The 56,195-nt window shown below is 58.3% G+C and carries 56 protein-coding genes and 1 pseudogene (2 of these 57 only partly in view); 33 read left to right on the top strand and 24 right to left on the bottom strand.

The features are described 5' to 3' along the window. Positions 1-1,210: the 3' portion of an L-piperidine-6-carboxylate dehydrogenase gene (gene amaB / locus ACR0KS_RS17255; RefSeq protein WP_170567631.1), read on the top strand. Its footprint begins 287 nt before the window's first position; only the last 1,210 of its 1,497 coding nucleotides appear in the window; its start codon lies off the left edge, out of view; its stop codon occupies positions 1,208-1,210. Positions 1,211-1,249: 39 nt separating this feature from the next. Here amaB and ACR0KS_RS17250 read toward each other — a convergent pair whose 3' ends face one another. Continuing rightward, positions 1,250-2,827, bottom strand: coding sequence for a DUF5928 domain-containing protein (locus tag ACR0KS_RS17250; protein WP_170567485.1), 1,578 nt, complete (start codon positions 2,825-2,827; stop codon positions 1,250-1,252). Between the two features lie 142 nt (positions 2,828-2,969). On the opposite strand from ACR0KS_RS17250, the gene ACR0KS_RS17245 reads away from it, so the two are divergent. After that, positions 2,970-3,788, top strand: coding sequence for a sulfotransferase family protein (locus tag ACR0KS_RS17245; RefSeq protein ID WP_170567487.1), 819 nt, complete (start codon positions 2,970-2,972; stop codon positions 3,786-3,788). 202 nt (positions 3,789-3,990) lie between these two features. Here ACR0KS_RS17245 and ilvD read toward each other — a convergent pair whose 3' ends face one another. Continuing rightward, complete coding sequence (ilvD, locus tag ACR0KS_RS17240; RefSeq protein WP_170567489.1) at positions 3,991-5,823, bottom strand: dihydroxy-acid dehydratase; 1,833 nt, start codon at positions 5,821-5,823, stop codon at positions 3,991-3,993. Between the two features lie 107 nt (positions 5,824-5,930). On the opposite strand from ilvD, the gene ACR0KS_RS17235 reads away from it, so the two are divergent. From ACR0KS_RS17235 to ACR0KS_RS17225, 3 genes are all read left to right on the top strand, one after another. After that, entirely contained in the window at positions 5,931-6,494 is a 564-nt protein-coding gene (locus ACR0KS_RS17235; protein ID WP_170567491.1) for an XRE family transcriptional regulator, read from the top strand. 73 nt (positions 6,495-6,567) lie between these two features. Next, a complete protein-coding gene (gene sseA / locus ACR0KS_RS17230; protein ID WP_170567492.1) occupies positions 6,568-7,422 on the top strand; it encodes a 3-mercaptopyruvate sulfurtransferase in 855 nt (284 codons plus the stop codon). Then, entirely contained in the window at positions 7,422-8,606 is a 1,185-nt protein-coding gene (locus ACR0KS_RS17225; RefSeq protein WP_170567494.1) for an amino acid aminotransferase, read from the top strand. Before sseA ends, ACR0KS_RS17225 begins: the two co-directional genes overlap by 1 nt. Positions 8,607-9,152: 546 nt before the next feature. Here the strand turns inward: ACR0KS_RS17225 and ACR0KS_RS17220 are convergent. Both ACR0KS_RS17220 and ACR0KS_RS17215 read right to left on the bottom strand, forming a co-directional pair. Then, positions 9,153-10,475 carry an ammonium transporter gene (locus tag ACR0KS_RS17220; RefSeq protein WP_170388665.1) on the bottom strand — a complete coding sequence of 441 codons (1,323 nt, stop codon included), beginning with the start codon at positions 10,473-10,475 and terminating at the stop codon, positions 9,153-9,155. Positions 10,476-10,508: 33 nt separating this feature from the next. Beyond that, positions 10,509-10,847, bottom strand: a complete 339-nt coding sequence (locus ACR0KS_RS17215) for a P-II family nitrogen regulator (RefSeq protein ID WP_170388666.1) — start codon at positions 10,845-10,847, stop codon at positions 10,509-10,511. 259 nt (positions 10,848-11,106) lie between these two features. Here ACR0KS_RS17215 and ACR0KS_RS17210 point away from each other — a divergent pair, with 259 nt between their 5' ends. Further along, positions 11,107-13,281 carry a PBP1A family penicillin-binding protein gene (locus ACR0KS_RS17210; RefSeq protein ID WP_170567496.1) on the top strand — a complete coding sequence of 725 codons (2,175 nt, stop codon included), beginning with the start codon at positions 11,107-11,109 and terminating at the stop codon, positions 13,279-13,281. Positions 13,282-13,341: 60 nt separating this feature from the next. Here ACR0KS_RS17210 and leuB read toward each other — a convergent pair whose 3' ends face one another. Beyond that, positions 13,342-14,445, bottom strand: coding sequence for a 3-isopropylmalate dehydrogenase (leuB, locus tag ACR0KS_RS17205; RefSeq protein ID WP_170567498.1), 1,104 nt, complete (start codon positions 14,443-14,445; stop codon positions 13,342-13,344). A 141-nt stretch (positions 14,446-14,586) separates the two neighbouring features. Further along, positions 14,587-15,480, bottom strand: coding sequence for a LysR family transcriptional regulator (locus tag ACR0KS_RS17200; RefSeq protein ID WP_170567500.1), 894 nt, complete (start codon positions 15,478-15,480; stop codon positions 14,587-14,589). A gap of 85 nt (positions 15,481-15,565) precedes the next feature. On the opposite strand from ACR0KS_RS17200, the gene ACR0KS_RS17195 reads away from it, so the two are divergent. Further along, entirely contained in the window at positions 15,566-16,465 is a 900-nt protein-coding gene (locus ACR0KS_RS17195) for a Rossmann-fold NAD(P)-binding domain-containing protein (protein ID WP_170567502.1), read from the top strand. Positions 16,466-16,471: 6 nt separating this feature from the next. On the opposite strand, the gene ACR0KS_RS17190 is transcribed toward ACR0KS_RS17195, so the two are convergent. The 5 genes from ACR0KS_RS17190 to leuC all read right to left on the bottom strand — a co-directional run bounded on the left by ACR0KS_RS17190 (position 16,472) and on the right by leuC (position 21,301). Then, positions 16,472-17,500: an endonuclease/exonuclease/phosphatase family protein gene (locus ACR0KS_RS17190; protein ID WP_170567504.1), complete on the bottom strand. Its 1,029-nt coding sequence runs from the start codon at positions 17,498-17,500 to the stop codon at positions 16,472-16,474. Beyond that, positions 17,497-18,327: a hypothetical protein gene (locus tag ACR0KS_RS17185; RefSeq protein ID WP_170388672.1), complete on the bottom strand. Its 831-nt coding sequence runs from the start codon at positions 18,325-18,327 to the stop codon at positions 17,497-17,499. Before ACR0KS_RS17185 ends, ACR0KS_RS17190 begins: the two co-directional genes overlap by 4 nt. Before the next feature lie 329 nt (positions 18,328-18,656). After that, positions 18,657-19,262, bottom strand: a complete 606-nt coding sequence (gene leuD, locus ACR0KS_RS17180) for a 3-isopropylmalate dehydratase small subunit (RefSeq protein WP_170486147.1) — start codon at positions 19,260-19,262, stop codon at positions 18,657-18,659. Between the two features lie 42 nt (positions 19,263-19,304). Next, on the bottom strand, positions 19,305-19,859 hold the full coding sequence (locus ACR0KS_RS17175; RefSeq protein WP_170388674.1) for a DUF308 domain-containing protein: 555 nt from the start codon (positions 19,857-19,859) through the stop codon (positions 19,305-19,307). A 38-nt stretch (positions 19,860-19,897) separates the two neighbouring features. Continuing rightward, positions 19,898-21,301 carry a 3-isopropylmalate dehydratase large subunit gene (gene leuC / locus ACR0KS_RS17170; protein ID WP_170486146.1) on the bottom strand — a complete coding sequence of 468 codons (1,404 nt, stop codon included), beginning with the start codon at positions 21,299-21,301 and terminating at the stop codon, positions 19,898-19,900. A gap of 252 nt (positions 21,302-21,553) precedes the next feature. On the opposite strand from leuC, the gene ACR0KS_RS17165 reads away from it, so the two are divergent. The 4 genes from ACR0KS_RS17165 (at position 21,554) to ACR0KS_RS17150 (ending at position 24,429) form a co-directional block, all read left to right on the top strand. Further along, entirely contained in the window at positions 21,554-22,903 is a 1,350-nt protein-coding gene (locus ACR0KS_RS17165) for a mechanosensitive ion channel domain-containing protein (RefSeq protein ID WP_170567506.1), read from the top strand. A gap of 164 nt (positions 22,904-23,067) precedes the next feature. Continuing rightward, complete coding sequence (gene rsfS / locus ACR0KS_RS17160) at positions 23,068-23,427, top strand: ribosome silencing factor (protein WP_039525373.1); 360 nt, start codon at positions 23,068-23,070, stop codon at positions 23,425-23,427. A gap of 44 nt (positions 23,428-23,471) precedes the next feature. Beyond that, positions 23,472-23,942 carry a 23S rRNA (pseudouridine(1915)-N(3))-methyltransferase RlmH gene (gene rlmH / locus ACR0KS_RS17155; RefSeq protein WP_170567508.1) on the top strand — a complete coding sequence of 157 codons (471 nt, stop codon included), beginning with the start codon at positions 23,472-23,474 and terminating at the stop codon, positions 23,940-23,942. 1 nt (position 23,943) lies between these two features. Further along, positions 23,944-24,429, top strand: coding sequence for an NAD(P)H-dependent oxidoreductase (locus ACR0KS_RS17150; RefSeq protein WP_170567509.1), 486 nt, complete (start codon positions 23,944-23,946; stop codon positions 24,427-24,429). Between the two features lie 2 nt (positions 24,430-24,431). Here the strand turns inward: ACR0KS_RS17150 and ACR0KS_RS17145 are convergent, their stop codons facing one another. Both ACR0KS_RS17145 and ACR0KS_RS17140 read right to left on the bottom strand, forming a co-directional pair. Continuing rightward, a complete protein-coding gene (locus ACR0KS_RS17145) occupies positions 24,432-24,779 on the bottom strand; it encodes a hypothetical protein (protein ID WP_170567511.1) in 348 nt (115 codons plus the stop codon). A 35-nt stretch (positions 24,780-24,814) separates the two neighbouring features. Then, positions 24,815-25,513, bottom strand: coding sequence for a DUF599 domain-containing protein (locus tag ACR0KS_RS17140; protein WP_170486141.1), 699 nt, complete (start codon positions 25,511-25,513; stop codon positions 24,815-24,817). A gap of 81 nt (positions 25,514-25,594) precedes the next feature. Between ACR0KS_RS17140 and ACR0KS_RS17135 the strand changes: the two genes are divergently transcribed. The 6 genes from ACR0KS_RS17135 to ACR0KS_RS17110 all read left to right on the top strand — a co-directional run bounded on the left by ACR0KS_RS17135 (position 25,595) and on the right by ACR0KS_RS17110 (position 31,833). Then, entirely contained in the window at positions 25,595-27,034 is a 1,440-nt protein-coding gene (locus tag ACR0KS_RS17135) for an FAD-linked oxidase C-terminal domain-containing protein (protein WP_170388683.1), read from the top strand. A 65-nt stretch (positions 27,035-27,099) separates the two neighbouring features. Continuing rightward, complete coding sequence (locus tag ACR0KS_RS17130) at positions 27,100-28,200, top strand: FAD-binding protein (RefSeq protein WP_170567513.1); 1,101 nt, start codon at positions 27,100-27,102, stop codon at positions 28,198-28,200. 4 nt (positions 28,201-28,204) lie between these two features. After that, positions 28,205-29,527, top strand: a complete 1,323-nt coding sequence (gene glcF, locus ACR0KS_RS17125; RefSeq protein ID WP_170567515.1) for a glycolate oxidase subunit GlcF — start codon at positions 28,205-28,207, stop codon at positions 29,525-29,527. A 115-nt stretch (positions 29,528-29,642) separates the two neighbouring features. Next, positions 29,643-30,434 (top strand): trypsin-like serine peptidase, encoded by a 792-nt coding sequence (locus ACR0KS_RS17120; RefSeq protein WP_480681812.1) that lies wholly within the window; start codon positions 29,643-29,645, stop codon positions 30,432-30,434. Beyond that, positions 30,431-31,243 carry a trypsin-like serine protease gene (locus tag ACR0KS_RS17115; RefSeq protein WP_170567517.1) on the top strand — a complete coding sequence of 271 codons (813 nt, stop codon included), beginning with the start codon at positions 30,431-30,433 and terminating at the stop codon, positions 31,241-31,243. Before ACR0KS_RS17120 ends, ACR0KS_RS17115 begins: the two co-directional genes overlap by 4 nt. Positions 31,244-31,365: 122 nt before the next feature. Next, positions 31,366-31,833, top strand: a complete 468-nt coding sequence (locus ACR0KS_RS17110) for an Hsp20 family protein (protein WP_170416289.1) — start codon at positions 31,366-31,368, stop codon at positions 31,831-31,833. Between the two features lie 320 nt (positions 31,834-32,153). Here ACR0KS_RS17110 and ACR0KS_RS17105 read toward each other — a convergent pair whose 3' ends face one another. Beyond that, positions 32,154-32,438, bottom strand: coding sequence for a hypothetical protein (locus ACR0KS_RS17105; protein ID WP_170486136.1), 285 nt, complete (start codon positions 32,436-32,438; stop codon positions 32,154-32,156). A gap of 180 nt (positions 32,439-32,618) precedes the next feature. Further along, positions 32,619-34,094 (bottom strand): NAD-dependent succinate-semialdehyde dehydrogenase, encoded by a 1,476-nt coding sequence (locus ACR0KS_RS17100; RefSeq protein ID WP_170567519.1) that lies wholly within the window; start codon positions 34,092-34,094, stop codon positions 32,619-32,621. 252 nt (positions 34,095-34,346) lie between these two features. On the opposite strand from ACR0KS_RS17100, the gene ACR0KS_RS17095 reads away from it, so the two are divergent. The 7 genes from ACR0KS_RS17095 to ACR0KS_RS17065 all read left to right on the top strand — a co-directional run bounded on the left by ACR0KS_RS17095 (position 34,347) and on the right by ACR0KS_RS17065 (position 41,990). After that, positions 34,347-35,426 (top strand): coiled-coil domain-containing protein, encoded by a 1,080-nt coding sequence (locus ACR0KS_RS17095; RefSeq protein WP_170567521.1) that lies wholly within the window; start codon positions 34,347-34,349, stop codon positions 35,424-35,426. Positions 35,427-35,673: 247 nt separating this feature from the next. Further along, positions 35,674-36,792 carry a hypothetical protein gene (locus ACR0KS_RS17090; protein WP_170567523.1) on the top strand — a complete coding sequence of 373 codons (1,119 nt, stop codon included), beginning with the start codon at positions 35,674-35,676 and terminating at the stop codon, positions 36,790-36,792. 56 nt (positions 36,793-36,848) lie between these two features. Then, positions 36,849-38,786 (top strand): ATP-binding protein, encoded by a 1,938-nt coding sequence (locus tag ACR0KS_RS17085; RefSeq protein ID WP_170567525.1) that lies wholly within the window; start codon positions 36,849-36,851, stop codon positions 38,784-38,786. Continuing rightward, positions 38,779-39,699: a restriction endonuclease gene (locus tag ACR0KS_RS17080; RefSeq protein ID WP_480693278.1), complete on the top strand. Its 921-nt coding sequence runs from the start codon at positions 38,779-38,781 to the stop codon at positions 39,697-39,699. The genes ACR0KS_RS17085 and ACR0KS_RS17080 overlap by 8 nt, the downstream gene beginning before the upstream one ends. 30 nt (positions 39,700-39,729) lie before the next feature. Then, positions 39,730-41,067, top strand: coding sequence for a DUF6638 family protein (locus ACR0KS_RS17075; protein ID WP_170567527.1), 1,338 nt, complete (start codon positions 39,730-39,732; stop codon positions 41,065-41,067). Then, on the top strand, positions 41,068-41,334 hold the full coding sequence (locus ACR0KS_RS17070; protein ID WP_170567529.1) for a hypothetical protein: 267 nt from the start codon (positions 41,068-41,070) through the stop codon (positions 41,332-41,334). Between the two features lie 11 nt (positions 41,335-41,345). After that, positions 41,346-41,990, top strand: coding sequence for a DUF1523 family protein (locus ACR0KS_RS17065; protein WP_170486129.1), 645 nt, complete (start codon positions 41,346-41,348; stop codon positions 41,988-41,990). Between the two features lie 41 nt (positions 41,991-42,031). Here ACR0KS_RS17065 and ACR0KS_RS17060 read toward each other — a convergent pair whose 3' ends face one another. From ACR0KS_RS17060 to ACR0KS_RS17035, 6 genes and pseudogenes are all read right to left on the bottom strand, one after another. Beyond that, the gene (locus ACR0KS_RS17060; protein ID WP_170567531.1) at positions 42,032-43,126 is read right to left on the bottom strand and encodes a flagellar basal body P-ring protein FlgI; all 1,095 of its coding nucleotides are present in this window, start codon (positions 43,124-43,126) and stop codon (positions 42,032-42,034) included. Continuing rightward, a complete protein-coding gene (locus tag ACR0KS_RS17055) occupies positions 43,123-44,130 on the bottom strand; it encodes a flagellin (protein ID WP_170567533.1) in 1,008 nt (335 codons plus the stop codon). The genes ACR0KS_RS17060 and ACR0KS_RS17055 overlap by 4 nt, the downstream gene beginning before the upstream one ends. A 2-nt stretch (positions 44,131-44,132) precedes the next feature. Then, positions 44,133-45,584 carry a flagellar hook-associated protein FlgK gene (gene flgK, locus ACR0KS_RS17050; RefSeq protein WP_170567534.1) on the bottom strand — a complete coding sequence of 484 codons (1,452 nt, stop codon included), beginning with the start codon at positions 45,582-45,584 and terminating at the stop codon, positions 44,133-44,135. Positions 45,585-45,617: 33 nt separating this feature from the next. Further along, a pseudogene (locus ACR0KS_RS17045) lies at positions 45,618-46,235 on the bottom strand (flagellar hook-basal body complex protein); the annotation flags it as partial. A gap of 229 nt (positions 46,236-46,464) precedes the next feature. Next, positions 46,465-46,950 carry an Lrp/AsnC family transcriptional regulator gene (locus ACR0KS_RS17040; RefSeq protein ID WP_480693277.1) on the bottom strand — a complete coding sequence of 162 codons (486 nt, stop codon included), beginning with the start codon at positions 46,948-46,950 and terminating at the stop codon, positions 46,465-46,467. Then, entirely contained in the window at positions 46,928-48,160 is a 1,233-nt protein-coding gene (locus ACR0KS_RS17035) for an MFS transporter (RefSeq protein ID WP_170567537.1), read from the bottom strand. Before ACR0KS_RS17035 ends, ACR0KS_RS17040 begins: the two co-directional genes overlap by 23 nt. A 186-nt stretch (positions 48,161-48,346) precedes the next feature. Between ACR0KS_RS17035 and ACR0KS_RS17030 the strand changes: the two genes are divergently transcribed. The 7 genes from ACR0KS_RS17030 to ACR0KS_RS17000 all read left to right on the top strand — a co-directional run bounded on the left by ACR0KS_RS17030 (position 48,347) and on the right by ACR0KS_RS17000 (position 53,135). Beyond that, positions 48,347-48,961, top strand: coding sequence for a ribonuclease D (locus tag ACR0KS_RS17030; protein ID WP_170388701.1), 615 nt, complete (start codon positions 48,347-48,349; stop codon positions 48,959-48,961). After that, a complete protein-coding gene (locus ACR0KS_RS17025) occupies positions 48,958-49,926 on the top strand; it encodes a KpsF/GutQ family sugar-phosphate isomerase (RefSeq protein ID WP_170567538.1) in 969 nt (322 codons plus the stop codon). The genes ACR0KS_RS17030 and ACR0KS_RS17025 overlap by 4 nt, the downstream gene beginning before the upstream one ends. A 15-nt stretch (positions 49,927-49,941) precedes the next feature. Beyond that, positions 49,942-50,541: an LptA/OstA family protein gene (locus ACR0KS_RS17020; protein WP_170567540.1), complete on the top strand. Its 600-nt coding sequence runs from the start codon at positions 49,942-49,944 to the stop codon at positions 50,539-50,541. Positions 50,542-50,544: 3 nt separating this feature from the next. Continuing rightward, a complete protein-coding gene (locus ACR0KS_RS17015; RefSeq protein WP_170486116.1) occupies positions 50,545-51,036 on the top strand; it encodes an LptA/OstA family protein in 492 nt (163 codons plus the stop codon). After that, positions 51,036-51,794 (top strand): LPS export ABC transporter ATP-binding protein, encoded by a 759-nt coding sequence (gene lptB / locus ACR0KS_RS17010; protein WP_170486115.1) that lies wholly within the window; start codon positions 51,036-51,038, stop codon positions 51,792-51,794. Before ACR0KS_RS17015 ends, lptB begins: the two co-directional genes overlap by 1 nt. 252 nt (positions 51,795-52,046) lie before the next feature. Continuing rightward, positions 52,047-52,610 (top strand): ribosome hibernation-promoting factor, HPF/YfiA family, encoded by a 564-nt coding sequence (gene hpf, locus ACR0KS_RS17005; RefSeq protein WP_170388706.1) that lies wholly within the window; start codon positions 52,047-52,049, stop codon positions 52,608-52,610. A gap of 60 nt (positions 52,611-52,670) precedes the next feature. Beyond that, positions 52,671-53,135: a PTS sugar transporter subunit IIA gene (locus tag ACR0KS_RS17000; protein ID WP_170388707.1), complete on the top strand. Its 465-nt coding sequence runs from the start codon at positions 52,671-52,673 to the stop codon at positions 53,133-53,135. Between the two features lie 64 nt (positions 53,136-53,199). Here the strand turns inward: ACR0KS_RS17000 and dalA are convergent, their stop codons facing one another. Further along, complete coding sequence (gene dalA / locus ACR0KS_RS16995; protein WP_170416258.1) at positions 53,200-53,715, bottom strand: divisome-associated lipoprotein DalA; 516 nt, start codon at positions 53,713-53,715, stop codon at positions 53,200-53,202. Between the two features lie 169 nt (positions 53,716-53,884). Here dalA and ACR0KS_RS16990 point away from each other — a divergent pair, with 169 nt between their 5' ends. Together ACR0KS_RS16990 and ACR0KS_RS16985 are read left to right on the top strand one after the other, a co-directional pair. Then, positions 53,885-54,484 carry a L,D-transpeptidase gene (locus ACR0KS_RS16990; protein WP_170388709.1) on the top strand — a complete coding sequence of 200 codons (600 nt, stop codon included), beginning with the start codon at positions 53,885-53,887 and terminating at the stop codon, positions 54,482-54,484. Positions 54,485-54,623: 139 nt separating this feature from the next. Further along, positions 54,624-54,806, top strand: coding sequence for a hypothetical protein (locus ACR0KS_RS16985; RefSeq protein ID WP_108861641.1), 183 nt, complete (start codon positions 54,624-54,626; stop codon positions 54,804-54,806). A 74-nt stretch (positions 54,807-54,880) separates the two neighbouring features. Here ACR0KS_RS16985 and hemH read toward each other — a convergent pair whose 3' ends face one another. Beyond that, a complete protein-coding gene (gene hemH / locus ACR0KS_RS16980; protein WP_170567542.1) occupies positions 54,881-55,930 on the bottom strand; it encodes a ferrochelatase in 1,050 nt (349 codons plus the stop codon). A 57-nt stretch (positions 55,931-55,987) separates the two neighbouring features. Further along, a protein-coding gene (locus ACR0KS_RS16975; protein ID WP_170567544.1) for a methyltransferase domain-containing protein crosses the window boundary here: on the bottom strand, positions 55,988-56,195 show its final stretch. 623 nt of this gene lie beyond the right edge of the window; only the last 208 of its 831 coding nucleotides appear in the window; its start codon lies off the right edge, out of view — the gene reads right to left on this strand; its stop codon occupies positions 55,988-55,990.

Genomic DNA, 56,195 nt, shown 5'->3' with positions numbered 1-56,195 from the left:
CTCCGAAGGTCTGGGCGAAGTGCAAGAGATGATCGACATCTGCGACTTTGCCGTGGGCCTGTCGCGTCAGTTGTATGGTCTGACCATCGCCTCCGAACGCCCCGGCCACCGGATGATGGAGACATGGCACCCGGCGGGTCCGGTCGGTGTGATCTCGGCCTTCAATTTCCCGGTGGCGGTCTGGTCGTGGAACGCGGCGATTGCGCTTGTCTGCGGCGATACGGTGATCTGGAAGCCGTCCGAGAAGACACCCCTGACCGCGATGGCCTGTCAGAAGATATTTGAACGCGCGCTGGCGCGGTTTGGCGATGCGCCCGATCACCTGCTGCAAACCCTGATCGGCGGTGCCGCGCCGGGCGAGGCGCTGGTGGCCAGCGAAGACGTGCCAGTGATTTCCGCCACCGGGTCCACCCGCATGGGTCGCGCGGTGGCCCCGGTTGTGGCCCAGCGGTTCGGCAAGTGCATTTTGGAGCTGGGCGGTAATAACGCAATGATCGTTGGACCCTCGGCCGATCTGGAAATGGCGGTGCGGGCGATCGTGTTCTCGGCCGTGGGCACGGCCGGTCAACGCTGTACCACACTGCGCCGTCTGATCGTGCATAACTCGATCCGCGAGGAGTTGGTGGCCCGTCTGAAGAAAGCCTATGCCGGTTTGCCCATCGGCAACCCGCTGACCGAGGGCACGCTGATCGGTCCGCTGGTGGATGAAGCCTCGGGCGCGGCCATGACCGCCGCGTTGAACGCAGCCACAGCCGAGGGCGGCACTGTGTTCGGTGGCCAGCGCGTGACCGAGGGCGTGCCGGATGGCGTCTACATGCAGCCCGCCATTGTCGAGATGCCTGGCCAGTCGGCTACGGTAAAGACCGAGACCTTTGCGCCGATCCTCTACGTCATGGGCTATGACGATTTCGACGACGCCATTGAGATTCAGAACGACGTGCCGCAGGGTCTGTCCTCCTGTGTGTTCACCCTGAACATGCGCGAGGCCGAGCAATTCCTGACCGCAGCCGGATCGGATTGCGGTATCGCCAACGTCAATATCGGGCCGTCAGGGGCCGAAATCGGTGGCGCGTTTGGTGGCGAAAAAGAAACCGGCGGTGGACGCGAAAGCGGATCGGACGCGTGGAAAGCCTATATGCGGCGTCAGACCAATACGGTGAATTACTCGGCTGAATTACCACTGGCGCAGGGTGTCAAATTCGACATCTGACCCAAAAATCCGGCGGATCACACCCGAGCCGCCGGATCGTCAATCTGCAAACAGGTACTCCAAGCGCATAACGGCATGCGCTTGTTTCGCAGAAATCCCAAGAAACGCGGCAAGGGACGCTTCGTTTTCGGCGCGCGTGTCTGTTTCCCGTATCCGCACGTAGTCCTTCAGACCCGCCCCCCGGATCAAATCTGACTCGTGGGCGAGGGAATTGCGCAGCGTCGGAACCAGACCCGACACCGTATCGGCGGGGCTGTCAATGCCGGCCAAACCAACCCGACGGGCGTGGCCGATCAGGTAGTCGTCCGAATATTCACACTCGATCTCAAGCACGTGCGTCTTGGCCCGGTCAGAGTTGAAGTCCTCGATAATGTCCAGGTTGGCGGGGTCGACGCAGATGACCAATTTGTCCGTATCGAAACTGTCGAACAGCATCCGCACGACCGCGCGTCGGTGGCGGGATCGCTTGACCAGCGTTGTTTCGATGCCGCCGAGATCGGGCAGGGCAGTGTCCTGTTCGTTGAACAGGTACTCGACACATGGAATGTCGGTCTCGGAGACGATCTGGTCGACCAGCCGCTTGGCGACGTGCCATTTCTTGCACACGATCAGAAAAACCTCGCGGTCAGACCCCAGCGTATTTCCCGCTTCCCAGAACCGCTGCCCGTACCGGCGGCCAACCCGCCCGCGACCGGTCAGAAACCCGTAGAGATTTCGCCCTTCGTCGGATATCGGAAAATCAACGCCCTCGGCTGCGTAGAGCTTGCCCAACCTCTCTTTCAGCTCGTGTGCTTCCGGGCTGATCTTTCGCGCAAAAAGATAGTCCTGTCCCAGCAGCATGTCATAGTGATCGTTGTAGAATGTTACCGGCATCCCATAATCCGAGAACATCAGAAAGGTCGGCGTTCGGTTTTCGATCTCTTCTCTTGGCACCAGATGCCGAACTAGGGTCTGGAAAAAGGTTTCATCTGGAATCCACGTGGTCGAGAAGAAACGGATCACATCCCGGCGCTGTTTCAGGAAGTCCAGAATCATCTCGACCGTTCGGCGGCGCAGACACCACCATTGACTGCCGATCTTGACCTGGATGTCGGCGGGAATTTCGCGGGTCAGGCCAAAGCGTTTTTGAAGCTCGTACGCGGCATAAAACAAACGGGATTGCGTCCGCTCGTTGAAATAGTGGCGATAGATCAGCCGGTCCTCTTTCATGCCGGTCTTGATCCATTTGCTTTCAAAAAAGTCGTGGCTTTCGACAAAATCCTTGTCACGTTCGTCCAGAAAACGGTGTGCGTATTCCGCCGTCTTTATCGCCATGCAGTCGCCAGACAGCATGTAGAAATGGGTGGCGCGTGGAAAAGCGTCCACCGCTGCTTCGATGGCGTGCAATGTGGCTTGGACCAACGACCACTCTCCCCAGCCACACTTGATCCGCTTGGCGGCAAAAGTGACGTTCGGATTGGGGCCCAGCGCATCCTGAATGCGCGCATATGCGGCAGAGCTGGCACGCGCGTCAAAATGAATGGCCATGCAATCCCCGGCGGCCGTCAGTTGCTCGGCCTGCGCAATGATCGCGTCAGGGTCTTTGTGGCACAGCAAAATATAGGCGATCCTGGCCATTTCGGTTCTATGATTTCCGTTTCTGCCCGTTTCCAACCGTGATACTGAGGATGAACGATTGAATAAACAGAATATTTTTGGTTTTTTGATTTCAAAAGCGGGCACGAATAACAGGTTCTGACCCGCAGAGGAGGCGCAGCAGATGGGTTTTCCCGGTACATGGATGACCGAGAGCGAAAGCATGGTTTACCGTGTGGTGCCGAAGTGCGCCTGCTCGACCATAGGGCAAATCATGTACTACTCGGATCACGGTCAGTTTTTTGAGGGTGACATTCACGACGCAAGTGACGGGATGCACAAATGGGCGTTTGAGCCCAGTCAGGACGCAATTTCCAGAATTGTCCGCGATCATGCGGGGTATTCATTTACCTGCGTGCGGAACCCTTACACGCGAATTCTAAGTTCTTTTTTCGACAAGATTTGTGGAATTCAGCGAAACGGAAAACGGTACCGGGGCAATCTCGTTCCGACGCTGATTTACAACTATGGAATCGAAGTCGGGGGCGACGATGGCAAGGGCGAATTTGATCAGATCGCCAGCTTCCGTCGGTTTCTTCTGTTCGCACGCGACACGATCCGATGGCGCAGGCCGATGGACCCGGATATTCACTGGTCGTCGATGTCAGGCCATGTCTCGACCTTCATCGCGAATGGTGGGCGGTATGACAAGATTTTCTGGACCGAGAAATTCAACGACGGGATGCAGGGTGTCTTGGATCACCTTGAAACGCCCCACGCGGTGAACCTGTCCGATATCCCGCGCTTTAACGAATCCGAAGGGCACGGGCCCAAACGCGCCCATCCGGTCGAAGACTATTTTGACGACCTCTCGATGCATCTGGTCTACGAAATCTACAAACAAGATTTCGATCTCTTTCGGTATGATTTCGAGAATCCGGCCAACAAGATGCCGATTGGTGAAATTGATCTGGATGAAGTTCACGCCAAACTTGGCGATTGATTCAATTCCGGGGATGCTCCCGTCCATCGTCAATGTCTCTGACGAGACATCTCCTCAGGTTGGGCCCGGCGCCGCGCAAAGCGCGGCGCCGGGCCCAAGACCGAATGGGGTATCGGCGCAGCCGATGGCTCAGTTCGGGCGCGGGAGCGTTTGGTTGTCTAGAAAACCCGGTTCAGAGGCACCTTGAACCGGGCTTTCAGAATCACAACTGGCGTACCGCCCCTTTAGCGGCACTCGTAGTCAGCTTGGCATATGCCTTGAGCGCCGTGGACACCTTGCGCTTACGCGGTGCCGCAGGCAGCCACCCTTTTTCGTCTTGAATCTTGCGGCGTTCCGCCAGTTCTTCCTCTGACACAACAAGCTGGATCGAGCGGTTCGGGATGTCGATCTCGATCCGGTCTCCGTTTTCTACCAATCCGATGACCCCGCCCTCGGCCGCTTCGGGCGAGACATGGCCGATCGACAGGCCCGAGGTGCCGCCCGAGAACCGCCCGTCGGTTAGCAAAGCGCAGGCTTTGCCCAGACCTTTGGATTTCAGATATGAGGTCGGGTACAGCATTTCCTGCATCCCCGGCCCACCGCGCGGACCTTCGTAACGGATGACGACCACGTCGCCCTCTTTCACCTTGCCGGTCAGGATGTCGTTGACCGCTTGATCCTGACTTTCGCAGACATAGGCCGAGCCGGTGAAGGTCAGGCTCGCCGGATCAACGCCCGCCGTTTTCACGATACAGCCATCGCGCGCGATATTGCCGAACAGAACGGCCAGACCGCCATCCTGACTGAATGCGTGTTCCTTGGACCGGATCACGCCGCCTTCGCGGTCGGTGTCCAGCTCTTTGTACCGGTTCGACTGGCTGAACGCCTGTGTGGTGCGCACACCACCGGGCGCGGCCTTGAACAAGTCTTGCGCTTTGGGGTTATTGGCGACCTTGATGTCCCAGTTGGCAATGGCTTCACCCATCGTCGCCGAATGCACGGTGCTGCAATCTTCGTGCAGCAGTCCCGCGCGGCTGAGTTCGCCGAGGATCGAGAAGATGCCCCCGGCGCGGTGGACGTCCTCCATATGCACGTTCTCGGTGTTGGGCGCGACCTTGCACAGGCAGGGCACCTTGCGGCTGAGGCGGTCCATGTCAGACATGTCGAAATCGACTTCGCCCTCGTTGGCGATGGCCAGCAAGTGCAGCACGGTGTTGGTGGACCCGCCCATGGCGATATCGAGGCTCATCGCGTTCTCGAACGCATCGAAGGTTGCGATTTCGCGCGGCAGAAAGCCCTTTTCGTCCAACTCATAGTGACGCTTGGTGATCTCGACGATGCGGCGGCCAGCTTCAAGGAACAGCTCCTTCCGGTCCGAGTGCGTCGCCAGCGTCGAGCCATTGCCCGGCAGCGCCAGACCCAGCGCCTCGGCCAGACAGTTCATCGAGTTCGCGGTGAACATGCCCGAGCACGACCCGCAGGTGGGGCAGGCGTTTTCCTCGATATGCTGGACCTGCTCGTCGGTGTACTTGTCGTCGGCGGCGGCAACCATTGCGTCCACGAGGTCAATCTTTTTCACATCCAGATCGGCGATGTCGATCTTGCCGGCCTCCATCGGCCCGCCCGAGACAAAGATCGCGGGGATGTTCAAGCGCATGGCTGCCATCAACATACCGGGCGTGATCTTGTCGCAATTCGAGATGCAGACCATCGCATCGGCACAATGTGCGTTGACCATATATTCGACCGAATCCGCGATGACCTCACGCGAGGGCAGCGAATACAGCATCCCGTCATGGCCCATGGCGATGCCGTCATCCACCGCAATGGTGTTGAATTCTTTTGCAACGCCGCCAGCGGCCTCAACTTCGCGCGCAACCATCTGGCCCAGGTCTTTAAGGTGGACGTGACCCGGCACAAATTGCGTGAACGAGTTGACGATGGCGATGATCGGCTTGCCGAAATCATCGTCGCCCATGCCGGTCGCACGCCACAGGCCGCGGGCACCGGCCATGTTGCGGCCATGGGTTGAGGTTCTGGATCGGTAGAGTGGCATGACGCTGTTTCCCTTTTGCCTCGGGTTGCATGTCTTGGGGTTCGTACGTTATAGCGCACGTATCACATGTGCGCTATAACGCACAAGAGGATTCGCGGGACGCTAAGATGGACTCTGACGATATTACGCTGAAACTGCGGGACGTGCGGGCGGCAACCGGCTTGAGCCTGTCAAAAGTGGCCGAGTTGACGGGCGTCAGCAAGGCCATGCTGGGCCAGATCGAGCGGGGTGAATCCAGCCCGACCATCGCGACCTTATGGAAAATCGCCAAAGGGTTCCAACTGCCGCTCAGCGCTTTGATCGGATCGTCGGCGCTGCGCGATCCGGCGGATGCCAGCCTGTTCCGCACCGTGACCTTTCCCGGCAGCATCGAGGTCAAGATCGTCTTTCCTTTTGACCCTGCACTGGGCGCGGAAACCTTCCACGTCGATCTGGCCCCGAACCAGAGCCACGAATCCGCTGCCCATGCCGCCGGTGTGACCGAGGAGGTCTTTGTGCTGAACGGGTCGCTTGAGATTCTACGCGATGGCGAATGGGTGCCGTTGCAGGCCGGGCAGGGTCTGCGTTTTGCCGCCGATCTGCCGCATGGCTATCGGGCGGGTGATGAGGGCGCCGCATTTCTGAACATGCACCACTATCCATCGTCCGTGGTTATGGAAACGGCCCCCTGAAAACGCCATCCAGCCTTGAACCCGCAACCCTGCGCGTATAGGGAAAACCCAAGCTCGCTTTGGGGAGACTTTGATGCAGGACGATCCGAAAACCCTCGTTTCAACCGAATGGCTTGCAGCCCATCTCAAGGACCCGGACCTGCGGGTTCTGGACGGGTCGTGGTATTTGCCGCAGCAAGGGCGGGATGCAAAGGCCGAGTATGACGCGGCCCATATTCCGGGCGCGCGGTTCTTTGACATTGACGAAATCTCTGATCACCGGTCGGACCTGCCGCACATGGCGCCTCCGGTCGAGAAATTCATGTCGCGCCTGCGGGCGATGGGCGTTGGGGATGGTCATCAGGTGGTGGTCTATGACGGCGCCGGGCTGATGTCCGCCGCGCGGGTCTGGTGGCTGTTCCGATTGATGGGTCAGGACAATGTGGCCGTTCTGGATGGCGGTTTTCCCAAATGGCAGGCCGAAGGGCGTGAGATTGAAGACCTTCCCCCGGTTATCCGCGACCGCCACATGACGGTGCGCGTGCAAAACCATCTGGTGCGGGATGTCACTCAGGTCTCGGCGGCGGCGAAACTGGCCGACCACGAAATTATTGATGCGCGCTCAGCCGCCCGATTTGCAGGAACCGAAACCGAGCCGCGTGAAGGGCTGCGTTCGGGTCATATTCCGGGCTCGCGCAATGTGCCGTTCGATACGCTGCTGAACAAGAATGGCACGATGAAATCCCCCGAGGATTGCCGCGCCGTTTTCGAGGCCGCAGGCGTCGACTTGTCGAAACCTGCCATCACCTCATGCGGGTCGGGCGTGACAGCCGCGATCCTCAGCCTTGCGCTTGAACGCATGGGCAAGAAAGACCACTCGCTTTATGACGGCTCCTGGGCTGAATGGGGTGCCTTCCCGACCCTGCCCGTCGCAACCGGAGAGAACTGATGTTCGAGAACCTCAAACCGCAGCCCGCCGACAAAATCCTGGCGCTGATGCAGATGTACCGCGAAGACCCGCGCGATCAGAAGATCGACCTGGGTGTTGGCGTCTACAAGAATGCCGATGGGGTGACCCCGGTGATGCGTGCGGTGAAAGCAGCCGAAAAGCGCATTTTGGAAGAACAGGAAAGCAAAGCCTATACCGGGCTGGCCGGTGATCCGGCCTATGCGGATGCGATGATCGGACTGATCCTTGGCACCTCGGTCCCGCGCGGCAATATCGCTGCCGTGGCAACACCCGGCGGTACCGGTGCGTGTCGGCAAGCGTTTGAGATGATCCGCATGGCCAACCCGTCGGCGCGTGTCTTTGTGTCAAGCCCGACATGGCCGAACCACCTGTCGATCCTGAACTACCTTGGGATGGAGACGGTCCAGTACCGTTATTTCGACGGCGAAACCCGAGGCGTGGACTTCGGTGGCATGGTCGAAGACCTGAAGACTGCCAAGGCGGGCGACGTGGTATTGCTGCATGGTTGCTGCCACAACCCGACCGGGGCCAACCTGAACATGGTGCAGTGGCAAGAGGTCGTAAACATCATCAATGAGCTTGGTCTCGTGGCAATGATCGACATTGCCTATCAGGGCTTCGGGGACGGTCTGGAAGAAGATGCGCAGGCCACGCGCCTTGTGGCCTCGTCGGTCAAACGTTGCCTGATCGCGGCGTCCTGTTCCAAAAACTTCGGAGTCTACCGCGAACGGACCGGTCTGTTGATGGCGATCAGCGATGATGCGGCACAGACGGCGCTGAACCAGTCGACACTGGCCTTTCTGAACCGTCAGAATTACTCCTTCCCACCCGATCATGGTGCGCGTGTTGTGACCACGATCCTGAATGACGAGGCTCTGCGCGCGGATTGGGCGGCCGAGTTGGAAGAGGTGCGCCTGTCCATGCTGGGACTGCGCCAACAACTGGCTGACGAACTGCAAAGACTGAGCGGCTCGGACCGTTTTGGTTTTATCGCCCAGCACCGCGGCATGTTCTCGCGTCTGGGTGCGGCACCCGAGCTGGTCGAGAAACTGCGTGCCGATCACGGCATCTACATGGTGGGTGACAGCCGTCTGAACATCGCGGGCCTGAACGCGACAACGGTTCCGATTCTGGCCAAGGCGATTGTCGACGTCGGCGTTTGACCTTTATCTGAGACACACATCAAAGCCGCGCCCTCCAGCGCGGCTTTTTTGCGCGCTCTCGAAAACGGCCATCTTCGTCAGGCCACGTCCAAATTTTCGGGTCGCTGGCGATCGCGTCTACAACTAGCGCCGCACGTTCACGTGTGCAGGGTCTTTCCGTGAGTCCCATATGCACAAGTTCTATTTGCACAAGGTATTCAGCTACATCCTCTTTACTCGTTTCTCTTCTGATCTGACTGGCCGCCTGAATCAAATACGAATCGTATTCGTCGCCTAAAGATAGACAGTCCTCGTCATTCCAATTCTCTTCCGGCTTCAAAAGGCCGATAGGATCCCAAAGACGCCAGCCAATGTCTCGGAGTCTGGAAAGTTTGATACGAGGAGGTGGAGTAAGTTTCATTGCAATCGACTAAATCAGAAATTGTTTCGGACAGTTTCACAGCGGCAGTCTTGGGGTAAGCGCCTAAATTCAAATGGTTTGTTGAAAGACACAACAAAAAAACCGGGCGCGAACGCCCGGTTTCGGATTTGGTACTTGATCAGGCGTTAGCCCTTGGAAAACTCGGGATAGGCTTCCATACCCAGTTCTGCCATGTCGAGGCCGTTGATCTCGTCCTCTTCGCTGACGCGGATGCCAACAACCGCCTTCAGGATCGTCCACAGGATCAGCGCACCGACGAAGGTGAACACACCGTAGGCTGCGATACCCAGCAACTGAGTGCCCAGGCTTGCTTCACCGTAGAAGATCACGGCGATGGTGCCCCAGATACCGGCGAACAGGTGAACTGGGATCGCACCGACAACGTCGTCCAGCTTGAACTTGTCCAGCATCGGAACGGTCAGGACAACAATAACGCCGCCAACTGCACCGATCCACAGAGCGCCGAACAGGGTCGGGGCCAGAGGTTCAGCAGTGATCGAGACCAGACCGGCCAGAGCGCCGTTCAGAACCATCGTAAGGTCAGGCTTTTTGTACAGCAGTTGGGTCAGGATCAGTGCGGTCACTGCACCCGAAGCGGCTGCCATGTTGGTGTTGGCAAAGATACGCGACACGTCGGAAACGTCACCCACGGTGCCCATTGCCAGCTGCGAGCCGCCATTGAAGCCGAACCAACCCAGCCAAAGGATGAACGTACCCAGAGTGGCCAGCGCCAGGTTTGAACCGGGCATCGGGTGGACTTTGCCGTCTTTGTACTTGCCGATACGCGGGCCCAGTACGATGACACCTGCCAGAGCTGCCCAGCCACCGACCGAGTGCACAACGGTCGAGCCAGCGAAGTCCGAGAAGCCAGCTTCAGACAGCCAGCCGCCGCCCCACTGCCAGGAACCCGAGATCGGGTACAGGATGCCGGTCAGGACGATGACGAAGATCAGGAAGGGCCACAGCTTGATGCGCTCGGCCACGGCACCCGAAACGATCGAGGCAGTTGCGGCAACGAACACAAGCTGGAAGAAGAAGTCCGAACCGATCGACGCATAGTCCAGCGCCGCTTCTGCGGGGTCAACGCCCACGGCATCAAGCGATGTGGTCGAGAAGAACGGGCCCAGCCAGCCAGCGATGGACCAGCCGTCGCCGGGGTACATCAGGTTGAAGCCGATCAGCCAGTACATGATCGCGGCAAAGGAAAACAGCGCCACATTCTTGATCATCTGCATGGCCACGTTCTTGGAACGCACCAGGCCGCCTTCCAGCATGGCAAAGCCTGCCGCCATGAAGAAGACCAGGAACCCTGCCATCAGGAACAGCAGCGTGGTGAAGATATACTGGGTATGGAGCGCGGCTTCGCCGTCGGCGGCCTCTTGCGCCAGACCCATCTGCGGCAGCGCGACGATCGCGGCAGCAGGGATGAGAGATTTCATCAGGTTCATTGTTAGTCCTCGAGTGATTGTGAGTGGGGGCGCTTACAGCGCCTCTTCGTTCGTTTCCCCGGTCCGCACGCGCAGGGCCTGCTCGACATCGAGGACGAAAATCTTGCCATCGCCGATCTTGCCGGTCTTGGCGGTTTTGGTGATGGTCTCGACGATCTGGTCGGCCATCGCAGCGGGAACTACGATCTCCAGTTTGATCTTGGGTACGAAGTTCACGGCGTATTCGGCCCCGCGATAGATTTCCGTGTGACCCGATTGCGAGCCGAAGCCCTTGATTTCGGTCACCATCATGCCGCGCACGCCAGCGTCGGTCAGTGCTTCGCGCACCTCCTCGAGCTTGAACGGCTTGATTGTCGCGATGATCAGTTTCACGTTAGTCCCCTCTGCTTCTCCGGTCTGTCCGGTCGGTTTGCACTCGCAGAAAAAGAGCGCGCCTGACCGCAGTAAGGAACGATTCAGGGGGGCGGACGCTGGGGAAAATAGTGGCAAGGTGCACAATTTTTGCACAAATACGGCGCAATGATTAAAAATTGAGCAAATTGAGGAAGGCTTTTAGACGTATTTCATACCTCTACTTCATCTGTGTGGCAGGGTATGGTGCCTCAAAACGATAACCGGGCAGAGCTTGAGCATGACTGAGTCCAGGCGCGGCAAGAAACCTCTTGTTGCGGACAAACGATACCCGTCGAAGGGGCGAAAATCCTCGGCGTCAAAGCGCGCCGCAGGCAAGAAGGCGACTGCGCGAAAGACAACGACCCGCAGAACGGCCCGCAAGAAAACACGCAAGTCCAACAAGAACGGCGGCGGGTTTTTCCGCCGTATGTTCCGCTGGCTTTGGCGGCTGGTCTGGGGTGTGACCTGGCGGGTTGGCGCGGTCTGTGCCCTGCTGCTGGCGCTTGCGATAGGGGTTGTCTATAGCACGTTGCCTGATGTTGACGCCTTGCTGGATGGTCGTGCGCGCGGATCGGTCACGATGCTGGACCGCGACGGCAAGGTATTTGCGTGGCGTGGTGATCAGTTCGGCGGAGTCATTACGGCCGATACGGTGTCTCCGCACCTCAAGCACGCGGTCATCGCGACTGAGGATAAGCGATTCTATCGCCATTTCGGTGTCAGCCCGCGCGGGGTTGCCAGCGCCGTGCGCATCAACTTGAGCGAAGGCCGGGGGCCGCTGTCGGGCCATGGCGGTTCGACCATCACGCAGCAGACGGCCAAGCTGCTGTGTCTGGGTGTTCCTTATGATCCGGCTGATTGGGAGTCCGAGGCCGCCTACGAAGCTGACTGTCGTCAGGGCTCGTTGTGGCGCAAGGCGAAGGAAGCCGTTTACGCGATGGCGATGGAGGTCAAATACTCCAAGGACGAAATCCTCACCATCTATCTGAATCGGGCGTTCCTTGGCGCAGGCGCGCGAGGGTTCGAGGCCGCCAGCCAGCGGTATTTCGGAATTTCGGCCGCCGAGGTGTCCCCGTCCGAGGCCGCGATGCTGGCGGGCCTTCTGGTCGCGCCGACCCGGTATGCGCCGACGAACAACCTGCAACGCTCGCAGGATCGGGCGCGTTTGGTCGTCGGATTGATGGAGGATCAGGGATACCTTTCCCCCGCGCAGGCCAGCGAAGCCCGCACCCGTCCCGCGGAACTGTCCGAAGCCGCCGCCGCGCGTGCAGGTGGGTATTTCGCCGATTGGGTCATGGCCAGCGGGCCCGAGTTCTTTACCCGCAACACCACCGAGGATGTGGTGATCCGGACGACTCTGGATCAGCGCCTGCAGAAATCGGCGGAGGAGGCGCTGCAATACATCTTTCAGGAAAAAGTTCGCGAAGGGTCCAAGGCGCAGGCCGCGATTGTTGTGATGTCCGCAGATGGGGCGGTGCGTGCCATGGTCGGCGGTCGCAAGACGCGTGTATCAGGTGCGTTCAATCGCGCGACGCAGGCATTGCGACAGACCGGATCATCCTTCAAACCCTTCGTGTACGCGACAGCGTTGGAGCTTGGGTATTCTCCGCTGGATACGGTCGTGGATGAGCCCTATTGCATCAATATCCCCGGTTCGGGCCAGTGGTGCCCCAAGAATTATACCAACAAGTTCTATGGCCGGGTTACGCTTGCGGATGCGTTGAAGAACTCGCTGAACATCCCGGCCGTCAAAGTGGCTGAGGTCGCGGGGCTTGAAAACGTGCGCACCGTTGCCAGCGGGTTTGGGATTGCCAATGATCTGGCCGAAGGACCGGCCCTTGCTCTGGGCGCGTCGGAAAGCACCCTGATCGAGATGACCGGGGCTTATGCGGGTATCCTGAACGGTGGCTCGTCCGTGGAACCTTATGGTCTGACCGAGTTAAAGTTGCTGGGTGATCAGACGCCCGTCATGGTGACGACGACCGGCATCGGAGAGCGTGTCATCAACGACAAGGCGGCCAAGCAACTGACATGGATGATGGAGCGCGTGGTCTCGGAAGGCACGGGTGCGCGGGCGCAGCTTCCGGGCTGGCAGGTGGCGGGCAAGACCGGCACAACTCAGGCCGCGCGCGATGCGTGGTTCATCGGGTTCACGGCGGATTACGTGGCGGGTGTCTGGATGGGCTATGACGATAATACGCCACTTTCAGGTGTCACCGGCGGCGGGTTGCCTGCGGAAATCTGGAAGGAAACCATGCTGCGCGTGACCGAAGGGATGACCCCGACGCCCTTGCCGATGCTGGCCCCGGACCCGCCCGTGCGAACCGCGCAGCCACGGCAGCAACGTCGTAGGCAGGGCAACGGGTTCGAGAATGCCATTAACAACCTGTTGAACAATATCTTCGGCAACTGATCGGGTAAAGAAAAAGGCGGCGCGCTTGGCACCGCCTTTGAAATGCGTTTGGCCGCCTGATCAGACGGTTTCGTTCAGCGCCGCCAGAATCGCGTCGCCCATTTCGGTGGTCGAGACCGGCTGCACGCCTTCTTCGGCCAGCAGATCGGCGGTGCGGACACCATCGGCCAGAACCTTCTCGATTGCCGCTTCCAGACGGTCAGCCTCGGCCCCCTGATCAAAGCTATAGCGCAGCGCCATGGCAAAGCTTAGGATACAGGCGATCGGGTTCGCTTTGCCCTGACCTGCGATATCGGGGGCCGAGCCGTGGACGGGTTCGTACATTGCCTTGGGGCGGCCATTGGCCATCGGTGCGCCCAGCGACGCGGATGGCAGCATCCCCAGCGAGCCGGTCAGCATCGCCGCACAATCCGACAGGATGTCGCCGAACAGGTTGTCGGTGACGATCACGTCGAACTGCTTGGGTGCGCGTACAAGCTGCATTGCGCCATTGTCGGCATACATATGGGTCAGCTCGACCTCAGGGTAATCCTCGGCCACGCGATCCACGACCTCGCGCCACAGAATGCCCGATTCCATGACGTTGGCTTTCTCCATCGAGCACAGCTTCTTGTTCCGGCGCATCGCCAGTTCAAAAGCCGAGCGCGCGGCGCGTTCGATCTCGGATTCGGTGTAACGCTGGGTGTTGATGCCCACGCGTTCGTTGCCTTCTTCAAAGATGCCGCGCGGCTCTCCGAAATAGACGCCCGAGGTCAGCTCGCGCACGATCATGATGTCCAGACCGGCGACGATGTCCTTTTTCAGCGATGAGAAATCAGCCAGCGCGTCAAAGCACTGCGCCGGGCGCAGGTTGGAAAACAGGTCCATTTCCTTGCGCAGGCGCAGCAGCCCGCGTTCAGGCTTTACGCTGAAATCCAGATCGTCATATTTCGGGCCGCCAACCGCGCCCAGCAGCACCGCGTCAACCTCTTGCGCTTTGGCCATGGTCTCGTCCGACAGGGGCTTGCCATGGGCGTCATAGGCGGCACCGCCGACCAGATCCTCGCTCACGTCGAACGCCAGACCGCGGTTCGCGCCGAACCAGTCGATGATGCGGCGGACTTCGGCCATAACTTCGGGGCCAATACCGTCTCCGGGCAGGATCAGCAGCGAGGGGTTGGACATGAAGGATCTCCTTGCGTTTCGTCGCAATGGCCCTAGCGCCTGCGCCGCATCGGGTCAATGAGACGAACAGGCCAAAACAAACAGAGTCGACGGGAATCTCGGTTTCCGTGACGAAACGGCACGGTCATAGCAGGTTCACCGTCAAAGACTGGCCTTCAGACCATCGGCAAGCAGATCCCAAACCCGCCGGATTCGCGGGGTTTGGCGCATCGCCTGCGGAGCGGCCAGCCACACGGGAAGTACCGGGATTTCCACGTCCAGCGGCAGGATTTCGACCAAGGGGTCTGCCTCGGCAACATGCGTCTGGGTAAACCCAATTCCGCAGCCGGCCCGGATCAGTTCCCAATATGCGCTCTGAAGGTCGCAACGGGTCGCGAAATTGTCCCGGCTCGCGGGCCAGCCTTTGTTGTGCATCTCTTTGATGATCTGCTCATTGGCGTCAAAGCCGACCAGATCGTGATTGAACAAGTCTGCGGGTTCTGCCGGGCGGCCTGCTCGGTCCAGATAAGACCGGGCCGCGCAAAAGCACATGCGCACGTCGCCCAGATACCTTGAGACGATGTCGACCTGCTCGGGGCGATACATGCGAACTGCAATATCAGCCTCGCGATACAGCAGGTTTTCGACCGTGTCCGTTGCGACCAGTTCAAGCTGTATCGCCGGTTCTTGCTTGCGGATTTGCGCCATGATGGGCGGCAGAAGATGATGGGCTGCAAAAACCGAAGTGGTTATGCGCACTGTCCCTTCCAATTGTTGCGACTGGCCTGCCGCGGTCAGGCTGATCGCGCTCATGGCAGAGTTTATCTGCTGCGCCATAGGCAGCAGTTGCGCTCCGACGTCACTCAGCCTCAGACCGCGCGCATGTCGATCAAAAAGAGATACGCCCAACTCGTCCTCAAGCGCGTGAATTTGTCGGCCTAGCGTCGGCTGGCTTCGCTCTAACCGCCGGGCTGCCGCAGATAGTGAACCGGTTTCAGCTACGGCCAGAAAGCTTTGGATCAGGGACCAGTCGGACGGGGTGATGAGTCTATCCATTCATGAATGAATACACGTTCTGCACATGCAGGCAATTCCCATATCCCTTTGAATGGATCAGTGTTGAGAGTGACAGGAGGTTGCCATGACACAAACAGCACTGATCTTGGGCGCAACAGGCCGGTTCGGGCGCAATAGCGCCGAAGCATTTCGCAAAGCGGGTTGGTCGGTCCGCAGTTTTGACCGCAAATCGCAGGACTTGAAGCAATCCGCAGAAGGAGCCAGCATCATCGTAAATGCCTGGAATCCACCCTACCCGGACTGGGCCGGGCTGGTGCCAAAGTTACATCGACAAGTTATCGACGCAGCCGAACACTCCGGAGCGACAGTGATCGTTCCCGGCAACGTGTATGTCTTTGGGGCTTCTACGCCTTTGCCGTGGTCAAGTTCTTCACCCCATTTGGCTGAGAATCCGCTGGGCAGGATCAGGGTCGAGATGGAAGACGCCTACCGCAGTTCCTCGGTCAAGACGATCATCTTGAGGGCAGGAGATTTCATCGACACCTGCGCGTCAGGCAACTGGTTCGATCAGGTTTTGATCAAGCGTTTGTCAAAGGGGCAACTGGTGTATCCGGGTCGGCCTGACATTGCCCATTCCTGGGCCTATTTGCCGGATCTCGCCCGAGCCGCCGTTGCCCTGGCTGAGATACGAGACGACCTGCCGCGTTTTAGCGACGTGCCGTTTGCAGGTTACACCCTGACAGGAACGGAACTGGCGCAATCGCTATCGCGGGTGACGGGTCAGCGCGTGCGGGCAAAGCGCATGAACTGGTGGCCGATTCACCTGAGCCGAATGTTCTGGAACCTTGCGCCGCATCTGATCGAAATGCGCTATCTATGGGATGCGCCGCATTGTCTAGACGCAGAGGCTTTCAACGAACTGGTGCCGGGGTTCACGCATACTGATCTGGATGAGGCCATAAACACGGCCATTTCGGACAGGCAACCTGGGCTGTATTCCACCGCTACCACGGCCAGAGTTTAAGTGGTTTCAGGGCGCGGCCAGTTCGACCCATACGAGGCGATGTCTGCTGGCAGTCTCGGCCGCCGCGCGCAGGTCTGATCCGGGCGCTGGCCAGAACACTCCGGCATCCACGACACGCAAGTCAGACGAGGGCAATACGTAGTCCACGCGCATGTCCCCGACGCCCTTCCACACGACCGTGGTCTCTTTTCCGGTTGAATCTTCTGGTACGGGGTCTTGCAAGCGCGGGTCGCTCAATAGCTGCCGAATTGCCTCTTTTCGCCCCTCGCCGCGGTCGGGGTCGAGGTTCGCATCCCCCGCAAGAACGAATGATCCCGTAGGCGCCTGAGTGATCTCGCCGTCCAAAAGGGACATCCAAAAGCGAATCTCGTCTCGGTTGCGAAGTCCGTTCCGATCCTCCGGCCCGTCAAAAACTGGGGGAGCGGCGTGAAACGTCATCAGATCGACAACTCCGATCGGTGTTTCGATGGGCACAAGCCAGTGTGCGGTGGATGACAGGCGTTGAATATTCTGCGCTTCGTCCGAGGGAAAAGCTGCCGAACCCTTGTGGGGAAGCTGGGCGCCGGGAAGATCCCGCCACAGCAAATCTGTAAAATCCCGAACGTTTTCGGTCTGGATGGGATAGCGCGACAGGACCGCAAGGCCGCCATGCCCCGTGAACCGGCCCCAGCCCTGTGCATCGCCCGGACCATGTGTTCGACCATCGCCATCCATATCCAGATCGGTTTCAAGCCCCGAATTTGGCCGTGCCGTAAATTGATGAGGGTAGTCCAGACCGGCCTGGCGCAGCCGCTCGGTCAGCGCAGCTAGGGTCTGTCCATGAAAATCCCAGTCGATCCCCTGCAGGGCGACAATATCGGGGTGTGACGCCACCAGGACTTCGATGACAGCTTTGGCCTGCGCGTCTCCGCGCTGAATGTCGCGCAGCAGCAGGCCCGGCCCCTTGCGGCTGAGTTCAGTGTTGAACGTAGCAACGCGCACGGTTTCTGCCTGCGCCATCAGAGGCAGCCAAAGCAGGACAAGAATTCGGATCATGCGGTCTGAGTGGACTCGGCTGTGGAATAGGCGCGGCGTTTTTCAACGATCAGGTTCGCGATGCGCAGGGTAGCCATACCGCGCATGATCATGCTGGCGGGCAGGAAAGCCCATGCGCTCATGGTCCAGATCAGGGTCTGAGGATTGCTGAGCGAAATGGGATCGACATAGTTCGTCAGCATTTTGATCATCGCTGGGATCAGGAAGGGCAGCAGCACGCCGATCGAGATGTTGAGCCGGCCGTCGCGCTGAAGGCGCGTCACCACGTCACCGCCCTGCGTCGGATCGAACAAGGGCAGGTTGGTCCAGACGTTGAAAGCACCGTTTCCGGTGGGCCAGCCACGTAATTTCACCGCGTAGGCAAAGCTGCCGATCGTGACCAACGCGGTCAGGTACGCGACGCTGGCGGATATGCGCACCAGTTCGATAAGGGGCGCACTGGCATCTCCGGGCAACATCAGAACGATCAGCCGCACCGGTGAATACGGAAAGTCGACCACATTCGCCAAGCTGAATCCTATCGAATAAAACAGGGCGGTAAGCTGTGTGGGCAGATATGCGTTTTTGCAGATCAGGGTCAAAAACATGATCATCGTGACCAGCCCGACAAAGCGCAAACGGTTCACAGGCGGAGCATCGCGGAATTCGATAAAGCTGGGAAAGGCCGAGTTATATTCAGCAAAGGTCAGGAAAAACGCGAGAATGGCGAGAAACACGACGATCTCGGTCCCATTCGTTGACGATGCGGGCAAATACAACGCGGGGGTCAGCACAATCAGTGCAACCAATAATCCCCGAATTGCCGCCCCTGTTGTGCGCGCAATCACTATCCGAACCCTTTCAAACTGGATCGGTCGGTTCTTTGCCGACTTCAATTCCAACTTGTGCCCGCCGTTTGTTTTTTGACGGATGCCTCTATAGCGCCAACACTGGCCCCGTTAGGCACTGCGCTCAAGCCAAGGTGCAGAAAACACTTGATTTTGGGCAAAATGATGGCAAAACTGGTGCGGGTTTGCATCATTCCTGACGCAAATCCGACGTGTAATTTAGCATTGCCGCTACATGTTGTGGTTGCCGCAAATTCAACCCCTAGAATGCGAAAGGGGCCGCCGAAGCGACCCCTTTAGGTTGAGTACCCACAGAATCATCCACAGAATCAAACCCAGGGGCGGGCCTGACTTGCGTGCTCCTCGAACTTGTCGATGTGATGTTCTTTCTCCATCGACAGGCCGATATCGTCCAGGCCGTTCAGCAGGCAGTGCTTGCGGTGCGGGTCGATGTCGAACTCGATCACGACGCCATCGGACGTGGTGATCTGCTGATCTTCCAGATGCACGGTCATGCGGGCGTTTTCACCCTTGTGCGCGTCATCCATTAGGATCGCGTGGTGTTCGTCCGCAACCACGATGGGCAGGATGCCGTTCTTGAAGCAGTTGTTGAAAAAGATGTCGGCAAAGCTGGTCGAGATCACAACCTTGATGCCGAAATCCTTGATCGCCCAAGGTGCGTGTTCACGCGACGAGCCGCAGCCAAAATTGTCGCCTGCGACCAAAATCTCAGTTTCACGATACGCGGGTTTGTTCAGGACGAATTCTTCGTTTTCCTGCCCGTCGTCGTGATAGCGCATTTCGTCAAACAGAACGACGCCGAGTCCGGACCGCTTGATCGTTTTCAGGTGCACTTTCGGGATGATCATATCGGTGTCGATATTGATCAATGGCATTGGGGCGGCCACCCCGTGGACTTTTTCAAACTTTTCCATGTTCACACTCCTGCGGGAGAGGGCCGACCCCGTGCCCCGCGTTTAAGCTTGTTTCGCTTCAGTTGTTGCGTCGTTGGGGGCGTTCTTGACGAAGAACGCCATGAAGACCAAACCGAACCCGTTGAACAGCATCTCAATCCCCAGGAAGATGCCCAGAATGCTCATCAGCACTGCCGGTTCACTTCCTACATAACTCCAGATGATGCCCGCGAGGACGATCGACAAGATGCCTGAGATGATCGTCGGCCAGAAATACTGCGTTCCGCGCATCTGGAACGACAGAATGACCCGCGCGATGCCGCCTGCCATGAACAGGATCAGCATGACCATCGCCAGGGTGAGCGTTCCGGCCAGCGGCTGAGACATGAAGTTCCAGCCAAGAAACAGCATCACGGCACCCATGATAAGCGACAGAATCTTGTTGCCGGCTCCTTCAACCGTAAAACCGCCGACAACTTGCAGCGCGCCTGAAATCAGCAGAAACACTCCGGTCACTACTGTCACAGCTATCGAAGCCACCACCGGTGCGCCCAGCACAAAGATGCCAAACGCAATCGAAAGCAGCCCCAACAAGAGCCATTTGACCCAATCACTCATCTCAGTCTCTCCCTCAAATATTCAGATATGAGGGTAGCTTACATCAATTCGCGGACGTCTGTCAGCCGTCCTGTTATCGCGGCAGCGGCAGCCATCGCGGGGCTCAGCAAGTGGGTGCGTCCACCCCGTCCCTGACGGCCTTCAAAGTTGCGGTTCGAGGTCGCGGCACAGCGCTCGCCCGGTTGCAACTGGTCGGGGTTCATCGCCAGACACATCGAACATCCCGCCAAACGCCATTCAAACCCGGCCTCTTTGAAGACGTCTGCCAGACCTTCTTCCTCGGCCTGAGCGCGCACCAGACCCGAGCCGGGTACGACCATGGCGCGCAACCCGTCCTTGATCTTTTTGCCTTTCAGGATTTCAGCCGCAGCGCGCAGGTCTTCGATCCGACCGTTGGTGCAGGAACCGATAAAGACCGTGTCGATCTCGACATCGCTCAGCTTTTGACCGGCTTCCAGACCCATGTATTCGATCGACCGGCGGGCCGCGTCGACCTTGCCGCCTTCAAAATCTTCGGGGTTTGGCACGGTCGCTGTGATCGGCAGCACATCTTCGGGGCTGGTGCCCCAGGTCACGACGGGCGCGATATCTTCGCCGCGCAGGGTGATGACCTTGTCAAAATGCGCATCCTCATCGGTATAGAGCGTTTTCCACCAGGCCAGAGCCGCTTCCCATTGTGCGCCCTTCGGGGCGTGGGGGCGGCCTTTGACATATTCAAAGGTGGTCTCATCCGGGGCGATCAGACCAGCGCGGGCGCCGCCTTCGATGGCCATGTTGCAAACGGTCATGCGGCCTTCCATCGACAGATCGCGGATCGCTTCGCCGCAATATTCGATGACATAGCCGGTGCCGCCAGCCGTGCCGGTTTCCCCGATCACGGCCAGAGTGATGTCCTTGGCGGTCACACCCGGCTGCAATTTGCCGGTGATTTCCACCTTCATGTTCTTGGATTTCTTCTGGATCAGGGTCTGCGTGGCCAGAACGTGTTCGACCTCGGACGTGCCGATGCCGTGGGCCAACGCGCCGAACGCGCCGTGGGTGGCGGTGTGGCTATCGCCGCAGACAACGGTCATGCCGGGCAGCGTCCAGCCCTGTTCGGGTCCAACGATGTGGACGATGCCCTGACGGACGTCGTTCACAGGATAGTAGTGAATACCGAAATCCTTGGCGTTCTTGTCCAGTGCTTCAACCTGAATACGCGATTCCGGGTTCTCGATCCCGTTTACTCGATCAGGCGTGGTTGGAACGTTGTGGTCCGGCACCGCGATGGTTTTCTCGGGCGCGCGCACCTCACGACCGGCCATGCGCAGCCCTTCAAAGGCTTGCGGGCTGGTGACTTCGTGCACCAGGTGGCGGTCGATATACAGCAGGCAGGTGCCATCATCGGCTTCGTGCGCGACATGGGCATCCCAGATCTTGTCATAGAGTGTTTTGGGGGACATCGGTCCTCTCCCGTATTGTAATGAGAAATAGCTGGCGAGTGGCTGGGCCGCTTATAGGCGGGCCAGAACCGTGCGGGCGGCCCCAAAGAACCGTTCACGCAGGCGCGTGCGGTCTTGCAACGTCGGAGCTGGGGCCAAATCGAGTCTCATGCGCACCAGATATATCGCGTCTTCCCGTCAATCAAGGTTCAAAACCGCGTCAGGCTTGCATCAATGGACTTTGCTGTCCAAGCTATCGGTTAGGAGACGTGAATGAACCAAGACCTGATCCCAAGTTCGCTGTCGGACCTTTACGATGACATGGTCGCGGCCTTTTCCTCTCAGTTTGAAAACTTTGCCGAACTGATCGTCACACCGGGCTGGCGGCAATACCAGCTTGTGATCATCCTGTTTCTTTGGGGTCTTGCTTTTGTTCTCAAGCTGTTGACCCAAGGTCGATGGGAGTCATGGGCGCGGTCTCGCACCGGGTGGCCGAAATGGAGGCTGCGTGTTCTCGTCCAGTTGATGCAGCGCCTGACGCTGGTCTATTTCGTGGTTCTGTCTTGGGCGTTGTACCTTGTGATGCAGCAGATCACATGGCCTTCGCGTAGCTATATCATAGGCGTGATCGCAACGCTGGCTGCTGCGTGGCTGGCGATTGCTTTGGTGGCCCGATTGGTGCGCAACCGAACGCTGCGACGAATCTTCAAATGGGCGATGTGGATCTACGCGACGCTTGTGGCCCTGAACCTGACTGACGACGTGGCCGGGTTTCTGGACGGCGTGGCGATCTCGATCGGTGACCTGCATATCTCGGCACTGGGGATTATCAAGGCGGTTCTGCTGATCGGCATTCTTCTGACACTGGCGCGTGTTGGAACCCGCGCGGCCGAACGCGGTTTGATGAGGAATGATGACATCACCCCGTCGATGCAGGTGCTGTTGGCGAAGGGCATTCAGGTGCTTCTATACGGCGCGGTCTTTCTGGCCGCGATCCGCACGCTGGGGTTTGACCTGACCGGTATCGCGCTGTTGTCCGGGGCCATTGGTGTGGGGATCGGGTTCGGGCTGCAAAAGGTCGTGTCGAACCTGATCTCGGGGATCATCATCCTGATGGACCGCTCGATCAAGCCGGGCGACGTGATCTCTTTGGGCGATACGTTCGGTTGGATCAACGCGCTGGGCGCGCGCTATGTGTCGGTGGTGACTCGCGACGGGCGGGAATACCTGATCCCGAACGAGGACCTGATCACCAATCAGGTTGTAAACTGGTCGCATTCCGACAAATTCGTGCGGCTGGACCTGGAGTTTGGCACAAGTTACGAAGACGACCCCCACAAGGTGCGCGCGACGTCAATCAGCGCGGTAAAATCCGTGTCACGGGTGCTGAGCGGCGGGTCTCATGAGCCGGTTTGTCATATCACGGGGTTCGGAGACAGCAGTGTGGACTATGTCCTGCGCTTCTGGATCAGCGACCCGACAAAGGGGCTGACCAATATCCGGGGGAACGTCTACCTGGCGCTATGGGATGCGTTCCAGTCAGAAAGTATCTCGATCCCATTCCCGCAGCGCGAAGTGCGCCTGCTGTCAGACGCAGACTCGCAACAGATCGCCAAAGAGTGAACGGACGTTGCGGACCTTTCGCGCCCGTTCATTGAAATGTTGCAATCCGCTTGTTACCTTATTAGTACCCCGGCGCCGGGGATTTGCGGCGCGCAGCAAAGGAGGACTATGTCCTGTCTCTACATACCCAGGCGGGTTTGCCCGCCGATGACGGGGCCAGCGTGATGGCCCACTCTCAGTCAATCAGCGACAAGCTGCTTGAGCGTATCCTTTCCTCACTTTCCGATGACAAGGCCGAAGACGTCGTGCAGATCAACCTGCAGGGCAAATCCTCGGTTGCGGATCACATGGTGATTGCCTCGGGTCGGTCGACCCGTCAGGTCTCGGCCATGGCGGAAAAGCTGACGGATCGGATCAAGCAGGAATTCGGTTTCACCTCGAAGGTCGAAGGTAAGGATGCCGGCGACTGGGTGTTGATCGATACGGGCGACGTAATCGTCCATATCTTCCGCCCCGAAGTGCGTGAATTCTATCAGCTGGAAAAGATGTGGCTGCCTGCGGGTGGCAGCGCCTCAGCGAACTGAGGCGCTATCCCGGCCTGTATTGAAGGGCCGGAGGCGAGAGAAATATGCGGATCAGCATAGTTGCGGTCGGGCGATTGCGCGCCGGACCCGAAAAGACACTGCTTGACGATTACCTGACCAGATTTGACCGGACCGGCCGGAGCTTGGGCCTTGGCCCTGCGCGGGTGATTGAGGTCGAGGACAAGAAAAACGCGGGCATGGGGGCCGAAGCTGCGCTGTTGCGCAAGGCGCTGCCCAAGGGCGCAGTGATCTGCACGCTGGACGAGCGCGGGCGGGTCATGTCCTCGCCTGATTTCGCGAAAAAGCTGGGCGGCTGGCGCGACGCCGGACGGCAGGATCTTGCGTTGATCATCGGCGGGGCGGACGGAATAGACCCTAACCTAAGGGCTGAGGCCGATTTTTCGATCTCGTTCGGGGAGATGGTCTGGCCTCATATGCTGGTCCGTGTGATGTTGTCGGAACAGCTCTATCGGACCGCAACCATCCTGTCGGGCGGTCCCTATCACCGGGTCTGACATGGCGCAGCTTTTGATCGTTTACCATTCACGCACCGGTGGGTCTCGGCAAATGGCCGAGGCTGCGGCTGAAGCCGCGCGCAACGAGGCAGACGTGGTTCTGAAAGCCGCTGGTCAGGCAGGCCCTAAGGATTTGCTGGACGCGGATGGCTATATTTTCTGTGCACCGGAAAATCTGGCCGCAATTTCCGGCGTGATGAAGGATTTCTTTGACCGCAGCTATTACCCGGTTCTGGGCCGGATTGAGGGTCGGCCCTATGCCCAGATGATCTGCGCCGGGTCAGACGGTGAGAATGCAGCCCGTCAGACCGCCCGCATCGCAACCGGCTGGCGGTTGAAAGAGGTGCAGCCGCCTTTGATCATTTGCACCCGCGCGCAGACCCCCGAGGCGATTCTAGCTGAGAAAACTATCCCCGCCGACCAGCTCGAAACCTGCCGTGAGTTAGGTTTGGCCATGGCTGCCGGGTTGCAGATGGGCGTCTTCTGACCTTAATTCAGGTCAACCACAAAAGTCTTTTCCGCCCAGCCATCCACGTTGGTTCGGGCCTGCACCTGCACTTGTGCCGTTCCTTTGGGAATCGCCACACCGCTGAGCGATCGTGTGAAGGGCTGCTCGTTCTCGTGCGGGTGATGCAGCACGCGCATCCCCAGTTCGCCCCCATCCATATCCAGCACCCGCCAGCCATCGGCATAATCATCCCAACCCGTTTCGGGATGCGAGACGGTAACGTCGAATCGCCATGTATCGCCGCTTTGTCTGGCAGTGACGTTTTCAATCACGGGATCATCGGCCAGGGCCGGTGTTGCAAGCAGGGCGGTCAGAACAAGATATCTCATGTTGTGAAGCTACCCTATTGTGAGGGGCCACATGATCACGATCCGGTGTTGAGAAGTACTGTTCGTGAATGCGAGGCAAACTCTCTGCGGTAGAGCATGGCCAGTGTAATCAGCGTGCCGGCGATCAATGCATAAGGTCCCAATATCCACGCCACGGACGCCAAGGCGAAATAGGTGGAGCGCAGACCTCGGTTGAAGCTGCGCGCGGCGGTGACGCAAATCTCGGCGGCTTGGGCAGCACGGGGATAGGCCGCAGGATCGGCTGGTTCATTCGGCACGGCGGCCATCAGCACCGCGCAATAGCCAAACAGCCGATGCGCCCAGACATATTTCAGAAACGCATTTGCCAGAAACAGCAGGATGGTCAGGATCTTGATCTCCCACACCAGCGCAGGGGCTGTCCCCAGCGCAAGATCCTGAGCAAGCCCGGCCAGGCGTTCGGTGTTTCCTAGCAGGGCCAGCCCGCCCCCAATCGCAATCATCGTGGTCGAGGCAAAGAAAGTACTGCCTTGCCGCATCGTCCCCACCACCTGCGCGTCGAACATGCGGGGTTGGCGGGTCACCATTTCCTTCATCCATTCGCGGCGATAGTCGTCCATGATCATGCTGACAGACGGCTTTTGCGGCGAAGGATTCTCGATCCGCCATCCGATCAAAGGCCACGCGCCGATTAGCAGCGCGATGCCGATGAAATCCAGCGGTGAAAACAACAATGACTGATCAATCCAAGACATAAGCGCGACACTAAGTCGTGACGTCACAACTTGCCAGATCGGAAAATTGGTAATATTATTTTACCAAACGGAGGGTCAGCCATGGAAATGCCAACACCAAACCCCGATATTCTGCGGCGCAAGGACGTGGTCCTGCGGCGTCTGCTGCAAGTTCTGCCCGAAGACGCCGTGATCCACGAACCGGCTGAGACGCGGGCCTATGAATGTGATGCGCTGACGGCCTATCGATGCCCTCCGATGCTTGCCGTGCTGCCGTCCACGACCGCCGAGGTCTCGGATGTGCTGCGCATCTGCAACGAAGAAGGCGTTCCGGTCGTTCCGCGTGGCTCGGGGACATCTCTGGCCGGTGGCGCGCTACCAACGGCGGATAGTGTCATTCTGGGTATCGCGCGGATGAATGATGTGCTGGAGGTCGACTATGACAACCGCTTTATCCGCGTTCAGACCGGCCGTACCAACCTGAGCGTGACCGGTGCCGTGGAAGAAGATGATTTCTTCTATGCACCCGATCCTTCGTCGCAACTGGCCTGCGCCATCGCAGGGAATATCGGCATGAATTCCGGCGGCGCACATTGTCTGAAATATGGCGTGACCACGAACAACCTGCTGGGCGTCAAGATGGTGATGATGGATGGCAGCGTGGTCGAGATCGGCGGCGCACATCTGGACGCTGGCGGGCTGGACCTGCTGGGCGTGGTCTGCGGCTCGGAGGGGCAGTTGGGTGTCGTGACCGAGGCCACCCTGCGCATCCTGCGCAAGCCCGAAGGTGCGCGGCCCGTGCTGATGGGGTTCGACGACAATGAGGTGGCCGGGCAATGTGTCTCGGACATCATCAAATCGGGCATTTTGCCGGTGGCAATCGAGTTCATGGATACGCTGTGCATCAAGGCGTGTGAGAACTTCGCCCATGCCGGCTATCCCGATTGCCACGCCTTGCTGATTGTCGAGGTCGAGGGGTCCGAGGCTGAAATCGACTATCAACTGTCGAAGATCATCGAGATTGCCAAACGTCACAACCCGGTCGAATTGCGCGAAAGCCAATCGGCTGAAGAAAGCGCCAAAATCTGGCTGGGACGGAAATCGGCTTTCGGGGCGATGGGCCAGATGAACGATTACATGTGTCTGGATGGCACGATTCCCGTATCCTCTCTGCCCGAAGTGCTGCGCCGGATCGGAGAGTTGAGCGAGGATTACGGATTGCCGGTGGGTAACGTGTTCCATGCAGGTGATGGGAATATGCATCCACTGATCCTGTTTGATGCGAACAAGCCCGGTGACCTTGAGAAATGCGAGGCGTTTGGGGCCGACATCCTCAAACTGTGCGTGGACGTGGGGGGATGCCTGACGGGTGAGCATGGCGTGGGGATCGAAAAGCGGGATCTGATGTCGCACCAATACGCTCCGCAGGACCTTGAGGCGCAGATGGCTGTAAAGGACGTGTTCGATCCGAACTGGCTTTTGAACCCGGCCAAGGTGTTCCCGCTGGATGTCTCCGAAGTCCGCAGGGTCGCCGCTGAGTAGGGGGCGCTGCCCCCATCGCGGCAAGCCGCGATTCCCCCGAAGTATTTTTGAACAGAAGAAGTGTCATGAGACCTGAAACAGAGACCGAACTGGCCGAAATCGTGGCCGGATTGCAAGGGCCCGTGCGAATTGCCGGTGGTGGAACCCGAGGGATCGGTGGGCCGGATGATCTTATTGAAACCGGCGGTTTGAGCGGGATTACTCTATATGAGCCGGGGGCGTTGACGATCGTGGCGCAGGCCGGAACCCCGGTGGCCGAGATCGAGGCCGCGCTGGACGCCGAAGGTCAGCAATTGGCGTTTGAACCGATGGATCATCGCGGTTTGCTGGGGACCAATGGCACTCCGACAATTGGCGGCGTCGTGGCCGCCAATATCTCGGGGCCGCGTCGGATTCAGGCGGGGGCGTGCCGCGATTTCTTGCTGGGCGTCCGTTATGTCGATGGTCGTGGCCAGATCGTAAAGAATGGCGGGCGTGTGATGAAAAACGTGACCGGGTATGACCTGGTCAAGTTGATGAGCGGTGCCTGGGGAACGTTGGGTGTTCTGACCGAGGTTTCGCTGAAAGTGCTGCCCAAGCCTGAGGCGACGGCAACGCTGCAAATCCCGGTTGCGGATGCAGGGGCGGCAATTCGTGTGCTCTCGGCTGCTTTGAAATCCCCGTACGAGGTGAGCGGTGCGGCCTATGACCCGCAGACAGGTCGTACGCTGTTGCGGATTGAAGGGTTCGCGGATTCGGTGGCTTACAGGGTCGAACAGTTGAAATCCACGCTGGCCAGCTTTGGCGCGCCTTCCGAGTTTGAGGGATCGGCTGACTTGTGGCGTGGCATTCGGGATGCTGCGGCGTTTCATGACAAGGAGGGCGATGTGTGGCGTATCTCGGTTAAACCGACGGACGCGCCAGAGGTGTCCGCGCGTCTGGATGCAAGCCAGACCTTGTTTGATTGGGGTGGTGGGTTGATCTGGGCGCTTGTCCCCGCAGGGACCGATCTGCGCGCACGGCTTGGCGTGTTCGACGGTCACGCGACGCTTGTTCGGGCGGATACAGAAACCGCGGCGACACTGGGCCGTTTCCAACCCGAAACCGCTGGGGTTAAGGCTCTGACACAGGGGTTGCGGCAAAAATTTGATCCGCGTGGTTTGTTCAACCCGGGACTGATGGGATAGAAATATGCAGACGACGTTTTCCGAAGAACAACTGCAGGATCCGGGCATCAAGCGCTCGAACGAAATCCTGCGCAATTGCGTGCATTGCGGGTTCTGCACCGCGACCTGTCCCACCTATCAGGTGTTGGGGGACGAGCTGGACAGCCCGCGCGGACGCATCTACCTGATCAAGGACATGCTGGAGAATGAGCGTGTTCCCGATGAGAAAACCGTCAAGCATATCGACCGCTGCCTGTCTTGTCTGGCCTGCATGACAACCTGTCCTTCGGGCGTGCACTACATGCATCTGGTCGATCACGCTCGCGAATATATCGAACAGAACTACAAGCGGCCCTTTTCGGATCGCGCTTTGCGCTGGGTTTTGGCGCAAATCCTGCCCTATCCAATGCGGTTTCGCTGGGCGCTGATCGGTGCAAAACTCGGCCGGCCGTTCAAATTCCTGATGCCCGACGCGCGGCTGCGTGCAATGCTGGATATGGCGCCGAAGCATATCCCACCGGTTAGCCGCAACGATGATCCCCAGAGCTTTGCGCCAAAAGGCGAGCGCAAGAAGCGCGTCGCGTTGATGACAGGGTGCGCACAGAGGGCTCTCAATACGGATATCAACGATGCCACCATCCGCCTGCTGACCCGCATGGGCTGCGAAGTTGTCGTGGCCGAGGGTGCCGGGTGCTGCGGTGCCCTGACCCATCACATGGGCAAATCAGACGACAGTCACAAGGCCGCCGCCGCGAATATCCGCGCCTGGACAGCCGAGATGGACAAGGACGGGCTGGATGCGATTGTCATCAACACTTCTGGCTGTGGCACGACCGTCAAGGACTATGGCCACATGTTCCGAAATGATGCGCTGGCCGAAGATGCGGCGCGGGTATCCTCGATCGCAATGGATATCAGCGAGCTGTTGGTGCAGCTTGACCTGCCGGAAGGCGCCGACAAGGACATGACCGTCGCCTACCATGCAGCGTGTTCCCTGCAGCATGGCCAAAAGATCAAGACGCACCCCAAAGACTTGCTGAAACGCGCGGGCTTCACAGTGGTCGAGCCTGCGGACAGCCATCTGTGCTGTGGCAGCGCGGGCACCTATAACTTGATGCAGCCCGAGATTTCTGGAAAACTCAAACAGCGCAAGGTCAGGACTCTTGAGGCGAAGAACCCTGATGTTATCGCCGCTGGCAACATTGGTTGCATGATGCAGATCGGTTCGGGCACCGACGTTCCGATCATGCACACGGTGGAATTGCTGGATTGGGCAACCGGAGGTCCCATGCCAAGAGCGATGCTGCAGGATCGCAGACCAGATCGCGAGGTTCCGATCCTCAGATAAGGTTTGATGCAGCGACGCATCAGTTCGGCATTGATACGACCGGCCAAGTCAGCGCCCTATTTTCGCCTCACCCGGTGCGTAGGAAGATGCGTCGATAGCAACGCCGGAGAACCGCTTGCGAAACTGGATCAAGGCTCTAGTGCTGGCATGTTTGCCGATGACGGCCAACGCACAGGATTCCAGGCTGAAAAGCCTGGATACCACGGATGCGGGGCGCGCTTGGATGGCCGTGGGTCGTCTGGATATTGGTGGCGCAGGGTTTTGCACGGGTACTCTGATCTCTCCAACGTTGGTTTTGACGGCCGCCCATTGCCTGTTCGACAAGGTTACGGGCCAACGCGTGGAACTGGCCCAGGTCGAGTTTTTGGCGGCGTGGCGACTGGGGCGTGCGTCCGCTTACCGCGCGGCACGCAGAGCCGTGATTCATCCTGACTACCAATACGGCGAAGAAGCATCCGCCGCGCGCATCGGCAGTGATATTGCGCTGATCGAACTGTGGCAGCCGATCCGAAACACGACCGTCATTCCTTTTGAAACAGGCAACCGCCCCGCAAAAGGCGAGGAGGTGGGCGTGGTATCTTATGCTCAGGATCGGGCCGAGGCTCCGTCCTTGCAAGAGGTCTGTTCGGTCATGACCCGCAGGTCCGACGTACTGGTCATGTCGTGCGACGTGGAATTCGGATCGTCCGGCGCGCCCGTGTTTTCGTTTAGTGGTGACAGGCCGCGTATAGTTTCCGTTGTTGCAGCAAAGGCTGAGTTCAACGGACAACGCGTCGCCGTAGGAACCGCAGTTGAAAAGTCCCTTTCGTTATTGCAGGCCGAACTGTCGGCGGGTCGCGGTTTTACCGCTTCGACGGAACAGAATGGATCAGGAAACAACGTGGGCGCTCGGTTCATCAAGCCATGATCCGCTTTCTTTTTCCCTTCATTTGTTTGTTTGCGTTGTCCGCTGCGGCGGCTGCGCAAAGTGGTAAGCGCACCTTGACGGATCGTGATGATCTTTATGGATGGGAGGCCGTTGGCCGACTGGACATCGAGCAGGACGGATTCTGCACAGGAACGCTGATTTCTCAGGACCTTGTACTGACAGCCGCGCATTGTGCCCTGAACCGGGCGAATGGTGCGCCATACGAACCCGGAAAGGTGACATTCCGTGCGGGGCTGAGCGACGGACAAGCACTGGCCGAGCGAAAGGTTGTTCAGATTGCCGTTCACCCCAACTATGCCAAGCACCCCCACCTTTCGGCCGCAGCCATACGCGCGGACGTTGCGCTTATGCGGCTGGATCAACCGATTCCCTACTCGGTCGCAGATCCGTTCGCGTTGCATAGCGGGCGGGTCGCAGGCAGCGAAGTTAGTATCGCCTCGTATGGGCGCGGTCGGTCCGAGGCAATAACGCGAGAGCGATCCTGCCGTATCCTCGAACGTCGGCAAGGGCTGATTACTTTCAATTGCGACGTCACATTCGGTTCGTCCGGGTCGGCTTTGCTGGCCCGAAACGGTCCCCGCTGGCAGATTTTGTCGGTCGTGTCCGCTGTTGGGACGGATGGTCGGCAAAAAGTTGGATTTGGCATGGAACTGTCTGGAATCGTGTCGGAATTGAAGTCTGCATTGCGGCGCGATGCCCCGCAACCCAAGGCGGCGATACGACGGTTGCCGGTTGGGTCCGGCAAGTCCAGCTCGGGTGCGAAATTCATCAGCCCCGGCGGGGGTTGAACTCGGTCAAATCTCTACCCATGTGAACTGTATCGGGTCGCCAAAAACGGGGCCTGATAAATCATCGCCCGTCCGGTTGGAGGGCACAATTCGATCATCGCTCTGACATGAGGATACGACATATGCGTACATTTGACTTTGCACCGCTGCACCGCGCCACCATTGGTTTCGACCAGATCGCCGACATGATGGATCGCGTTCTGACGAACGATGTGGCTCAGCCCAGCTACCCGCCTTACAATATCGAAAAAACCGATGCCGACACCTATCGCATCTCGGTCGCTGTTGCCGGTTTTTCCGAAAATGACCTGTCGGTCGAAGTGAAAGAGAACTCGCTGGTCGTCGCCGGCAAGAAAGCTGCCGAGGACAAGGACCGTTCCTTCTTGCATCGCGGCATCGCCACCCGCGCGTTCGAGCGTCGTTTTGCCCTGGCCGACCACGTCCGCGTGACCGGCGCGAGCCACGAAAACGGTATGCTGAACATCGACCTCAAGCGCGAAGTTCCTGAAGCACTCAAGCCCCGCCGGATCGAGATTTCGTCTGGTAAAGCGATCGAGAAAGATGTGGTCGACGCCAAGGCCGTGAACTGAGGTCGTCTGATCACATAGCGATAGTCCCGCCTCTCTGGATTGTCGCAGACTGCACGCCCCGCGTTCCTCCAGACGCGGGGCGTTGTTTCTTTGAATACAATGAAGGTCTGTTTCACGGACAAGTCTGATTGAGGCTTTGACAGTGCATTGGCCCCTTCAGCGTAAGTCTCGTTGAAAAATCCAAAGCCAAGTTTGTGCGTGAATTCCATAGGATTTCGGCACGGCCACTGCACGCCGGGTCATTCTTGGACGCCCAAGTTGACGACACCCTATCGCGTTTCAGCTACAACTTTGTCTGTGCCAATTTTTCTTGCGGGTGATTATCCGTTTGCGAAGGTCGGCCCTCGGTGAACACTACTCATCTTCATTGGAAGTTCACCCGCCGCTTCTTCCCTAATGGCATCAATCTTCGCCTGCGCGGAATCTGCTGCCGCTTCATCCGCGTATTTAGTGACAACAAGAAAGCTCAAATCCCCGGTTCTCACCATGTCGACGCTTTGGGCCCCTAACGCCATGACCATCGGAACGTATTTGTCTCGCGCGAGCGCTTCCATCTCGGCGGTCCAGTCAGTCGCAGACCAATGCGATACAGAAAAATAGGCCATTTCAATTCCCCCTACTACTTTTCCTAAGAATACTTAGGGGTATCACAATGACACAAATTTGGGCTTTACCATAGGGCAATTCGAGTTGGAGTTCTCTGAACTGGCAAGGGTCAAGTTTTTAGCCACAACCTTGACCAGATCAGCCAACGAGGCCACCGCCGGAACGGTGGCCCATTCAGGTCAGACCGACAGGCAGACGTATTTCATCTCAAGATAATCTTCCATCCCGTGGTGGCTGCCTTCGCGCCCAAGACCGGATTGCTTGACGCCACCAAAGGGACCCAGCTCGGTCGAGATGATGCCGGTGTTCACGCCGACGATGCCATATTCCAGCGCCTCGGCCACTTTGTAGACGCGGCTCAGGTCTTTGGCATAGAAATACGAGGCCAGACCAAAGATCGTGTCATTGGCCATAGCGATCACGTCATCCTCGTCCTCAAACTTGAACAGCGGGGCCAGCGGGCCGAAGGTTTCATCCTGAGCAACCAGCATGTCCTGTGTCACGCCGGTCACGATGGTTGGCTGGAAGAAGGTTCCGCCCAGATCATGCGGAAGGCCACCGGTCAGGATCGCACCGCCCTTGTCGGTGACGTCCTGAATATGTTCCCGCACCTTGGCGACCGCGTCATCGTTGATGAGCGGTCCGGTCGTGGTGCCCTCGGTCAGACCATCGCCCACGTTCAGCGCCTCGACTGCGGCTTTCAGCTTGGCGGCGAACTCGTCATAGACACCCGCCTGCACATAGATGCGGTTGGCGCAGACGCAGGTCTGGCCGTTGTTGCGGAATTTGCACAGCATCGCGCCTTCGACCGCTGCATCCAGATCGGCATCGTCGAACACGATGAACGGCGCGTTGCCGCCCAACTCCATCGAGCACTTCATCACCTGATCGGCCGCCTGCCGCAGAAGAATACGCCCCACTTCGGTCGAGCCGGTAAAGGTCAGTTTGCGCACGCCGGGGTTTTCGCAGAATTCCTTACCAATCTCGCTGGCCCGCGATGAGGGGACGACGCTGAACACACCTGCCGGAATGCCCGCCTGTTCTGCCAGAGCCGCCAGAACCAGCGCCGACAAAGGCGTTTCCGCCGCTGGACGCGCAACAAAGGAACAACCTGCAGCCAAGGCAGGCCCAGCCTTACGGGTGATCATTGCGTTGGGGAAGTTCCAAGGCGTGATCGAGGCCGCCACGCCGATGGGCTGTTTCAGCACCATGATCCGCTTGTCACGTTGGTGGCCCGGAATCATCTCGCCGTAGACCCGTTTGGCTTCTTCACCGAAAAACTCGATGAAGGATGCGCCATACCCGATCTCTCCAACGGCTTCGGCCAGCGGCTTGCCTTGCTCGGCGGTTAGAATCCGGCCCAGGTCTTCCGCGTTTTCCATCATCAGGTCATACCAGCGCCGCAGGATCACTGCGCGTTCTTTGCCCGTCAGCTTGGCCCATTCCTTTTGCGCTGTTTCCGCTTGCGCGATCGCGCCTGCAACTTGTGCGCGGCTGACATCTGCGACTTCGGCAACAACATCGCCACGTGCTGGATTCAATACGGCAAAGGTTCCATTGTCGCCCTCTACCCATTGGCCACCGATGTAAGCCTTTGTGACCAGCAGGTCGGGGTTCTTGAGGATGGATTTCAGGTCAGTTGTTGCATCCAGCATGGGTCAGCCTCCGGGACGGATATGATTTATGCGCACCCAATCAGGTGGCGTCGAATATGTCTATGTCCACAGTGGTGCTCGGATCAATCCAGATTTGATCAAAAAAACCGCAAATGGGCCGTATTGGATCGCTCCTATCTTTTTTGGGCCGAGTTTGCCAAAGTTCCGTGGAATTTTGGGCGCAAGGGGATGTAAATGGTTATAACATTCCCTATCTTATTGGGTAATTGAACAAAAAAGGGGATAGTGCAGATGTCGAACCATCAATTTGACGCCTTGATCGAAGAGACGCAGGCGAAAGTGCGCGAGAGCCAGTCGCAGATTGAGGGGCTGACTTCGCGGATTGACGCGGCACGGGCCAAGATCGGCACCGCCGAGGCCGATATCGACATCGAAAACGCCACTTTGGAGGATGTGCACGCTCATACCGAGGTGATGAACGCCAATATCGCCGAGCTAATCATGGGTCTGGACGATGTCACCAACGCGTTTTCTAAGGATTTCGACGAAATGCGCTCGAAAACCGGGTGGGAGAGCTTTGTCGGCATCTTCGCCAAAGGTAAATCCGAATCCATGCGGCAGGAACGGATGCGCACCGCCAATATCGACGACAAGTTGCAGGATTTGATCGCCAAATCGGACGTGATTGTGAAACTGCTGGAAGGCCAGTTGTCCGTGCTGGAAGAACAGCGCGTAAAGGTCGAGGACAACCTGACCGGTACGCTGGATGATCGAGAGGCGACCGTGGCAGAGTTAGAGGCGCTGCGTGTTGAAATTCAGGGCATGGACCCGACGATCATCACGCTAGAGAACAAGATCAGCATCGAACAGGACGCCGCCGTGCGCACGCAGTTGGAAACCGAACTGGCCGAGCTGAACAAGCAATACAACGCCAAGGTTCAGGAAGAACAGGTCAAGCTGGCTAAGTCTCAGACGCTTGAGCGTTACATTGAAAAGGGCAAGACCTGGGTCGATTCACTGCAGAACCAGGCGGCGACACAGATGGTGTTGATCAACAAGCTGCAGACAGACACGCAGCAGCGCGTGGTGCTGTATGACGCCCTGACCAAATCGCTGAAAACCGCGCAGCAGCAGGACGTGGCCCACCGCATCAACGAGATTGGCGTGCAGACCGACCAAGAGGCGCAAACCGCCATGGCCGCCATCGGCACCGCGACCAACCAGAAAATGGCCGACATGCTTGAGGCGCATGAGGACCACATGGTCTTTGCCCGCGACGTGTTGGAGAAAAAGGCCAAGGCGGATGAACGCTTTGCGCGCAGGTTCGCCTCGATTGTCGAGAAGCATGATAAGAATTTGTATGGTGGTTAAGTGCAAAGGGAAGGCGGAAACAAACTCTTTTGGATCGGCTTTGCACTGGTGGTCTGGCCGTTTGCGACAATGTTCCTTCTGTGGCTTTTTGCCAGCACTGAAATTGGAAAGGACATATCGCTTTTATGGGGTTACCTCACTTGGTTGTTAGGAACTGCAAGCGTTCCAATTGGACTGTTGTTGATTGTCTGGTTTCTATCCAAAAAGTTGATTGCCGCAGCTATGGTTTGGCGCTCAGGTATCGCAGATGACTAACCCCACCCAAGACCATGTTGGCCTGATCGACACCTTCGCTTCGCGCCGTTATTTCCGTAAATTCGAGGTGATCACCGTCCACCTGTTGCGCGTGGCCGCGACGATGGAGGCTGAGGGCGCGATCAGCAAGCAAGAGGTGCGGATCGTGTCGCGTTACCTTTCAGGGCTGCTCTACACCTTCCGCGCGCTTTCCATGAAATACCTGCTGGTCGGGCGCGATACGGGGCGGTTCTTTGGCAGTCTTGCGATGGACAAGCGTGACAGCGGGTTTCCGGTGGCGGCCGAATTGCTGACCATGGCCAATGACGCGCAGCAGGCGCAGGTGCATCTGGCGAATATGCCCTCGGAAGACGAGCTGAAAACCGACATGGTGCGGACGATCATTGGCGACCGGGAAATCCCCACCAAGCTGCAATTTGCGCTGTCGCAAAGGCTCTACTACGAGGAATTGCTGAAGGGTCAGCTTTTCTGGGCCCGCAATGACCCCGAATGCCACTGGGTCGGGAACGAGGGTGATCGGCGCAAATTCCTGCTCCACTGGGCGGTTTATGACAGCCAGATCAACCTGCCGGTGATCTACCTGTTGCAGTTGGAAGACAGCGGTCGCACGGCCCTGCCCAAGGATCAAGGCCGCTGGCCCGAGGTTCAGGCGCATCTGATGGCGCAATCGCTGGGCGGGTTGAAATTGGTGACCATCGCCCAGGGGTTTGATCAGGATTTCGACGATCTGCACCCCAAATACCTGCGCCGCGTTCATGTTGGGCCGATGTATTCCTCGGCCTATACCGAGCAATCCGGCCCCCTGCGGCAGGTGCTGGAAGACGCGCAGGCCCCCGAGGGTCAGGATTGGGCCTTGGCCTGGACCACCGAAGAGTTGGAAAGCGAGGATGTCATCGAAGAACGGGCCGGGTGGTTCTCGACCGTCGAACGCGAGGTGTTCGCTCTGGACCCGTTTGGCGGGCAGGGGGCCGAGACCGGAGCCACGCGCACGCAGCGCTCGATCATCCTGCCTCAGCGCCCGTTTCAGGTGCTGGCCGAGCGCAACCCGCCGGGGTTCGCCGACGTGCGCAAATTCGTGGTCAGCAAGGCGGGGCAGGTGTTGCGCTATTAGATTTTATGCCTCCGGCGGAAGTATTTTGAACAGAGGAAGCAAGGGCGGTTTTTGAGATGAGTTTGACGTCAGATCAGATGGAATTGCGCGAGGCGGATGTTCGCAAGCACTATCCGGCAGCAACCGCTTTGCTGAACGGGTTTGAACATGCGCCGCGTATTGCCAAGGCGGTCGAGGTGGCCGTGGAGCGATCTCCGGGCGTTTCGACGGGGCGGCGTTTCCGGTCGACGACTCCGGGGTTGGTGACGCGCCGTACTGTGCGTTCAGACGGTGTGCATCTGGTGGAACGGATCGAGGCCTCGGATGAGGGCGACATGCTGGTCTCGCCGCCGCAAGCGACCACGCAACAAGCGATACGACGCGCCATCGCCATCGCTTTGGCCGTGGCCGAGGCGTATTCCGAGCAGACCTCTCTGGCCGATCTGAAACGGGCTAACCTCGCGGGCGACCTTCCGGCTGCGCGCAAGACTGAATTCTCGGACCTGTTGACGGCTGAGGCGCTGATCACAGCCCACACGTTCGGCAATGCCTTGGCCTATCTGATGTCCTCTCATCTGGGCGAGACCACCGTCGATATTGGCGAGATCGAAGAAGTTCTGACCGACAATGGGCAACTCGCGCTGCATGGCGCGTTGTGGGAACTGGACCAGACCCTTGCCAAACACGCGCCCGATGACACTCACCTGATTGCGGCCACCAGCGCCTATGCCGAGCAGTTGATGGAAAAAGCAGCGCTGCGCGCGCAGTCTGCGGGTCATCTGGCCCCGTTCCAGAACGCAGCCTGGCATATCGAGGCCGATGGCCTGACCATCCGGGGATTCGAACCGGCCTCCAAAACTAAGTCCACCACGCTCACCATGACGTTCAAAAAGCCGAATGAGGTGGTGGGCAACCATATCGCCAAGTATCAGGCCATGAAGCTGGCCAAGATGCTGATGGCCTATGACTTCGACCGTCGCTTGAACCCGTTTGCGGAACTCGGCGGGTTTATCTTTACCTTCATGGGCGACGGTAAACCGGGCACCGGCAAGACGACTCTGATCCAGATGATGGCCGGGCTGATTAACGACTATTGCCAGAACGCGGGCTATCCGTTCCGCTATCAGAACCTGAGCACAGACAATATCGACAGCTACCAGGGCAAGTCCGGCCAGAATGCCAAGGCGTTTATCAATACGATCATCGACCCCTCGGTCATCGGGTTCGGTACCATCGACGATATCGACCAACTGGCGGGCAAACGGGGCGACCGGCAGTCCAGCGCGGGCCAACTGGAAATCACCGCCGTGCTGATGGAGAGCTTTGCGGGCGCCAACACCGTCGTGCGCGGCAACTGCACCTTTGGCATGTTCTCGAACTACCCCGAGAATGTGGACGACGCCCTGCGCCAGCGGGCGGGCGCGCGGTTCCTTGTGGACGGGCCGCAAACGCGCGAGGATTACATCGACATCCTGCACCTGCTGATGGGACGCAACCACGACATTCCGCTGGGCGAGCACGAAGCCTATGCCGCGCAGGAAATCAAAAAGGCCGTCGCCGCCAGTTTTGAAAGTCATTCCCGCCCGCATGAGGACGCCTTGATGCAGGTCTATGACCGGGTCTCGGGCGAGATCGGCCAGATGGACACCATCGCCAAGCTGGGCACCTACCTCAAGGCGATCCAACAGGCGGATGAGCGCTTCACCGGCCGCGCGATCAAGAACATCACCGACGCGGTCAAGGTCCGCGCGATGGATTTTGAACTGCCCGACGAATGGATGGAGAACCCCGACCTTTTCCTGTTCCGCGACTACGACACCAAGAAATCGATGATCGAGGACCTGCGCCAGCCGATCACGGTGGACATGGTGATGCAGGAGATCAACCGCTACGCCGACAGCGAGTTCCGCTATGCCGACAAGAGCGATGAGGTCGCGATTGAGAACGCCGTGCGTGAGATGGGCCGCATGGAAGAGGCCAAGCGGCGATTTTCAAAAGGATATAACATTGAGTAGAAGATTTATTATTGAAGCGGAAGGTTACCCTGAAATGTCCGGCATGATGCTGGCAACCGTCGAAGCTATGAAACAGGTAGGGGGTTCTGCAAGTATTTACGAACTTGACGAGAAGGTTGCGGAAATTGAAGGCGTTTCTGAGGAAGAACAATCCTTCATGATGACTGGAACAAACCAGGGCCAACCACGTCTGAACTACTACCTAGCTTGGGCTCGAACCTTTTTGAAGAAGGGTGGTGCGCTCGAAAACTCCGCTCGAGGTATTTGGGCGTTAACTGAGTTCGGCAGCAGGATAGAGACAGTTGACGATACTCAGCGAATAATCGACCAAGTTAACGAAGAAGAAAAAGCTAGAGCTCGTGAGCGGCGGAAGAAGAAACAACAAAATGGGGATGAGCCCGAGTTGTTTTCGCCTTCTGATCAGAGTGGCAAAATCGAAGAAACACCTGATACAGAGACGTGGAAATCAAGGTTGCTTACCACCCTGAAACAAATGGATCCCTATGCTTTTGAGCGTTTGGCGCAGCGTTTGCTTCGGGAAGCAGGTTTCACCAAAGTCGAAGTCCGAGGAAAGTCAGGTGATGGTGGAATTGATGGTGTTGGCGTTCTTCGGGTGAACCTCGTTTCTTTCCAAGTGTTCTTTCAGTGCAAACGCTACAAAGGAAGTGTTGGGTCTTCGGAAATCCGCGACTTTAGGGGCGCTATGATGGGACGAGCTGACAAAGGGCTATTCATAACGACTGGCAATTTCACCGCCCAAGCGTCGGACGAAGCTACAAGGGATGGGGCTACCGCGATTGACCTAATTGATGGAGATCGCCTTTGTGATTTGCTCAAAGAAAATGACCTTGGGGTTGCTACAGAAATGATTGAGGCGGTCACAATAGATGAGAAGTTCTTTGCCAGCGTTTAGTATTAAACAAATGGAAGGAAGGTCTGCCTTGTGATCCGCCTCATCGAAAAAGGCCTGATGTTTGGCAATCTCGTCCACATCTCCAGCCCGGCTCTGGTCGAGCGATATAACCGTGCGCTGCAGCATCTGGCGGGCAAGACTACGGCGTTGACGGACTTCCACGTGGATATCTCGGGTTATTCGCCAGAGGTGGGGCAGGAGTTGGATGATCCGCTCTACCTCAACCCCAACGGCGTGAACCGGCAGTTCATCCTGCTGACGACCGAGCAGAAACGCGCGCCTCTGCTGAACGTCAAATTCTCGACCTCGCGCGATATCCTGCGTGAGTTTATCGAGATGAACGAGGCGCAGCTTTTTGCCCTGACCGCCACCGATGCAGTGGCCGGAGAGTTGGTGAATTCGGTCCTCAAGCTCGCCACGCCGCGCGACCTGCTGAACCTGCGCAAGATCGAGATCGAGGCCGATACGGTCGGCGGCACCCTGCGCAAGGCCGAACAGCTGGCGGGCATGGTCGAGCAGTTCAAAACCGAAGAAGACGCCTGGTTTGACGATGTGCTGATCGCGAAGATGATCGAAACGGCCAGGGACACAGGCGATGTCACCCGCAACCCGGTGCGTTTGCGCCACACGGCCTTTGATCAGCCGAATTTCTGGACCGCGCATTTTGGTGGTCTCTACCTGTTTCCCGATCTGGACCATCCTGCGGCGATCAGCATGGACAACCCCTCGGTCGATTTGCCTATGGACTATGTGTTCCATGCGGATCAGCGCAACCAGATCGCGAAATTCCTGAACTACAACGATCTGGTCGAAACCATCATCGAGGCGCGCGGTGTGGATTCCGCCGCGATCCTGCAACAAAAGATGGATTTCCTGACCATCGCCGCGGCTGCAGATGCGGGTGTTGACCTGACCGGGCTGGATCGACGTGACATGCGGCGATTGGCTCGAAACCACGCCGAGCGTTTGCCCGAAGCCTATCACGGCCTCGCGCAATTGCTGCGCTGGGCGACCGAGGGCGGGCCGTGGCCGCGCATCACCTCGGATCATCCGGCCTATTTCTATACCCTGCGCGCGGCGAACACGCCGAACCGGGACCTTGTGAATATGCTGCTGGCGGAACTGGCCTCGCTGGATCCGCGCCAGATGTTCATCTGCCACAAAGAGCTGTTCTACAGGACCTATTCGACATGGCCGGAAAGCAAGAAAGCCTTTGTTGCCGACTTCCTCGCGCGCGAGTATCAGGTGGACAAAGCTGGTGCGCGGGCCGCCCTGTTCGGGCATGAGCCGGACATGAGCGGCGAGGACCGGGTTAGCGATCAGATCATCGCGCGTGTCGGTCCCTGGGGCGCTGTTGGGAGAAGTTAAATGTTTGTCGCACTCCGGTTTTTGATCCCGCTGCTGATCGTTCTGACGGTCCTCTATGTCGGCGTGTCGATCTATTCCCGCTGGGTGCGTCGCGGTAAACTGATCGCGCATTGGGACAAAAAAGGTCTGACCGGTGATCGGGATGCCTTTGTTCAGCGCGGGCTGCAGAAATACGACGCTTCGTTCCGCCGCAAACTGATCCTTGGGATCTACATCGTGCCGCTGGGCGTGATCGGGATCCTGATTTACGTTACGAATTTCATGTGAGGGTTTCGCCTATGCGTTACATCAAATGGGCCATCATCATTCTGTTCTGGGGAACGCTGGCTTCGGTTTTGAACTACACCTTGCCGCAGCACGATGTGGTCAGAATCTCGGATACTTACGAGAAACGGATCGATCCGGGTGAAAACAGCATCTTCTGGTCCGTTCAGGATGTCGGAAGTGATCCGACCACGCCAAACCGCGACGTGTTCTTTATCCAGACGCGCAAAACCAACGGTAAGGTCATGGTTTACCGCAACGAAGACACCGGGTGGGGCTGGCCGCCGTATTTCAAGCTGAACTCGTCCAACCTGCAGGCCGAGGCCGCAGACCTGAAATCAACACCCGAAAACCCTCGGTGGGTTGTGGTGCGCCACTATGGATGGCGGAGCGAGTTCCTGTCGATCTTCCCGAATGCTGTCAAAATCTGGCAGGTCGAAGACCCTGAGGTTCGGATCATCCCGTGGTTCAACATCATCTTCCTGACCGTCTTCTTCGCACTGCTCTGGGCCATCTGGGTCCGCTGGCGCAGATTTCGCGAAGCCCGCGTCGACCCCATGATCGAGAATGTCGAGGATGGGCTGTACGCTGCGGGCGACGCGATCGAGGAGAAGACCAGCGGTTTCAAGAGATGGCTGAATAGCTGGAAATCGAAATAGGGATCGTTGGGGCACCCTGACCTCGGTCGTGTCTGATTGACTTATCGGACGACGAATTCGGCGTGCAGGGCACCTGCGGCCTTGATCGTTTTCAGAATGTCTATCATGTCGCGCGGCGATACCCCAAGTGCGTTCAGCCCTGCCACGACCTCGGACAGGGTCGTAGCTTCGGGTATCTCTGCTAAGCCGGTGCCTTCCTCCTCTTCGATACCGGCGATGGTCCGGGGGACCACCACGGTTTCGCCGCGTGCAAACGGGTTGGGTTGAATCGCGATCGGTGCTTCTTCGACGGTGAGGGTCAGGTTTCCTTGCGAGACCGCGACACGGGAAATCCTAACCTCTTGCCCCATGACAATCGTGCCCGAACGTTGATCGACCACAACCCGGGCCTTGGCCTCGGGTTGCACCAGAATGTTTTCGATCCGACCCAGCGCATGTGCCGTGGTGATCGACTGCGTGGCGGCGATGTTCAGTTCGACTGTCCCGGAATCGCGCATGATGGCGACGGATCGGTTGAATTCCCTGTTGATTGCCGCTTCGATCCGCCCCGCCGTTGTGAAGTCAGGCTCCCGCAGGGCCAGACGCATCTGCGTCAGGGACGAAAGCTCAAAGTCAATTTCGCGCTCAACCCGTGCACCCGATGGTATGACTCCCGAAGTCGGAACGCCCCGGACAACGGATGCGGCTTCGCCTTCTGCCACAGCGCCCCCGGCCAGAACCGTCCCTTGGGCAACTGCGTAAATCTGACCGTCAGCCGCGTTCAGAGGCGTCATGACCAGAGTTCCCCCCAACAGGCTTTTGGAATCGCCAATCGCTGAAACGGTGACGTCGATCTGGCCGCCAACTCGGGCAAAGGCGGGCAGGCTGGCGGTCACCAAGACGGCGGCCACGTTCTTGGGGCGAAAATCCTCGCCCGTGACGTTCACGCCCAGGCGTTCAAGAATATTCGACATGATCTCTTCGGTGAAAGGAGAATTCCTAAGCCCGTCACCGGTTCCATTCAGGCCCACAACCAGCCCGTATCCGACCAGATCGTTGCCGCGCACGCCATCGAAATCCACCAAATCCTTGAGGCGGATCGCGCCCGCGAATGACATGCCGGGCAGAAGGATCAGTAGAAAAACAAGTATCTTCATCTCAGGAAATTCACCAGCGACAGGTTCGCGTTGCGAACGGTTACGGAATACAGGCTCTCCAGTTGAAACTGGACGGTCTGCAACTGCGCCGCTGTCTGGTACGGGTCCGCCGCGATCAGCTCATTGCGGCTGAATTCCAACGAGGTACGCGCAGCGCTGTTGCGCGTGGACGCCTGCTCAACCCGCGCCTGCGTCGCACCGATCTGGCCGCGCAAATTGACCGTTTCATTCTGGGTATTGGCAAGGTCGACTCCTAGTTGTGTGAACAGGGCCGTGCGTTGGGCGCGAGGCAGGGCCAGTGCTGTGTCTGATACAACCGCCGCGACCGAAATATCGCGCAAGGCTGCTTTGATCGTCGGATCAATCGCTGTGATCGGGACGGTGACGTTTTCGTTCTCGGAAATCTGCATGGGGGCGAGCGTGTTGGCGGACCCCTGATAGATGACCGCGTCGAACCCGGCAGGATCGTTGAACCAGTCTTCAGCCGCTTGGCGTATATCCGTGACCGTCGTCAGCCCGGCCAGTTCCGTCTGTAACGCAGACATCAGCGCGTCTGCTGACAGCAGCGGAGAAACGTCTGTCGCAGTTCCGGAAAACAGGCTGCGCCCCCCCGCCCGGGTGTTCAGCGCGGAAATGATCGTATCGAGCTCGTTCTTAGCTTGAACAGATGCGTTTTCGTGCGTTACCGCCTGATTGGAGGTGCCAAAAGACAAAAGCGCGCCAGTGATTTCACCCACGGATGCATCAATGGTCGTCAGGCTTTGTCGCATCGCGTCCGTGAACAGACCAGCCTCGGCAGTTGAGACCCGAAACGCATCGAGCCGTGCCAGATTGCGATCCAAATCCAGAAGGTGCGAGTAGTCACCGTCGAGCCGCCCAGACACATCCTGAACCTTGCCGCTAGACATTTCGTAAGACAGGGTTTCGATCTGGTTTTTGATATCCGTCGCGCGGGATTTGAGCGTCAGCCCCCGGGCAAGATCACCGATAGACGTCAAGTTCATCGTCACAACCTCAATAGAGTGTCCATGAGTTCATCCACGACCGAGATCAGTCGCGCGTTCGCGGCATATACCTGTTCGATCTGCATAAGGCGTTGCAGTTCCTGATCGGTGTCCACGCCCTGTTCCGCTTCGATCTTTGTCATCTCCAACAGGTTGCTATTGGCAAAAACAAGGCGCTGATTGGCGGTATGTGCATCCGCGCCGGTCTTGGACAGAAGCGCCTCGGTCAGGTCCGCTGCGCGCATGTTGCCGCTGCCGAAAATCGAACCCGGTATTGGCCGTGCCGCGCTGAATATGGCGCCAAAGGCCCGCAGTTGAGTGGCATCTCCGGGATCGCCTGGGGTCGCGGCCCCCAAACCGGTGCGCAAACGCCAGCTTTGACCACCGGCGTCGGGATCAACGATTGCGTTCAGGCTGATGCGCGAGGCAAGATCAACCGGGGCCGTCGGGTCAAAGCGGTTTCCGGCATCCGTGAACAGGCCGGGGTCTGCGGCCGTTGCTGTTGGGTCCAGCCCCGGAGCCTCGAACCGTTCGATCAGATCGCGTGCGACCGTGTCGAGGTTGGTTTGCGCTTCGGCGGACAGCTCATCGCGGATTTGAAACTGCGCGGCCAACGCACCGCCACGAATTTGCGCGCTGTCACCAAGCGTTCGCACAGGATTGCCATTCATCGTCAGGCCAGACAGCAATCCATTCGCCACCGTCATATGAGGTTTTGTGTCCCCGGTGGTCGAAAATGAAAACTCGGCCGCTGTCCCTTCCAGCAGGATCAAACCGCCGTCAGAGTAAATCGACACCTGGTCATTCGCCCGGGGAACGACATTGACCGGGATAAGCGTGTTCACCTGGTCGATCAGAACTTGGCGCTGATCCTGCAGTGCGCCGATCTCTCCACCCGCATATTTTACGGCGGGTATTTTGGCGTTCAGCTTTTCAATGTCTTGAAGGGTCTGATTCAGGGTATCAACGCTTTTGCCGATTGCGCGATCTGCGTCTGACCGCAACTGCCGCAGTCCTTCGGACGCGGCGTTGAGGCTGCGCGCAAGATCATTCCCGGTCCGCGAGACCTGATCCAACCTTTCGGAAGAGTCCGGCAAGCTGGCGGCTGTGATCAGGCTGCTGTCAAACTCTGCCAGCCTGACGGCAAGAGAGGCCGGGTCATCCGCGCTGCCAATCAAACTTTCAAGCCTGGAGTGAAAGTCCGATATCTCTGACTGATGCGCCATGTCCGCGTCCGCAGTGCGGCGGTTGGCTGTAAGGACAGGGTCGTGGTGACGAACCACCCCGACCGATCGCACCCCGTGACCTGAGATCGTGTTGGTTGCCAATTCGAGGGACCGCCGGGCATATCCGGGCGTCAACGCGTTCGCGATGTTCTCTGACACCACGGACGCACCACGGCTGGCAGCGGTCAGCCCCCCGATGGCGTTGTTCAAGGCCGTCGACATATTCATGATTCAGGTCCTTCCTTAGGGTTCACGCCCAAATCAGCGTTTGATGTTGGTGGTTTCCTGCAGCATCTCATCGACGGTCTGGATCACCTTTGCGCTGGACGAATAGGCGCGCTGTGTCTGGATCATTGATGTCAGCTCGGTGGCTACGTCGGTCGTCGATTCTTCGCGTGCAAAGGACACCAGATCGCCGGTCGGACCTTCGCCCGCGTTCCACAGGAAGAATGTTCCGCTTTCACGTGAGGGCGCGTATGTCTGGCTGTCCAGAGCGGTCAGGCCGTTTGGATTCGGCACATCCGCCAGCGGGATCTGGAACATGCGGCGGCTGACCCCGGTGTCATAGAAGGCATAGACATAGCCATTCTCATCAACCTGAACACTTGTCATCGTGCCGACCGCGGACCCGTCACGGGTGATGGATACCGGCGCAAACGTATCGGAAAGCTGGGTGATCCCGTCTGCATCCCCGATCTGGCCGATATTGATCTCCATCGGGCCGCCGGCCACGTTCACGACCAAACTGCCGGTCGCGGGGTCATAGGCGCCGCCAGATACGGCGGCGACGCTTGCCAGCGTCCCGCCTGCGGTTCGGCTATCCGTGAAGGTCAGAGTGTATTCGCCGATCACAGCGCCACCAGACGCCGAGTCGCGCAGGATGGCGCGCAGCACGTCCAGCGGTACGCCGTGTGACAAAGCTGCGCGCTGGGCGGCACGATCGCAGAGTCCGGCTGTGCCGACATCAGGCCAAGAGGCCGCCGATTGCGCGACAAGAAGCGCAGCAACCAGTCCAATGAGTGTTCGATAGGGCATTCTGCCTGTCCGGGATTCTGATCAGTTCGGGACAGGCTAGCTGCGACTAGGTTTACAGAGGGTTATCGACTGCTCAGATTCGATCGATCTTCCGGCCGAATACAACGCTGGTATTGGTGCGCAGAACACCGGGAATTTTGGCCAGGTCATCCACCAGAATATCCAGATCCTCGATCCGGGGCGCTTCGGCGGACAGCAGCAGATCAAACTCACCATTGATGGACAGGCACAGTTTGACCTCGGGGTAGGCTTCCAGCCGTTTGATGATACGGGTCGTTTCCTTCTGCTGCACCTCAAGCAGTACGATGACCTGAACTCGGGGGGCATCTTCGGGTGCGTTCAGCACAACCGAGTAGCCTGCGATCACGCCGCGTTCCTCCATGCGGGTGATGCGTTCGTACACGGTGGTTCGGGCGACGCCGAGCTTCGCCGCAATCTTGGTAGTAGATTCGCGGGCGTTGCGCTGAAGGGCGGCTATGATGCGACGGTCCAGTTGATCCATGACACCAAGGTGTAGTGCAGAGTTGCGCCGATGCTCAAGGCTTGTAAGGGCGTTCATTTGAAACGGCTTTCCGGCGCGCTCGGGGCCATAGCGCGACCACAAGGCCAAGCCCCAGAGCTGCTGCACAGGTCATCCAGACCAACGCCTGCGTGGTACCTTTGGCCGTCATCAACCATCCAGCCAATGGATAAAGGACAAGCCAGCACATATGGGACAGCGTGAATTGTGCGGCAAAAACGGCTGGACGGTCCTCGGGCCGGGCTGAACGTGTCAGCAGCCGACCCGAAGGCGTAAGGGTCGCGGAATATCCAAAGCCGATACAGGCCCAGGCAAGCATCAACGTAGGCAAAGTAATTTGGCCCAAGGCGGACAGCGCTGCGCCAACCGCCATGAATACCGTGCCAAGAACCGCTCCGGTCAGCATGACACGGCGATCTCGAAACTTGTTCAACAAGGAAGGCAAGGCAAAGGCCGCCAGCATCGATCCGCCGCCAAATCCGGCCAACGCGATGGCAACTGCACTTTCAGTCAGGCCCAGATCGGCCCGAACGATCACTACCGTATTGACGATGACCATCGCGCTCAGGGCGGCGGCAGTCCAATTCAGGGCGAGCAACCCACGCAGGCGAGGGGTCGCCAGGTAGATGCGGATGCCACGGGTTGTCCGCTCGTATATCCCGCGCGCTTTTGCCGGTTTGGGTGAGGGCAGGGCAACCGAAACCACCAATAGTGCCGATGCAGCGAAGCCAAGCCCGGTACCCCAGAACAGGCTGTCGAAGCTTACGACTGTCAGCAAAGCCGCGGCCAGGATCGGACTGACCACGCTTTCCAGATCATAGGCCAAGCGGGACAGCGAAAGGGCTTTGGTGTAGTCCTGTTCATCTGTCAGAACGTCCGGAATGGTGGCCTGAAAAGCAGGCGTGAAACCGGCTGACGCCGATTGGAGGATGAAAATCAGCACATAGATCTGCCAGATATCGGTCACGAAAGGCAAACAGACCGCGACCGCCGCGCGCACGATGTCCAATGCGACCAGCATTCTGCGCCGGTCCAGCCGCTCGGCAAAGGCGGCAGCCAGCGGCGCCACCACCACATAGGCCACCATCTTGATTGTCAAAGCCGCGCCCAGAACCAGCCCAGCGGCATCTCCGGCCAGATCGAACGCCAGAAGGCCCAGTGCGACCGTTGCCAGACCGGTCCCGGTCAGCGCCACGATCTGAGCGGCCAGTAGATGGCGGTAGACACGGTTTCGCAGGACGCTCAGCATCTGCAATGCCTTTCTTGCAAGTGAAAATGCTCTGGCGCGGTGTGTGCTCAATACAGAACGTCATTTTCCGTGCTGCGACGCAAGGGTCAAGAAAACTGCGCATATTGGTCGCATTCTTTGGATGGCGTTGAGTTTGTGGGCCAAACCTCCTATCTCGGGGGCGATACCGCACAAAGGAAGACCCCAGTGGCGAACCACCTTTACAAAAACGACCTGCCGGACGGGTTGGATCTGGGCCCAGTTGTGGCCATTGACTGTGAAACCATGGGGTTGAACCCGCATCGTGATCGGCTCTGCGTGATCCAGATGTCCGGGGGCGACGGCCACAGCCATATTGTGCAGGTGTCGAAGGGTCAGACCGAAGCCCCGAACCTCAGCGCGATGCTGGAAAACCCGGATGTGCTGAAACTGTTCCATTTCGGCCGTTTTGACATCGCAGCGATGTACCACACCTTCGGTGCATTGGCCGCGCCGGTCTACTGCACCAAGATCGCCAGCCGCCTTGTGCGTACATATACGGACCGGCACGGGCTGAAAAACCTGTGTCAGGAATTGATCGGCGTCGATATCTCGAAGCAACAGCAGATGAGCGATTGGGGCGCGGAGACCTTGACCGACGCGCAGCTTGAATATGCCGCGTCGGATGTTCTTTACCTGCACCGTCTGCGTGAGGCTTTGGACGGGCGTTTGGCCCGCGAAGGCCGGACCGAGATGGCGCAAGCCTGTTTTGACTTTCTGCCGATGCGTGCGAAACTTGATCTCGCGGGTTGGCCTGAAACGGATATTTTTGCGCACTCATGACTGATACAGAAGCATTCCTGAGAACCGCGCGACAGGTCGTCACCGACGAAGCCCGCGCACTGGACGTTCTGGCCGAAGGTCTGGACGAACACTTCGCCGAAGCCGTGCAAATGATTTTGCAGGCCAAGGGCCGTATCATCATCAGCGGCATCGGCAAGTCAGGTCATATTGGCCACAAGATCGCGGCGACGCTGGCCAGCACCGGTACACCGGCCTATTTCGTTCACCCCGCCGAGGCCAGTCACGGCGATCTGGGCATGGTGTCCAAGGGCGATGTGGTACTGGCCATCTCAAACTCGGGTGAAGCGCCGGAACTTGCAAACCTGCTGGCCTTCACGCGCCGTTTCGGTATCCCGCTGATCGGTTTGTCCAGCAAACCCGAAAGCACTTTGATGACGCAGGCCGATGTGCATCTTCTCATCCCGTCGATGGGCGAGGCATGTGGGTTCGGCATGGTGCCTTCAATCTCGACCACGCTGACGCTGGCGATGGGCGATGCGCTGGCGATTGCGCTGATGAAATACCGCGACTTCAAACCCGAGGATTTTCGCGCGTTTCATCCCGGTGGCAAATTGGGCGCGCAGTTGTCCACTGTGCGCGACCTGATGCATACAGGCGACGCGCTGCCTCTGGTGGCGGCTGACACCGCGATGAGCGATGCGCTGATCGTGATCAGCCAGAAAGGGTTCGGCGTAGCTGGCGTCACCGATGCGCAAGGCCGACTGTCCGGTATCATCACGGATGGTGACTTGAGACGTCATATGGACGGGCTGCTGGACAAGACGGCCGCTGAAGTCATGACAGCAAACCCGACCACGATCGGCCCCAATGCGCTGGCGGAAGAGGCGGTGGCGATCATGAACGAGCGCAAGATCACCTCTTTGTTCGTGGTTTCGCCCGAGGCCGAAGGGTCGGCAGAGGGGCTGCTGCACATTCACGACTGTCTGCGCGTCGGACTGGGCTAGGCGGAGGGCGGATCAGTGGACAGTCACTCGCGCATGGTGCAATTCCTCAAGGTGTTGCTGCCACTGGCGGCCATTGTGCTGCTGTCCACGGTTTTCCTGCTGTCACGCAGTATCGAAACCAGTGTCACCGTGCCCTTCACGCAAAGAGACATCGAGGAACGGCTGGCCGATCAGATCGTGACCTTGCCGAACTATCGCGGCACGACCCGCAAGGGCGAAGAAGTTCAGATCGAAGCGACAAAGGCGACCCAGGGGACCAAAAACTCGGTGCCGACCGCGTCGGAGTTCAAAGGGCGGCTGGGCCTTTTGGATGGTGGCGTGATCACGCTGGACTCCAATTCCGGTATGATCCGCCCGGACAAGAATACGGCGACCTTTGTCGGGGATGTGGTCATAATTACAACAGACGGTATCAAGGTCACGACGGATCTTTTGAATACGGCGCTGGACGAAATCCGAGGTGATACACCGGGTCAGGTCGACGGCACGGGCATAATCGGTAACTTTTCCGCTGGCCGGATGACATTTGGGACTGAAAAAAAGGACGGGCCGGTCCATATTATTTTTACAGATGGCGTCAAGTTGGTGTATGAGCCGGAAAAAGCAGAAAGATAACCTGTGTTCGATTTTCGTTTTGCCATTGCGTGTTGTGTTCTTGTAGCCGGTGCTGTCTCGGCGTCTGCGCAAGAGACGCAGGTCGCGTTCGGAGCGGTGAAGGCAGACCCCAGCCTGCCGGTTGAGGTAACGTCAGAGACACTCAACGTGAATCAGGAAGACGGGTCGGCCGAATTTCTGGGCAATGTGATCGTTATTCAGGGCGAAATGCGCCTGACGGCCGAGCGTGTTCTGGTCATCTATAACGAAGACCGGTCCGCGATTGATCGTATGGAGGCGACCGAGGATGTGGTTCTGGTCAGCCCACCGGACGCCGCCGAAGGGGATTGGGCGGAATACACCATCGACTCGGGCGTGATCGTCATGAAGGGCAACGTTCTGCTGACGCAGGGGCCAAGCACGATCAGTGGCGACCAGATGAACGCGAACCTCACGACAGGTACTGCGACAATGACGGGCAACGTCAAAACCATTCTGCAGCAGGGTGCCAACTGATGGCCGGGCCGAACCTGACCGTAGCCGAGGGCAACTCGGGTCTCAGGATCGAAAAACTGCGCAAGTCCTACCGCAAGAAGACGGTGATCCGGGACGTTTCCATGACGTTGGACCGGTCCGAAGTCGTGGCGCTTTTGGGGCCCAACGGATCGGGCAAGACGACGACGTTTTATTCCGTTGCCGGGCTGGTGTTCCCCGAAGCGGGCACCGTCACGATTGACGGGCAGGTGGTCACTACACTGCCGATGTACCGTCGCGCGCGGCTTGGTATCGGGTATCTGCCGCAGGAAATGTCGATCTTCCGTGGGATGAGCGTCGAGGACAACATCGCCTCGGTGCTGGACATCACCGTTGATCATGCGCACCGCCGCAAGGAACGTCTGGAAGAACTGCTGTCCGATTTCTCGATCGAACATCTGCGCCGTGCGCCCGCGCTGGCCCTGTCGGGTGGGGAGCGCCGTCGTGTCGAAATCGCGCGCTGTCTTGCGGCGGACCCTAAGTATCTGCTGCTGGATGAACCTTTTGCCGGTGTGGACCCGATCAGCGTGGGGGATATCCGTCATCTGGTCGCCGACCTGAAGAAACGCGGAATCGGCGTGTTGATTACCGACCACAACGTCCGCGAAACGCTCGAGATCGTGGATCGGGCCTATATTCTGCATGACGGTCAGGTGCTTATGTCCGGCACGCCGGACGAGGTGGTCGAAAATGAAAACGTCCGCCGGGTCTATTTGGGCGAAAACTTCCGAATTTCATAGGTTTGCGCAGTTTTGCGCCGAAGGTCTGGCGGAAATCGCGTATATACACACCTGTTTTGATTGACTCTTACGTCTTCTCTTGCCTCAATTGGAACATGGCATTTCTAGGGTTCCAGTCTGGATCACGGTGCCCCTTCCCTGAAGGGCGCTCGGTTCGATTAATGCCCGAAGTGCCGATATCCACCACCCGATAAAAACAAGCACGCTGCGATTTGCGGCGTTAGAAAGGGTGTGAATTGTGAAGGAGATCACATGCGTTACCAAATCAGCGGAAAACAGATCGACATCGGTGAAGCACTTCAAACTCACGTGCAGACCGAGCTTGGCGACGTTGTTGGGAAATATGCTCAGCGACCCACTGACGCCAATGTTGTCTTTTCGCGTTCTGCGCATGAATATGTATGCGAAACCACGGTACATCTTTCCACCGGCCTGACGGCGCAGGCCAAAGCCCATGCAACGGAAATCTACGCAGCATTCGAGGCATGTTGCGATAAGATGGAAACACAGTTGCGCCGGTATAAGCGCCGTCTGAAAGACCACCACAAGGATCGGGCTGAGCCGGTTGAACTCTTTGGGGCATCCTCTTATATCCTCGCCTCTGACGAATCGGATTCGGCGAGTGAGCCTGAGTCTCTGCAGCCGATGATCGTGGCCGAGATGGAAACCAAGATCCCATCGCTGAGTGTTGGTGAAGCCGTTATGCAGATGGAACTTGCCGGTGCCCCGGTGCTGGTGTTCCGGAATGAAAACAAGGACGGATTGAATGTCGTGTACCGTAGGGATGACGGTAATATTGGCTGGATTGATCCGTAACAGGCAAGAATAGCAAGGCAGGTCCCTGCATAGGCGGGGACATTGCCATGGAGCATGATCATGGAGCTTTCGAGCATACTGAAGCCCGAAGCGGTGCGTGTTTTTTCCGCCGCTTCCAGCAAGAAGCGGCTGTTTCAGGAGATCGGCGATATTGCTGCGGGGACTTTGGGTCTGGACGCGCAGGTCGTTGTGGACAGCCTGCTGGAGCGCGAAAGCCTCGGGCCTACGGGTGTCGGCCACGGTGTGGCTCTGCCTCACGCGCGTCTCGCCGACGTCGAAGATGTGTCCGGCGCGTTTGTTCTGCTGGAAAAGCCGATTGATTTCGGGTCTGTCGATCGGCAGCCGGTAGACATCGCCTTCGCACTTTTCGCGCCGGAAGAAGCAGGCGTCGATCACCTGAAAGCTCTGGCACTGGTGTCGCGGACTTTGCGCGATACCTCGGTCTGCGCCAAGCTGCGTGCCAATCCTGATCCGGTCAAGCTATACGCAATATTGACCGAGGCCCAGTCCATGCAGGCGGCATAACCAACTGTCAGAAAAGAAAAAAGCCCCCGGATTCAGGGGGCTTTTGTTTTGGTGCGGTGGCCTGTTAGCCGCCCGCCCCCATTTCCAGCGTCCACCAGATTTTGCCGCCATTTTCCTGATGCCAGGCAAAACCCATCTGAGTGGCCTTCGGGTCCATGATCACAGAGCGCGGACCCGGTTCCTGCATCCACGCGGCCAGTGTCTCGGTTTCGGTTTCGTAGGTCTCCGAGATCGCTTCGCCAAGGAAAGTTCCAAAATACCCAACGCGCGCGGCGCGGTCGATCGGTGACGAACCGTCTGATCCGAAATGCCACGGCCGGTTTTGGCGCGCCATGTCCTTGGAATGAGTCGCCGCAGCAGCATTGAGCTGTGAATTCAACTGTACCGCCTGTAGTCCCGACGCCTGACGCAGCGCGTTCACCGAATCAAGCATACGGAATTGCAGCTTTTCGGGATTGCCGCGAATCTTGTAAACAGTGGGCAGAGGGCGGCCATCCGACCCGTATGTCGGGGTGCTGCTTGGGGTACACGCTGCCAGTGCAACGAGGCAAACGAACAATAAAGAAATAATACGCGTCATGACCGACCTGATGTTTATGGTGCTCTAGGGCATAACGCGCCCGGCTGATTTCGGCAAACCTGCAAAAGCTGATTTTCGCGTGATTCTGCCGGTTTGATTTGCGAATGAGGTATTCTGGCAATAAAATGCCTCTGATTTTCATCTTTGGTTTAGCAAAGGACCGCCTGCGATGGTCAAGAAACTCATTACGCCTACGACACGACGCGGATTTCTGGCCAGCGCTTCGGCATTTCTGGCCTCGCCCGCGATTGCTCAGTACATCCCCGGTGATCCGCTCCGCCCTGCGCCGGAACCAGAGCCAGAGGTCAGACGGAACATCTCGGGTTTTCGTGCGCTGGACTGGCAGCCCTATTTCTCCAACACGCGAAATGGCGCCATTCTGGTGGATACCGTCTCACGCGCGCTGCATTACTGGTCAGATGATCAGCGCATATACAAACTCTATCCGTCTTCGGTGCCGCTGACCGAAGAGCTCACCCGCCGGGGCCGGACAAGCGTGATCCGCAAGGTCGAAGGACCAAGCTGGTCGCCGACGCCGTCCATGAAGAAAAGAAACCCAGAGTGGCCGGACTATATCCCTCCGGGGCCGGATAACCCGTTGGGAACCCACGCTTTGTACCTGAGCTGGAAGTATTATCGCATTCACGGCACGCACGACACGCGCAAAATAGGGCGCAGATCGTCCAACGGGTGCATTGGCCTGTTCAATGAAGATATCGCCGAGTTGTTTTCGATGGCCAAGGTCGGCACGCAAGTGTTGCTAATTTGACGACATTTTCGCAGCCGAACTTGATTAAAACGCAAGTTCCATTTGCATTCCAGTTGGATAGCTGGTTAGAAAAAAACACGAGGTAAGTCTTGGGTGTGCGGTTTCAGTATTTGAAACCGTACGTATTCTGGAGGTTAATATGAAGAAACTCGTTCTCGCCGCTGCACTGACCGCTGCTGCATCGACCGCTTATGCTGGCAACCTGGAAGAGCCGGTTGTTGAAGCACCTGTTGTTGTCGAAGAAACTCAGGGTTCGTCGCAGGGCATCATCCTGCCGCTGGTCCTGCTGGTTGTGGTTGCCGCAGCTGTTGCAGCAAGCTAATTCGACGAGCATAATACAAAGAAAAGGCGGTGGAGCTTTCCACCGCCTTTTTTTGTGCCTGATGGCTGGGGGAACTAGTCCAGCCAGCCTTTGAGATTGTCCGCAATCACCTTGCCCAGAGCCGCGATGTGCGAATCGTCATCGTTCAGGCAGGGGATATAGGTAAAGCTTTCGCCACCGGCGTCCTCAAAGCTTTCCTTGATCTCTTCGTTGATCTCTTCCAGCGTTTCGATGCAGTCGGCGGAAAATGCCGGGGCGATGACGGCAATATTCTTCTTACCCTGCCGCGCCAGCTCAGCCACGTGCTCAACGGTGTAGGGTTTCAGCCATTCTTCCGGCCCGAACCGGGATTGGAAGGTCGAGACAAGCTGATCATCCTGCCATCCCAGCCGTTCTTTCAAAAGCCGGGTCGTTTTCGCGCATTGGCAGTGATACGGATCGCCCTGCTGCAAATAGCGTTCCGGCATCCCGTGGTAGGAACAGACCAGAATGTCCGGTTTGGTCTCCATCGCGGCATAGGCGGCCTCGACGGATCCGGCCAATGCGTCGATATAGGCGGGTTCGTCGAAATAGGCCGGGACGGTGCGTGACGCAGGCTGCCACGCTTCTTCCATCAGCGCGCGAAAGAACTGATCGTTTGCCGTGGCGGTCGTCGCACCTGCGTATTGCGGGTAGAGCGGGAAGAACAGGATGCGGTCACACCCTGCCGCCACCATCTCGCGCACTTTCGATTTGGTCGAGGGGTTGCCGTAGCGCATGCAGAAATCCACCATCACCTGATCGCCATAGCGTTCCTGCATCGCATCGCGCAGCTTGGCGGTTTGATCCTTGGTGATCGTCATCAGCGGGCTTTCGCCCCTGTCGTGGTTCCAGATCGACTTATACGCCTCGCCCGAGCTGAAAGGCCGTTTGGTCAGGATAATGCCTTGCAGGATCGGCTGCCATTTCCACTTGGGATAGTCGATGACGCGCTGATCCGACAGGAACTCGTTCAGATAACGGCGCATCGGCCAATAGCTGTAGTCATCTGGCGTGCCCAGATTGGCCACAAGAATACCGACTCGGCCCATTTTGACCTTGGGATGGTCTGCGGGTGCGTGCGATGGGCGCGTGGCGTCAAACATGGATGTCTTCCTGAGCTTCTAGTGTTCCGGGCTGAGATAAATGGAATTGGCTCTGCGTCAATCGGGCAGTTTACCTTCCTTGGTTCCCAATGCGTCGGCAAGGCGTATTTGTGCTGACCCCGGGCGTAGAGGTTTTTGCTGACTTTCGTCCGGTGACCAACCGGTCAGACAGATCAGTTCAAACGTCGCCTTGAGCCGGCCCGCACTTGTCGCAAAGTGATCGGTGTAAATCTGTTGAGCCATTTCAAAAACGGACCGACGGGTT

It is taken from the genome of Ruegeria sp. BC7 (genome assembly GCF_056539165.1).
This window is presented reverse-complemented; position numbering and strand designations above follow the sequence as displayed.

Excerpts from the sequence above, each read along its gene's own strand:
- flgK (WP_170567534.1), bottom strand. The coding sequence starts at position 45,584 with ATGAATATGTCGACGGCCTTGAACAACGCCATCGGGGGGCTGACCGCT.
- hpf (WP_170388706.1), top strand. The coding sequence starts at position 52,047 with ATGCGTTACCAAATCAGCGGAAAACAGATCGACATCGGTGAAGCACTT.
- ACR0KS_RS17200 (WP_170567500.1), bottom strand. The coding sequence starts at position 15,480 with ATGGATAGACTCATCACCCCGTCCGACTGGTCCCTGATCCAAAGCTTT.
- rlmH (WP_170567508.1), top strand. The coding sequence starts at position 23,472 with ATGCGGATCAGCATAGTTGCGGTCGGGCGATTGCGCGCCGGACCCGAA.
- ACR0KS_RS17095 (WP_170567521.1), top strand. The coding sequence starts at position 34,347 with ATGTCGAACCATCAATTTGACGCCTTGATCGAAGAGACGCAGGCGAAA.
- ACR0KS_RS17210 (WP_170567496.1), top strand. The coding sequence starts at position 11,107 with ATGACTGAGTCCAGGCGCGGCAAGAAACCTCTTGTTGCGGACAAACGA.
- ACR0KS_RS17225 (WP_170567494.1), top strand. The coding sequence starts at position 7,422 with ATGTTCGAGAACCTCAAACCGCAGCCCGCCGACAAAATCCTGGCGCTG.
- lptB (WP_170486115.1), top strand. The coding sequence starts at position 51,036 with ATGGCCGGGCCGAACCTGACCGTAGCCGAGGGCAACTCGGGTCTCAGG.
- ACR0KS_RS17165 (WP_170567506.1), top strand. The coding sequence starts at position 21,554 with ATGAACCAAGACCTGATCCCAAGTTCGCTGTCGGACCTTTACGATGAC.
- rsfS (WP_039525373.1), top strand. The coding sequence starts at position 23,068 with ATGGCCCACTCTCAGTCAATCAGCGACAAGCTGCTTGAGCGTATCCTT.
- ACR0KS_RS17000 (WP_170388707.1), top strand. The coding sequence starts at position 52,671 with ATGGAGCTTTCGAGCATACTGAAGCCCGAAGCGGTGCGTGTTTTTTCC.
- ACR0KS_RS17235 (WP_170567491.1), top strand. The coding sequence starts at position 5,931 with ATGGACTCTGACGATATTACGCTGAAACTGCGGGACGTGCGGGCGGCA.
- hemH (WP_170567542.1), bottom strand. The coding sequence starts at position 55,930 with ATGTTTGACGCCACGCGCCCATCGCACGCACCCGCAGACCATCCCAAG.
- ACR0KS_RS17035 (WP_170567537.1), bottom strand. The coding sequence starts at position 48,160 with ATGCTGAGCGTCCTGCGAAACCGTGTCTACCGCCATCTACTGGCCGCT.
- ACR0KS_RS17100 (WP_170567519.1), bottom strand. The coding sequence starts at position 34,094 with ATGCTGGATGCAACAACTGACCTGAAATCCATCCTCAAGAACCCCGAC.
- ACR0KS_RS17065 (WP_170486129.1), top strand. The coding sequence starts at position 41,346 with ATGCGTTACATCAAATGGGCCATCATCATTCTGTTCTGGGGAACGCTG.
- ACR0KS_RS17040 (WP_480693277.1), bottom strand. The coding sequence starts at position 46,950 with ATGAACGCCCTTACAAGCCTTGAGCATCGGCGCAACTCTGCACTACAC.
- ACR0KS_RS17085 (WP_170567525.1), top strand. The coding sequence starts at position 36,849 with ATGAGTTTGACGTCAGATCAGATGGAATTGCGCGAGGCGGATGTTCGC.
- ACR0KS_RS17250 (WP_170567485.1), bottom strand. The coding sequence starts at position 2,827 with ATGGCCAGGATCGCCTATATTTTGCTGTGCCACAAAGACCCTGACGCG.
- ACR0KS_RS16990 (WP_170388709.1), top strand. The coding sequence starts at position 53,885 with ATGGTCAAGAAACTCATTACGCCTACGACACGACGCGGATTTCTGGCC.
- ACR0KS_RS17055 (WP_170567533.1), bottom strand. The coding sequence starts at position 44,130 with ATGAACTTGACGTCTATCGGTGATCTTGCCCGGGGGCTGACGCTCAAA.
- leuB (WP_170567498.1), bottom strand. The coding sequence starts at position 14,445 with ATGTCCAACCCCTCGCTGCTGATCCTGCCCGGAGACGGTATTGGCCCC.
- ACR0KS_RS17195 (WP_170567502.1), top strand. The coding sequence starts at position 15,566 with ATGACACAAACAGCACTGATCTTGGGCGCAACAGGCCGGTTCGGGCGC.
- ACR0KS_RS16985 (WP_108861641.1), top strand. The coding sequence starts at position 54,624 with ATGAAGAAACTCGTTCTCGCCGCTGCACTGACCGCTGCTGCATCGACC.
- ACR0KS_RS17220 (WP_170388665.1), bottom strand. The coding sequence starts at position 10,475 with ATGAACCTGATGAAATCTCTCATCCCTGCTGCCGCGATCGTCGCGCTG.
- glcF (WP_170567515.1), top strand. The coding sequence starts at position 28,205 with ATGCAGACGACGTTTTCCGAAGAACAACTGCAGGATCCGGGCATCAAG.
- ACR0KS_RS17245 (WP_170567487.1), top strand. The coding sequence starts at position 2,970 with ATGGGTTTTCCCGGTACATGGATGACCGAGAGCGAAAGCATGGTTTAC.
- ACR0KS_RS17175 (WP_170388674.1), bottom strand. The coding sequence starts at position 19,859 with ATGAGTGATTGGGTCAAATGGCTCTTGTTGGGGCTGCTTTCGATTGCG.
- ACR0KS_RS17140 (WP_170486141.1), bottom strand. The coding sequence starts at position 25,513 with ATGTCTTGGATTGATCAGTCATTGTTGTTTTCACCGCTGGATTTCATC.
- ilvD (WP_170567489.1), bottom strand. The coding sequence starts at position 5,823 with ATGCCACTCTACCGATCCAGAACCTCAACCCATGGCCGCAACATGGCC.
- ACR0KS_RS17135 (WP_170388683.1), top strand. The coding sequence starts at position 25,595 with ATGGAAATGCCAACACCAAACCCCGATATTCTGCGGCGCAAGGACGTG.
- leuD (WP_170486147.1), bottom strand. The coding sequence starts at position 19,262 with ATGGAAAAGTTTGAAAAAGTCCACGGGGTGGCCGCCCCAATGCCATTG.
- ACR0KS_RS17115 (WP_170567517.1), top strand. The coding sequence starts at position 30,431 with ATGATCCGCTTTCTTTTTCCCTTCATTTGTTTGTTTGCGTTGTCCGCT.
- ACR0KS_RS17110 (WP_170416289.1), top strand. The coding sequence starts at position 31,366 with ATGCGTACATTTGACTTTGCACCGCTGCACCGCGCCACCATTGGTTTC.
- ACR0KS_RS17150 (WP_170567509.1), top strand. The coding sequence starts at position 23,944 with ATGGCGCAGCTTTTGATCGTTTACCATTCACGCACCGGTGGGTCTCGG.
- dalA (WP_170416258.1), bottom strand. The coding sequence starts at position 53,715 with ATGACGCGTATTATTTCTTTATTGTTCGTTTGCCTCGTTGCACTGGCA.
- ACR0KS_RS17105 (WP_170486136.1), bottom strand. The coding sequence starts at position 32,438 with ATGGCCTATTTTTCTGTATCGCATTGGTCTGCGACTGACTGGACCGCC.
- ACR0KS_RS17190 (WP_170567504.1), bottom strand. The coding sequence starts at position 17,500 with ATGATCCGAATTCTTGTCCTGCTTTGGCTGCCTCTGATGGCGCAGGCA.
- ACR0KS_RS17060 (WP_170567531.1), bottom strand. The coding sequence starts at position 43,126 with ATGAAGATACTTGTTTTTCTACTGATCCTTCTGCCCGGCATGTCATTC.
- ACR0KS_RS17025 (WP_170567538.1), top strand. The coding sequence starts at position 48,958 with ATGACTGATACAGAAGCATTCCTGAGAACCGCGCGACAGGTCGTCACC.
- sseA (WP_170567492.1), top strand. The coding sequence starts at position 6,568 with ATGCAGGACGATCCGAAAACCCTCGTTTCAACCGAATGGCTTGCAGCC.
- ACR0KS_RS17130 (WP_170567513.1), top strand. The coding sequence starts at position 27,100 with ATGAGACCTGAAACAGAGACCGAACTGGCCGAAATCGTGGCCGGATTG.
- ACR0KS_RS17070 (WP_170567529.1), top strand. The coding sequence starts at position 41,068 with ATGTTTGTCGCACTCCGGTTTTTGATCCCGCTGCTGATCGTTCTGACG.
- ACR0KS_RS17145 (WP_170567511.1), bottom strand. The coding sequence starts at position 24,779 with ATGAGATATCTTGTTCTGACCGCCCTGCTTGCAACACCGGCCCTGGCC.
- ACR0KS_RS17090 (WP_170567523.1), top strand. The coding sequence starts at position 35,674 with ATGACTAACCCCACCCAAGACCATGTTGGCCTGATCGACACCTTCGCT.
- leuC (WP_170486146.1), bottom strand. The coding sequence starts at position 21,301 with ATGTCCCCCAAAACACTCTATGACAAGATCTGGGATGCCCATGTCGCG.